The sequence below is a fragment of the Mesorhizobium sp. L2C066B000 genome (assembly GCF_000502335.1).
Taxonomy (GTDB): domain Bacteria; phylum Pseudomonadota; class Alphaproteobacteria; order Rhizobiales; family Rhizobiaceae; genus Mesorhizobium.
On sequence record NZ_AYWZ01000025.1, the window covers coordinates 1 to 43944 of the forward strand.

At 62.1% G+C, this 43944-nt stretch carries 38 protein-coding genes; 25 read left to right on the forward strand and 13 right to left on the reverse strand.

What is annotated here, in order from left to right:
• Window positions 1-170 precede the first annotated feature (170 nt).
• Both X733_RS137925 and X733_RS137920 read left to right on the forward strand, forming a co-directional pair.
• The gene (locus X733_RS137925) at window positions 171-668 is read left to right on the forward strand and encodes a 2,4'-dihydroxyacetophenone dioxygenase family protein (protein WP_023710477.1); all 498 of its coding nucleotides are present in this window, start codon (window positions 171-173) and stop codon (window positions 666-668) included.
• Between the two features lie 70 nt (window positions 669-738).
• On the forward strand, window positions 739-1476 hold the full coding sequence (locus X733_RS137920; RefSeq protein ID WP_245263955.1) for an SDR family oxidoreductase: 738 nt from the start codon (window positions 739-741) through the stop codon (window positions 1474-1476).
• A gap of 661 nt (window positions 1477-2137) precedes the next feature.
• Here X733_RS137920 and X733_RS0136095 read toward each other — a convergent pair.
• Window positions 2138-2548: a hypothetical protein gene (locus tag X733_RS0136095; protein WP_023738748.1), complete on the reverse strand. Its 411-nt coding sequence runs from the start codon at window positions 2546-2548 to the stop codon at window positions 2138-2140.
• A gap of 291 nt (window positions 2549-2839) precedes the next feature.
• The gene (locus X733_RS137910; RefSeq protein WP_031194196.1) at window positions 2840-3934 is read right to left on the reverse strand and encodes a mandelate racemase/muconate lactonizing enzyme family protein; all 1095 of its coding nucleotides are present in this window, start codon (window positions 3932-3934) and stop codon (window positions 2840-2842) included.
• Window positions 3935-4121: 187 nt separating this feature from the next.
• On the opposite strand from X733_RS137910, the gene X733_RS137905 reads away from it, so the two are divergent.
• The 6 genes from X733_RS137905 to X733_RS137880 all read left to right on the forward strand — a co-directional run bounded on the left by X733_RS137905 (window position 4122) and on the right by X733_RS137880 (window position 11146).
• Window positions 4122-4871, forward strand: a complete 750-nt coding sequence (locus X733_RS137905) for an FCD domain-containing protein (protein WP_023707502.1) — start codon at window positions 4122-4124, stop codon at window positions 4869-4871.
• Window positions 4868-6487: a GMC family oxidoreductase gene (locus tag X733_RS137900; RefSeq protein WP_023743374.1), complete on the forward strand. Its 1620-nt coding sequence runs from the start codon at window positions 4868-4870 to the stop codon at window positions 6485-6487. Before X733_RS137905 ends, X733_RS137900 begins: the two co-directional genes overlap by 4 nt.
• Before the next feature lie 103 nt (window positions 6488-6590).
• A complete protein-coding gene (locus X733_RS137895; RefSeq protein WP_023672664.1) occupies window positions 6591-7571 on the forward strand; it encodes an ABC transporter substrate-binding protein in 981 nt (326 codons plus the stop codon).
• Between the two features lie 60 nt (window positions 7572-7631).
• On the forward strand, window positions 7632-9176 hold the full coding sequence (locus X733_RS137890) for a sugar ABC transporter ATP-binding protein (RefSeq protein ID WP_023707501.1): 1545 nt from the start codon (window positions 7632-7634) through the stop codon (window positions 9174-9176).
• A gap of 53 nt (window positions 9177-9229) precedes the next feature.
• Window positions 9230-10177 carry an ABC transporter permease gene (locus X733_RS137885; protein ID WP_245260127.1) on the forward strand — a complete coding sequence of 316 codons (948 nt, stop codon included), beginning with the start codon at window positions 9230-9232 and terminating at the stop codon, window positions 10175-10177.
• A 3-nt stretch (window positions 10178-10180) separates the two neighbouring features.
• Complete coding sequence (locus X733_RS137880; protein WP_023820250.1) at window positions 10181-11146, forward strand: ABC transporter permease; 966 nt, start codon at window positions 10181-10183, stop codon at window positions 11144-11146.
• A gap of 201 nt (window positions 11147-11347) precedes the next feature.
• Here X733_RS137880 and X733_RS137875 read toward each other — a convergent pair whose 3' ends face one another.
• Window positions 11348-12748 (reverse strand): Do family serine endopeptidase, encoded by a 1401-nt coding sequence (locus X733_RS137875; protein WP_031194197.1) that lies wholly within the window; start codon window positions 12746-12748, stop codon window positions 11348-11350.
• 445 nt (window positions 12749-13193) lie between these two features.
• On the opposite strand from X733_RS137875, the gene X733_RS137870 reads away from it, so the two are divergent.
• From X733_RS137870 to X733_RS137865, 3 genes are all read left to right on the forward strand, one after another.
• Window positions 13194-13805, forward strand: coding sequence for an ATP-dependent Clp protease proteolytic subunit (locus X733_RS137870; RefSeq protein WP_023672669.1), 612 nt, complete (start codon window positions 13194-13196; stop codon window positions 13803-13805).
• A 69-nt stretch (window positions 13806-13874) separates the two neighbouring features.
• Window positions 13875-14303: a GFA family protein gene (locus X733_RS0136100; RefSeq protein ID WP_050588073.1), complete on the forward strand. Its 429-nt coding sequence runs from the start codon at window positions 13875-13877 to the stop codon at window positions 14301-14303.
• Window positions 14304-14350: 47 nt separating this feature from the next.
• A complete protein-coding gene (locus tag X733_RS137865; RefSeq protein ID WP_023820253.1) occupies window positions 14351-15418 on the forward strand; it encodes a M20/M25/M40 family metallo-hydrolase in 1068 nt (355 codons plus the stop codon).
• A gap of 128 nt (window positions 15419-15546) precedes the next feature.
• On the opposite strand, the gene X733_RS137860 is transcribed toward X733_RS137865, so the two are convergent.
• The gene (locus X733_RS137860; RefSeq protein WP_023707499.1) at window positions 15547-16371 is read right to left on the reverse strand and encodes an SIR2 family protein; all 825 of its coding nucleotides are present in this window, start codon (window positions 16369-16371) and stop codon (window positions 15547-15549) included.
• Between the two features lie 913 nt (window positions 16372-17284).
• Here X733_RS137860 and X733_RS1000000169030 point away from each other — a divergent pair.
• Together X733_RS1000000169030 and X733_RS137855 are read left to right on the forward strand one after the other, a co-directional pair.
• A complete protein-coding gene (locus tag X733_RS1000000169030) occupies window positions 17285-17455 on the forward strand; it encodes a hypothetical protein (RefSeq protein WP_023672674.1) in 171 nt (56 codons plus the stop codon).
• A 39-nt stretch (window positions 17456-17494) separates the two neighbouring features.
• Window positions 17495-17992, forward strand: a complete 498-nt coding sequence (locus tag X733_RS137855) for a hydrolase (protein WP_023702861.1) — start codon at window positions 17495-17497, stop codon at window positions 17990-17992.
• 197 nt (window positions 17993-18189) lie between these two features.
• On the opposite strand, the gene X733_RS137850 is transcribed toward X733_RS137855, so the two are convergent.
• Genes X733_RS137850 through cphA form a run of 3 tightly spaced genes read right to left on the reverse strand, consistent with a single transcriptional unit; the run spans window position 18190 to window position 22807 of the window.
• A complete protein-coding gene (locus X733_RS137850) occupies window positions 18190-19014 on the reverse strand; it encodes a cyanophycinase (protein ID WP_023693470.1) in 825 nt (274 codons plus the stop codon).
• Complete coding sequence (locus X733_RS137845) at window positions 19011-19910, reverse strand: isoaspartyl peptidase/L-asparaginase family protein (protein WP_023820255.1); 900 nt, start codon at window positions 19908-19910, stop codon at window positions 19011-19013. The genes X733_RS137850 and X733_RS137845 overlap by 4 nt, the downstream gene beginning before the upstream one ends.
• Window positions 19910-22807 carry a cyanophycin synthetase gene (gene cphA / locus X733_RS137840; protein ID WP_245274550.1) on the reverse strand — a complete coding sequence of 966 codons (2898 nt, stop codon included), beginning with the start codon at window positions 22805-22807 and terminating at the stop codon, window positions 19910-19912. The genes X733_RS137845 and cphA overlap by 1 nt, the downstream gene beginning before the upstream one ends.
• A 536-nt stretch (window positions 22808-23343) precedes the next feature.
• On the opposite strand from cphA, the gene sdhD reads away from it, so the two are divergent.
• Entirely contained in the window at window positions 23344-23733 is a 390-nt protein-coding gene (sdhD, locus tag X733_RS0136105; protein WP_027050929.1) for a succinate dehydrogenase, hydrophobic membrane anchor protein, read from the forward strand.
• Between the two features lie 100 nt (window positions 23734-23833).
• Here sdhD and ctaD read toward each other — a convergent pair whose 3' ends face one another.
• Window positions 23834-25492: a cytochrome c oxidase subunit I gene (gene ctaD / locus X733_RS137835; RefSeq protein ID WP_023738737.1), complete on the reverse strand. Its 1659-nt coding sequence runs from the start codon at window positions 25490-25492 to the stop codon at window positions 23834-23836.
• 312 nt (window positions 25493-25804) lie between these two features.
• Between ctaD and X733_RS137830 the strand changes: the two genes are divergently transcribed.
• The 5 genes from X733_RS137830 to X733_RS1000000169035 all read left to right on the forward strand — a co-directional run bounded on the left by X733_RS137830 (window position 25805) and on the right by X733_RS1000000169035 (window position 30881).
• Complete coding sequence (locus tag X733_RS137830) at window positions 25805-26632, forward strand: DUF2243 domain-containing protein (protein ID WP_023696175.1); 828 nt, start codon at window positions 25805-25807, stop codon at window positions 26630-26632.
• Window positions 26633-26662: 30 nt separating this feature from the next.
• A complete protein-coding gene (locus tag X733_RS137825; protein ID WP_023820257.1) occupies window positions 26663-28039 on the forward strand; it encodes an NAD(P)/FAD-dependent oxidoreductase in 1377 nt (458 codons plus the stop codon).
• A 282-nt stretch (window positions 28040-28321) separates the two neighbouring features.
• Window positions 28322-29794, forward strand: coding sequence for a protein adenylyltransferase SelO (locus X733_RS137820; protein WP_023682451.1), 1473 nt, complete (start codon window positions 28322-28324; stop codon window positions 29792-29794).
• 698 nt (window positions 29795-30492) lie between these two features.
• Entirely contained in the window at window positions 30493-30678 is a 186-nt protein-coding gene (locus X733_RS137815) for a hypothetical protein (RefSeq protein WP_023682450.1), read from the forward strand.
• Between the two features lie 2 nt (window positions 30679-30680).
• Complete coding sequence (locus X733_RS1000000169035; protein ID WP_081731702.1) at window positions 30681-30881, forward strand: hypothetical protein; 201 nt, start codon at window positions 30681-30683, stop codon at window positions 30879-30881.
• A gap of 697 nt (window positions 30882-31578) precedes the next feature.
• Here the strand turns inward: X733_RS1000000169035 and X733_RS1000000169950 are convergent.
• Window positions 31579-31737 (reverse strand): hypothetical protein, encoded by a 159-nt coding sequence (locus X733_RS1000000169950; protein WP_023682449.1) that lies wholly within the window; start codon window positions 31735-31737, stop codon window positions 31579-31581.
• Window positions 31738-31922: 185 nt separating this feature from the next.
• Window positions 31923-32225: a DUF982 domain-containing protein gene (locus X733_RS137810; protein WP_023682448.1), complete on the reverse strand. Its 303-nt coding sequence runs from the start codon at window positions 32223-32225 to the stop codon at window positions 31923-31925.
• Between the two features lie 189 nt (window positions 32226-32414).
• On the opposite strand from X733_RS137810, the gene X733_RS137805 reads away from it, so the two are divergent.
• The 5 genes from X733_RS137805 to X733_RS137785 all read left to right on the forward strand — a co-directional run bounded on the left by X733_RS137805 (window position 32415) and on the right by X733_RS137785 (window position 40051).
• Window positions 32415-33476, forward strand: a complete 1062-nt coding sequence (locus X733_RS137805) for a glycosyltransferase family 4 protein (protein WP_023715806.1) — start codon at window positions 32415-32417, stop codon at window positions 33474-33476.
• Between the two features lie 43 nt (window positions 33477-33519).
• Window positions 33520-35682: an amylo-alpha-1,6-glucosidase gene (locus X733_RS137800; protein WP_023682446.1), complete on the forward strand. Its 2163-nt coding sequence runs from the start codon at window positions 33520-33522 to the stop codon at window positions 35680-35682.
• Between the two features lie 145 nt (window positions 35683-35827).
• Window positions 35828-37609 carry a trehalose-6-phosphate synthase gene (locus tag X733_RS137795; protein WP_023682445.1) on the forward strand — a complete coding sequence of 594 codons (1782 nt, stop codon included), beginning with the start codon at window positions 35828-35830 and terminating at the stop codon, window positions 37607-37609.
• The gene (otsB, locus tag X733_RS137790) at window positions 37606-38394 is read left to right on the forward strand and encodes a trehalose-phosphatase (RefSeq protein ID WP_023820260.1); all 789 of its coding nucleotides are present in this window, start codon (window positions 37606-37608) and stop codon (window positions 38392-38394) included. The genes X733_RS137795 and otsB overlap by 4 nt, the downstream gene beginning before the upstream one ends.
• A gap of 199 nt (window positions 38395-38593) precedes the next feature.
• Window positions 38594-40051 carry an NCS1 family nucleobase:cation symporter-1 gene (locus tag X733_RS137785; RefSeq protein ID WP_023688556.1) on the forward strand — a complete coding sequence of 486 codons (1458 nt, stop codon included), beginning with the start codon at window positions 38594-38596 and terminating at the stop codon, window positions 40049-40051.
• A gap of 77 nt (window positions 40052-40128) precedes the next feature.
• Here the strand turns inward: X733_RS137785 and X733_RS137780 are convergent, their stop codons facing one another.
• The 3 genes from X733_RS137780 to X733_RS137770 form a co-directional block, all read right to left on the reverse strand.
• The gene (locus X733_RS137780) at window positions 40129-40665 is read right to left on the reverse strand and encodes a DUF1697 domain-containing protein (RefSeq protein ID WP_023820261.1); all 537 of its coding nucleotides are present in this window, start codon (window positions 40663-40665) and stop codon (window positions 40129-40131) included.
• 24 nt (window positions 40666-40689) lie between these two features.
• Complete coding sequence (locus X733_RS137775; protein WP_023672693.1) at window positions 40690-42318, reverse strand: CTP synthase; 1629 nt, start codon at window positions 42316-42318, stop codon at window positions 40690-40692.
• Window positions 42319-42481: 163 nt separating this feature from the next.
• A complete protein-coding gene (locus X733_RS137770; RefSeq protein WP_027049440.1) occupies window positions 42482-43600 on the reverse strand; it encodes a L,D-transpeptidase in 1119 nt (372 codons plus the stop codon).
• A gap of 163 nt (window positions 43601-43763) precedes the next feature.
• Between X733_RS137770 and X733_RS1000000170515 the strand changes: the two genes are divergently transcribed.
• Window positions 43764-43944, forward strand: a 181-nt coding sequence (locus X733_RS1000000170515) for a hypothetical protein (RefSeq protein WP_210163787.1), incomplete at its 3' end; no start/stop codon positions are given.

Genomic DNA, 43944 nt, shown 5'->3' on the forward strand with positions numbered 1-43944 from the left:
GGTGACGTGAACAATCACCAGCCTGCCATGACCGCCCCCTCTCAGCGAATTTGCAGAACTCTCAGCACACTACCCAATGCGTGGGCGCCCGATTGCGCCTCGGCAGAACTCGGCCCAGTTGTTAGGATCGCGCTGATATGGACTCCAATGAATTGGCGACAGAGGTTCCTATGTATCAATCCTTCAACGGCTCCGCCCATCCCCTGGCACCGAAAGAGATCGCGATCGCTGCCGTCCCCGAAGACGAGCGTGTCTGGGTCCCACAGGCGGAGGGCGTGTGGTTCCGACCACTTATGCTCAACACAATGCAAGGGCAGTGGTGCAATCTGCTCCGCGTACGCCGGGCCGGGATATTAAGCCGTCATCTGCATCCGGCCCCCGTGCATGGCTATGTGATCAAGGGGCGTTGGCATTATCTTGAACACGACTGGGTGGCAGAGACGGGATCTTACGTTTTCGAGCCGCCCGGTGAAATCCACACGCTCACGGTTCCAAGCGACGTGCCCGAGATGATCACCTTCTTCAACATTTCCGGCTGCATGGTTTACCTGGACAAGGATAACAAGCAGATTGGTTTCGAGGACGTTTTCACCAAGATCGACATGTGCAGAAATCACTATGCGAGCGTGGGTCTCGGTGACGATTTCGTCGATCAATTCGTACGGTAGACATCCGCCCGTTTGCCTTCCGCTGCGGTGAGTTCGCGGTCCGCCACAGAGGCGAAACGAGGAGATATTGGTGACCGACTCCATATGGGCCATGCCCTTCTTCGCGGGCAAGACCGTCGTCATTACCGGAGGCACGACAGGTATCGGAAACGGCATCGCCATGGCGTTCGCCGAGGCCGGGGCAATTGTCCACGCGACGGGGGCCACGGCCGCCGAGGTAGCGGCCGCTCGTGCATACGGCACCGCCGTCTCGTATTCAGTACTCGACGTCCGGGACATGACTGCGGTCGAAGGATATTCCAGTCAGTTCACATCCGTTGCAGCGCTCGTAAATTGCGCAGGGGTAAACCTGCGCGCCGCCGAATTCACTGTCCAGGGTTTCGAAACGGTGGTCGATATCAATCTCACCGGCTCCATGCGGAGTGCGAGCGCGTTCCGAGGGGCACTCTCGAACGGGGGCGCCATCGTCAACATCGCCTCGATGTTCGCGTTTTTCGGCGCGGCTCATGCCCCGGCTTACGCCGCATCCAAGGGCGCCATCGTGCAACTTACCAAGTCGCTCGCCATCGCCTATGCCGGGGATGGCATCCGCGTAAACGCATTGGCGCCTGGCTGGATCGAGACCGCCATGACCGCCGCGCCACGGGCCGATCCAGTTCGCAACGCGGAATTGATGAAACGCACTCCGATGGGTCGCTGGGGTACGCCGGGCGACCTGACCGGCCCCGCCTTGTTCTTGTGTTCTCCGCTCGCGGGGTTCATCACTGGGGCAATTCTGCCGGTTGACGGTGGCTATCTCATTGCGTGAGGCGTTGGCTATGCTGCGCGACCGATCTCCAAGCCTGTGTCGTCGAGATCAAGATCGAACGCGACCAATCGACCATGCCTGACCGCAATTGCCGCCACCAACTCCGCAAGCTCGCCATCCGTATGCTCGCAAAAAGCTGCCTGTTTCCTGACAATCGTGACCGCATCCCGAGTCGATACGACAGAGAACGGCCTCCGGGATCTCACGAAGGATTCCGCAACCTCCGCGACGGATGAAGCTCGGTCAAAATTATCTTGCATACTTGCACCTCTGTACGACGCTAGCCCAAGCTCGGCCCGCGCAAATTGTTCCCACTGGCCTAATGCAGCCTGGTTGGCATCCGGCCTGGGCTCCTTGTGTGCGAAGGCCGGGAGCAACGCGACATGGCCGCCGCCGTGCCTTGGACAGTAGGCTGGACGCATTCGTCTCCACTCAACCAAAGGTCACGCCATCGGCCAGTCCTCGCTACATGCTTCAAATGCGAACACGAGCGCGACGCTACAGACGAGGAGGATCAGATGTGTCCAAGCCGCTCGCCAAAATTTCCGATCCTCGGATCACCGCAGTTCCCGCGCAACAAGTCGCCGGGAGACCTGTTTGCTCGCGTTAATTGCGGTCGACTGACTCCTGGCTCATTCGCCGCCCCGCCAGTTGGCTCCGGTCAGCCGGCCTCGTCCGTCTCCGTCATCGCTGGCCGGCGGACGATCCAATCCACCAAACCGGCTTCGGTCTGCTCGCAGGCCACGAATTCGCGCACCAGACTTCGCGCCAGCTCGCGCCATTGACACTCGGGCACGTTCATCTCCGCGATCAGATCTCGGCATGCAGCGCGTATGATGTCGGCATCGAAGGCTGACACGGCGACAGGACCACGGTCTGTATTCTTTGCTCGAGGAGTGTCGTCGCCCTGACGTTCGCGAAAGCGCCTCAGCACCTCGCGCGATGTGGCGATCGCTTGTCGGGTTTGACTCATAGCCTCGTAAAATCCAACTTCGCGGACCGGTGAGCGGTGCCGTGATAGAATGAAGTCCTCCATAACCGGATGTGCAGTGTCCGTACGCGTTGCAACCATCGCCGCCTCCCTGCAGGCGCACCCAATGCTTGCAGCTTCTGCCCGTTTTCGGGCGGCCGCCTGCATTTGTCGTGTCGCTGCTATGATCGCGTGAGTTAAAGCCGGTGAAGCGTCGCTGCAATTACAAATGTAAGTGTGGCATCCGATAAGGGGTATGCCCGCTGGCTGCGGCGGCGGCGAGTTCGTTCTTCAGACGGTCGAAGTCTTCCTCGGCGAAGCGCTCTCCGCGTTGCCGGAACGAGGAAGGAGGATCTGGACAAAATGCATGCGGCCGTGCCGCCGTTCAGGGGGCTATTGGCGAAAATCCGCCAATTTCCGCCAGTCGAAGACAACGCCCACTCCAGGCTCGTCGGGTGCTATCGCCAAACCATCCTGAAGCCTCAGCGGCTCAGTGGTATAATGGTCAATATCAAAACTATGCGCCTCCACCCAGCCGGCATTTGTCTGACCTGCAACGAGGCTGACATGAAGTTCCTGCATCCCGTGACTGCAGACCGGAATGCCAGCCTTGCGTGAGAGCGCTGCCACGCGCAGCCAGCCGGTGACCCCGCCGCAGTTGGAGGCGTCGGGTTGGATGTAGGCGAGATTCGACCAAGCGAAGGCATGCTCGAACTCCTCGATGACATGCAGGTTTTCTCCCATTGCCAGGGGCATTCCGGTCGCCTTGGCAATGCTGGCGTAACCCTGATAGTCGTCGGGTATGATGGGCTCCTCGAACCACAGCAGATCGTAGGCGGCGAATGCTCTCGCTGCCTCGATCGCTCGCGGGACGTCCAGCGCGTAGTTGGCGTCAACCATAAAGGTGACATGAGGGCCGATGCGCTCGCGAACTGCCTTCACCCGGGCCACATCCTCGGCAAGGTCGTCCTTGCCGACCTTGATCTTCACCCCGGTGAAGCCGGCATTGAGATAGGAATCGATGCTGGCCAAAAGCTGATCGAGGGTGAAGTTTAGGTCGATGCCGCCGCGATAGGCCTTGGCGCTCTTCCCGGCCCCGCCCGCCATCTGCCAAAGCGGCAGGCCGCTACGCCGGCCCTTGAGGTCCCATAATGCGATGTCGATCGCCGAGATCGCGAAAGAAGCTATGCCGCCGCGCCCGACATAGTGGATGTGCCAGAGCATGCCGTCGTAGATCGTGTCGATTTGCGTTGCGTCGCGTGCCTTGAGGAACGGCGCGAGGTCGTGATCGATCATTGCCTTGATCGCATAGCCGCCCCTGCCGCCGGTGTAGGTGTAGCCTGTGCCCTCGGTGCCGTCGGCAAGCCTCAGCGTGACGGTGACCAGCTCGAAATGCGTGTGCGCGCCGTGCTTGGCATCGGTCATCACCTCACGCAGTGGGACCCGAAACAGCCGGGTCTCGACTTCCTTGATTTCGGTGCGGCTCATGCTGCGCTCCATTCACGTTTTTTCATCGGACCATAATTGCACCGGCAGCGCTGACTGGCAACAATGTGGCTGATCTTTCAGCGGTTCTGAAGCCAATCCGTCATTTTTGGTCCTACAAAAGCATCAATCCGCTTGTGCTTTGGTCCGATTTACCTTCTAATAACAGGACCATCTGGGAGGAAAAGGCTTGCTGGATACGGAAGAGCGTCCTGAGATGCCCGCGGCTATTCTCGCCGCCCGCGCGGCCGACGCGATGGTGGCCGGCATAGAGGCCGACATCACGTCCGGAAGGCTTGGCGACGGCAGCTACCTGCCGGCCGAGCGCGAACTGATGATCGAGTATGGTGTCGGCCGGGGCGTTGTGCGTGAGGCGATTGCGCGCCTGGCCAGCCGCGGCCTGGTGGAAGCGCGTCCGCGGTTCCGGCCCGTGGCGCGTCGGCCTGGCCTGGATGCCGCGCTCGGCGCCCTCGACGGCATTGTAGGACATCTGCTGAGCGACCAGGCGGGCGTGAAGAACCTCTACGACATGCGCGTCTTCCTCGAGGCGTCGCTGGCGCGCAACGCCGCCATCCATGCCCGCAAGGATGACGTCACAGCCCTGAGGGCGGCGCTGGCGATGAACGAGGCGGCCATCCCGGATTCCGAGAAATTCTATGCGACGGACGTGGCGTTCCACGCAGCGCTCTATGACATCGCGCGCAACCCGGTGCTGCCTGTCGTGCACAAGGCATTTACCGCATGGCTGTCGCCGCATTGGATGCGCATGCCACGGTCGCCCGAGCGCAACCGCGTGAATTTCCTCAGCCATCGTGAAATCTGCACGGCCATCCTTGAGCGAGATCCTGACGGCGCCGAGCGGGCGCTGCTCAACCACCTCTCGGCGGCCTGGGAGTATGTCCGCGGAACATTCGAAAGCCGTGAGGCGCCGGAAGCATGACGCAGTCCTACGACCATATCGTGGTGGGCGGCGGAGCAGCCGGCTGCGTCGCGACGGCAAGGCTTGTCAAAGCCGGACGGCGAACCCTGCTGCTGGAGGCCGGCCATTCCCATCATCATCCCTTGCTCGACATGCCGCCCGGCATCTTCAAGATGATCAACGGCTCGAAATTCATGCGCTATCACCGCACCGAGCCGCAGGCCCATCTCGACGGCCGCGTCCATGAAATCTCGCAAGGCAACGTGCTGGGCGGCGGCACCTCGGTCAACGCCCAGGTCTACATGCGAGGCCGCTCGGCCGACTATGAGGAGTGGGACGAACTGCTGCGCGGCAACAATGCCGGCGTGCGCTGGAACTGGCAGGCGGTGCTGCCGCATTTCACCGGCATGGAGGGAAACAACCGCCTCGGCGGCGAACTGCATGGCAGCGAAGGTCCGCTGCTGGTCTCGGATCCAGGCCACATCGATGATGTTTCCCGTTGGTTCGTCCAGGCCGTCCAAGGCCTTGGATTGCCGTACAACCATGACTTCAACGGACCGTCGCAGCGCGGGGTCGGCTTCTACCAGTTCATGAACCGGCGGGGAAAGCGAAGCAGCGCCGCCTATGCCTTCATCGAGCCGCTGACGAATGATCCCAAGCTGACGCTGAAACTCAATTGCACAGTCAGCCGGCTGCTGATCGAGAACGGTCGGGTCACCGGCGTCGTCTATTCGGATGCGTCGGGCGCCGAGCATACCGTCCATGCGGATGCCGACGTGATCGTCTCGTCCGGTGCCCTCGTCTCGCCGAAACTGCTCATGCTGTCCGGCATCGGCCCCGCCGAGGCGCTTGCCGGGCACGGCATTTCCTGCGTCGCCGACCTGCCCGGGGTCGGCGAAAACCTGATCGACCATCCGGAGGTGCCGATCATCGCCACCGCAAACGGCCCATACGGCTATTTCAGGCAGGGCCAAGGCTGGCGGATGATCAGGAACGGCCTGCATTTCAAGCTCTTCGGCACCGGCACGATCCTGTCAGCGGGGGTGGAGGCCGGAGCCTTCGTCAATCCGGCCGATCCCGAGGGCGAACCGACGATCCAGGCCTTCTGCGTGCCGCACGTCTATCTGGACCGCGATATCCTGACCTTGGTCGAGAACACCTATGGGCTTACCGTGACGACAGTGGTGGTGAAGCCAAAGTCGCGCGGTTTCGTGAGGCTGCGTTCGGCGGATCCGAAGGACATGCCGATCGTTTCGCCGAACCTCCTTAAACATCCCGACGACATGAGGGAAATGATCTCCGGCCAGCGTTATTTCCTGCAGGCTTTTCAGACCAAGCCGCTCGCCGATCGGGTCAAGGCCATTGCCGTGCCAAGCCAGGATGATCTCAGCGACGAAGCCATGACAAAGCATTGCAAGCGCTTCGTGAAGACCAACTACCATCCGGCCGGGACATGCCGGATGGGCTCGGACAGCGACCGGATGGCGGTGCTGGACGCGGCGCTGCGCGTGCGCGGAATAGACAATCTGCGGGTTGCCGACATGTCGGCCTGCCCCAACATCAATGCCGGCAATACGGCGGCGCCCGCCATGATGCTGGGCGACCGCTGCGCCGACTTTATTTTGGAGGCGGCATAGCGCCTGACCCAGCTTGCCGACGGCGTCATCGCCGAAGCCGTCTGGGCCGATATCGTGAGGAAATTACACAGTCGCTGAAAGCGACAATAAAGGAGGAAAGAGCATGATCATTACCCGTCGAAAACTACTGGTTGGCTCCGCCGCCGGCGCGGTCGCGCTGACACTCGGCTCACGCGCCTTCGCGGCGCTCCCGCCGCTCGCCAAGAAGGACAAGTACAAGGTCGGTTTCGCCCAGACGGAAAGCAACAATCCGTGGCGTCTTGCCGAGACCAAGAGCATGCAGGACGAAGCCGCCAAGCTTGGCCATCAGCTGGTCTACACGGATGCCGCCGGTTCGTCGGCCAAGCAGGCCTCCGACGTGAACTCGATGATCGCGCAGGGCGTCGACGCAATCTTCCTGCCGCCCCGCGAAGACAAGCCCCTGGTGCCGGTCATTCTTGCTGCGCGCGATGCCGGCATACCGGTGTTTCTGGTCGACCGCGACGTTGATCACACCATGGCCAAGCCGGGCGAGGATTATGTCTGCTTCATCGGTTCGGATTTCATCGAGGAGGCGACCCGCGTCGGCGAATGGCTGGTCAAGAACGCCAATGGCAAGTCGAAGATCATCGAGCTGGAAGGCACGACCGGAGCCTCGGCCGCTACCGACCGCAAGAAAGGCTTCGACGATTTCATCGCCAAGCACTCGCAGTTCACCATCCTGGCGTCGCAGTCCGGCGACTTCGCCCGCGACAAGGGCCGGCAGGTCGCCGAGACGCTGCTTCAGGCGCACCCTGATGCGGATATCATCTACGCGCATAATGATGAGATGGCGCTGGGCGCCATCGCCGCTTTGGAAGCAGCCGGCAAGACCCCGGGCAAGGATGTGCTGATCTTGTCGATCGACGGCGAGAAGGAAGGCGTCCAGGCGATCATTGACGGCAAGATCGGCGCTATCTGCGCTTGTAGTCCGCTGTTCGGGCCGAAAGCCTTCGCTACGATGGCCGACTATGCGGCCGGCAAGAAGATCCCGCCGTTCATCAAGAACGAGGATGCCTTCTTCGACGCCACGAACGCGAAGAAAGACTTCGATATTGCGTTCTGATATCCACTCTCTTTCCAGCTGCCCTACCCGCTCCGGCGGGTAGGGTTTGGGAGTTTGACGATGACCGCTCAGCCGGACCAAGCCGCGCTGCTCCTGGACATGCGTGACATCCAGAAGCGTTTTGCCGGCATCCCTGCCCTGGCCGATGCCTCGCTCCAGGTTCTTCCGGGCGAGATCCACGCACTCATCGGCCAGAACGGTGCGGGCAAATCGACACTTATCAAGGTGCTCACCGGCTATTACCGCCGGGATGCGGGGCAGGTGCTGTTCGAACGGAAGCCGTTCGAGGTTGGGTCTCCGCATCAGGCGCAGGTCAGCGGTATCAGCACCATCTACCAGGAGATCAATCTCGTACCGCTGCGCTCGGTCACCGAGAACATCTGCCTTGGACGCGAGAAGCGCCGCCGCGGCCTGCTCGACTGGAGCGCGATGCATGCGGAAGCCGAGCGCCTGCTCAGCCGCTTCTCGATCGGCATCGACGTGCGCCGCCCGCTCAGCGATTTCAACACCGCCACGCAGCAGATGGTGGCGATCGCCCGCGCCATCGGCTTTTCCGCCCGCCTGGTGATCATGGATGAGCCGACCTCCTCGCTGGACGAGCGTGAAGTCTCGGTCTTGTTCAGCGTTATCCGTCAGCTCAAGGCCGACGGCGTCTCCGTTCTGTTCGTCAGCCACAAGCTCGACGAGTTGTACGAGGTCTGCGACCGGGTCACGATCATGCGTGACGGCCGCACGGTGCGAAGCGCGGCGATGAGCGACATCGGCAAGCTGGAGCTGGTCGCGGCCATGCTCGGCCGCGACGTCGCAGCCGTCGAAGGCCATGCGACCGCGTTCGGCGAACGCGATCGGTCGAGGATCGGTGATGTGCTGTTTACCGCGCAAGGGCTGGCGGCCGGCCAGTTGGTGCGTGACGTGAGCTTCGACCTGCGCCGCGGCGAGATCGCCGGCTTTGCCGGCTTGCTCGGCGCCGGCCGCACCGAAACAGCCCGCCTCGTATTCGGCGCCGACCGCCGGAGCGCAGGCGAGATGACGATGGAGGGCGCGTCCTACCATCCCGCACGTGCCGCTGATGCCATCGCCGCAGGGATGGGCTTCTGCACTGAGGACCGCAAGGCCGAGGGCATCGTGCCGGAAATGACCGTCGCGGAGAACATAACACTGGCACTGCTGCCGAAAATCAGCCGCAATGGCATCCTGAACGAGGCCCGGCAGAAGGAGATCGTCGAGCGCTTCATTCGTGAACTCGACATCAAATGCTCGGGGCCTAACCAGAAGGTCCGCGAGTTGTCGGGCGGCAACCAGCAAAAGGTGCTGCTTGCCCGCTGGCTGGCAATGAACCCGAAGCTGCTCATTCTCGACGAGCCGACGCGCGGCATCGATGTCGGGGCCAAGGCCGAGATCCAGCGCCTCATCCGCAAGCTTGCCGATGACGGGCTCGGCGTGCTGATGATCTCCTCGGAACTCGAGGAAGTGATGGAAGGAGCCGACCGCATATTCGTGCTGCGCGAAGGAGTGAGGGTGGCCGAACTGGAAGGCCAGGCAGCCGACGAGGAGGACGTGCTCGCGGCGATGGCGCATGGCGGCGCGGCGAAGGAGGCAGCGTGAGCGATCTGGCCACACCATCCGCAGCCAACGACGCTGGAAACCGCCGCTTTGATGTGTTCGGTTTCCTGGCGCGCTACGGGACGGTGATCGCGCTTGTGCTGCTGGTCGTCTTCAACCTTGCCTATACGCGCAATTTCGCGACGCTGCAGACACTCAACGTCAACCTGACCCAGGTCTGCACGATTGTGATCGTCGCGGTGGGGATGACCCTGGTGATCGCCACCGGCGGCATCGACCTGTCGGTTGGTTCGCTGATGGCGATCTCCGGCGCATTGGCGCCGATGATCTTCATGGGCACGATCTTCCCGGTCGGAAACATCTATCTGGCGGTAGCCGTCGCGATGGTTGCCTCGATCCTCGTCGCCGGCCTGTTCGGGTTGTTCAACGGCTGGTTGGTCTCGCGCTTCCGCATCCAACCGATCGTCGCAACGCTCGTGCTGTTCATCGCCGGGCGCGGGATCGCGCAGGTCATGACCAACGGCAATCTGCAGACCTTCCGCGTGCCGCAATTCCAGTGGATCGGACTTGCCCGCCCGCTCGGCATTCCCGCGCAGGTCATCATCATGGCCGTGCTGGTTGCGGCGGCCGCTTGGGCCCTTCACCGCACGGTGTTCGGGCGAAGCATCCTGGCGGTCGGCGGCAATGAAAAGGCCTCTGAACTCGCCGGCATCGCCGTATCGAGGATCAAGCTCGCTGTCTATGCGATCAGCGGCCTGTGCGCGGGGCTAGCCGGTCTCGTCGTCATTGCGATCAACTCCTCCAGCGACGCCAATCTCGTGGGGCTGGGCATGGAACTCGACGCCATCGCGGCGGTCGCGGTGGGCGGCACGCTGTTGAGTGGCGGAAAGGCCACAATCATCGGCACCCTGCTGGGCGCACTGACCATCCAGTTGGTGCGCTACACGCTGCTCGCCAATGGCGTACCCGACGCCGCTGCGCTCGTCGTCAAGGCCGGCATCATCGCATTCGCCGTCTGGCTGCAGCAGCAACACCGGGTGTAATCCATGAACAGCGCCAGACTGGTTCGCATCATCGGCACTTACGGTGTCGTCATCGCGCTTGCAGCCCTCGTCCTGTTCGGATTCCTGCGCTACGACCGCTTCCTCGGCCTCTTCAACGTGATGAGCGTTCTGCGCTACAACTCGATGTTCGCGCTCGTCGCGCTCGGCATGTGCTTCGTGATCATGACCGGCGGCATAGACCTGTCCGTCGGCTCCGTCGCCGCCTTGGGCAGCGTCGCGTCGGCCCTGGCGAGCCCGCACGGCATCGTGGCAGGCCTTGCAGCGGGCGTTGGCGCCGGCCTGGCAGCCGGGCTGATCAACGCGCTCCTGGTTACGCGCGGCAACCTGATGCCATTCATCGCCACGCTTGCCACCATGCTGGCCGCAAGCGGCTCGGCGCTGCTTCTGGCCGGCAACCAGACCGTTTCGGTGTCTTACGATTCGGGTTTCACCGCCATCGGCCAAGGGAATTTCTGGATTTTCCCGATTCCGGCAGTCATCGCCCTGGTTGCCTATGCCGTCGGCTCAGTGGTCCTGAACTACACCAGCACGGGACGGACGGTGCTGGCCATCGGCGGTGGCGAGGATGCCTCGCGGCTGATGGGGCTGCGCACTGACCGCGTCAAATTTCTCGTCTATGTCGCAAGCGGGTGCCTGGCCGGGCTCGCCGGCGTCGTCCTCGCTTCTCAGTTCGGCGCAGGCCAGCCGATCGAGGGCGTCGGCTGGGAGCTGTTTGCCATCGCAGCCGTGGTCGTGGGCGGGACGCTGCTGACCGGCGGCTCGGGCTCGGTGTTGACCACGCTGGCCGGCGTGCTGTTGCTCGGGATCCTTTTCAACGTCCTGAACTTCGAAAACGGCATGGGTTGGATTTCGCTGTCAGCCTACTGGCAGTCGGTAATCCGCGGGCTGTTTTTGCTCGTCGTCGTCCTTCTCCAGGCACGGCTTACGGGAAGGCGCGAAACTGCCTGAGGATGGCGAGCGCCTTCGAGCACGATGAGCTCAAAAGAGCTCTGGCGCTGCAGAATCAGTGCCCTTTGCGCACCCGGCCCAATGAGCGCATCCTGCAGACTTTCTGCGGCGATGCTTCCCCGGTGCACCTGGGGTCCGACACCCTTGAAGCGGGATCCGCAAGCGGATCGTGGTGCAGTCACATGGTCGTCCTGGAGACGGTCATTTCCCGGCGACCGCCACGAACACGGACTGCCCCTGCCTTTCCAGCCGAAACAGGATGGGCTTGCCCTGCCGGCGAGAGTTCGCCCACTCCTCGACGATGTCCGAAGGCTCCGTCACCCGGCGATTGTTGGCCGATATGATGACATCGCCCAGCTGCAATCCGCTCCGGGCGGCAAGGCCATCGGGAACCACTTCCACGACGAAGACGCCGGTCGTTCCTGATTTGATGCCGAGCTGCTGACGCGCCTGATCCGGAATCGGGCTGAGCGATAGGCCGAGGCCTTCTGCCGCCGACTTCTTGTCGGGAACAGCGCCGGTCTTCACCTCCGCATCCTTGCGCTCACCGATGACAAGCGCGATCTCCTGGTCCTTGCCGCCGTTACTCCGTGTCAGAGTGGCCTTGCTGCCAGGCTTCTGGCTAGCCGTCGCAAGCGTGAGGTCATGGACACCCTCAATGCCCTTGCCGTTGAACCGGGTGATCACGTCACCCGGCTTCAAGCCGGCTTTCTCCGCCGGGCTGCCGGGCTCGACCGAAGCAACCAGCGCGCCCTTGTCATCCTTCATCCCGAGGGCCTCAGCCAGCGACGGCGTGATGTCCTGCAGGCGGACCCCGATGAAGCCACGCTCGATCCGGCCGGTTCTAATCAACTGGTCGGCGATGCTCTGGGCGGTGCGCGATGGCACCGCAAATCCGATCCCGATGCTGCCGCCCGACGGCGAGACGATGGCGGTGTTGACGCCGATCACCTCGCCACGTGCATTGAACAGCGGACCGCCCGAGTTGCCTCGATTGATCGACGCGTCCGTCTGGAGAAAATCGTCGTACGGCCCGGCTTGAATGTCTCGCGAGCGGGCCGAAAGAACGCCGACAGTGACAGTCCCTCCGAGCCCAAAGGGACTGCCGATCGCGATTGTCCATGCGCCCGGCTGCATTGCATCCGAGTCACCCCATTTGGTCGTGGTCATGTTGGGCCGCGGGTCGACCTTCAGCACCGCTATATCGGTGGCGGGGTCACGGCCGACCAATTGCGCCGGCGCCGTTTCCTTGTCGGAAAATACGACATGGATCTCTGTCGCATCGGCAACGACATGGTTGTTGGTGACGATGTAGCCGTCAGCACTGATCACAAATCCGGAGCCAAGCGCCTCCCTCACCTGCGGCTGAACGGGTCCGAGTCCCTGGCCGTCGAACGGACTTGTAAAGTCGCCCGCCGTCGTCTGGTCCTGGACAACCTCCCGGGTCGTGATCGCGACCACGGCCGGCAATTTCTGCTGGATGATCGCTGTGAAGTCGGTCGGGGTATCCTGGGCCAGGACAGGCGCCACGCCACTGGCCGAGAGCATCAGCGCAACCGCGATCAAGCGCGTTGCAAATCGTCTTTGCATATCGTGAGACATTGCTGGACCTCCTGCCGGACAGCCCCGGCCGCTCGGCCGCGCCGCGCGGAGCCGGTGCTCCGGACGCTAGAACTGCCAACAAAGCTGTTTGTTTCAGCCCCCCGGAAAAATGGCACGGCCAGGAAAAATAGCCCGACCGCGGGGGTCCGGAAGGCAGCAGCCGGGAACCATTGAGGCCGTCGAGTTCAACCATCCACAGGACTGGTCCCGGACGTGGCAGAAATCAGCAAAGCGACTGCGTCAGCTCCGGCAAATGCCCGATATGCCCATGGAGCCAACCTAGCGGCTGAGGTGCCTCTACCGGGCCTGGTGCGAAAAGGATCTGCAATGAAAGAGGGAGCTCCACAGCCGCCGAGAGACGCGGCTGTGATCACCACCGCTCGAACTCCCTCAAGGGAACAAAAGGGTACCAACTAAGTTCGGCCCCCATAATGAGGATGCCTATATGGACCTGTTGCCCCAGTCAGCCGAACACACCGTCTCCCCGCCGCCCGCTCCAGACCTTCACCGGCTTTTGTTCGATCCAAACTTGCGTATACACGGCTTGATTGATGACACTGTCGTCACCAAAGCCTTGGACGATTTGAAAGCCGTGCGTTCCGGGGAAGACGATCTCTACGTTGAAATCGACACGCCCGGAGGCGACGCCGACGGCGCGCGACGTCTAGCTCTAGAGTTCAAACTTTTTCTGAAACACTCGGGCCGCAACGGCTACATCATTGGCAAGAATACGGTTTACTCTGCCGGGGTAACGGTCCTTGCCGCTTTCCCGAAAGCCTGCAGGTTCCTTTGCCCGCAAGCAGTCCTGCTGATTCATGAAAGAAGGCTTGAGAAAGACTTGGTTCTGAATGGACCAATTCGAAGCTGTCTTCAGATCGTTCGCGAACAACTTGCGCTGTTGGAAACGGCAGAGCGACTCGAGAATGAAGGGTTCGCCGATCTCGTCCAAGGTTCTCGAACATCGCTGGAAGAGCTGCGCGACCATGCCCTGAACAGCTGCTACCTGATGGCAGCAAGAGCTTTGGAGCTAGGCCTTGTTGAAGACATTGCCCATTAACTTGATGCCTCGATGGAAACGGCAGAGCGGAGTCCAACACGTTTCCCCTCACTCATGTCGGCGGCGACCATGAACGACGAGGTTGACAAGATAGAGCGGACCGGCGGCTGTCTTTGCGGGTCTGTGAGGTATGTTGTTGCCGGCGCGCCGTTGCGCGTTGGCTTGTGTCATTGCCAGGATTGCAAGCGAACCAGCGGCAGCACCTACAGTGCCTTTGCCGTGTGGCCACGGTCGGCTTACCAGTGCAAGGGGGAGCTTGCGGCGTTCAACGGCAGAGGTTTTTGTCCGGCATGCGGGTCGCGCGTGGTGAATCTCCGCGACGACGAAGCCGAGATCATGATCGGCACTCTCGACGATGCGCCAAACGACCTTCTCCCGACATACGAGCTTTGGACCCCCCGGCGCGAAGCCTGGCTCCACAACCTGCCTTGGGCTGACCAATTCGCGGGCGATCGCACCGAAGAAGGCCAAAATTGGCGCGAAGCCCGACGAGTATGACCATGCTCGAATGGCCCTCCACCCCTTGAACCGTGAAAGTCAGCTTGATGCGCGATGAATCACTCAAGTTCTTGAAGGATATTGTGGCGACCCCGTCGCCGAGCGGCTTTGAGCAACCCGTAGCGGAGCTTTTCCGCGAGTATGTTCGTCCGTATGCCCACAGGTTGACGACGGACGTCATGGGCAATGTCACGGCGATCATCAATCCTGAGGCGTCTATGCGCTTCATGTATGCCGGGCACATGGATGAGGTCGGCTTCATCGTCCATTACATCGACGATGACGGCTTTCTTTTCTTCAGCACCATAGGTGGAACGGACGTTGCCACTGAAATCGGCCAGCGTGTCTGGGTGCACGGCAAGGAGCCGATCCTGGGCGTCGTGGGTCGCAAGGCAATCCAGACGTTCAAAGCCTCTGACACGTCTCAAACTCCCTCGCTGATGGAACTGTGGATCGATATCGGCGCGAGTTCGCGAGAGGAAGCGCTGAAGGTCGTAGAGGTCGGCAGCGCGGTCACTATCCATGGCGAGTTTGCAGCGCTCCAGGGCAACCTTGCTGTCGGACGAGCGTTCGACAACAAGGTCGGCCTCCTCATCGGCGCCGAGGTGCTGCGCTGCCTCTCTGAGGAGGGAGGCGTTCACCCCGGCGTGGGGCTCTATATCCTGGGTACGGTTCAAGAGGAAATCGGTTCCCGAGGCGCGATGACCTCGGCGTTCAATATCGCGCCTCGAACCGGCCTCGCAATCGATATGGGCGTGGCAATGGACTATCCGCGCGCTCGCGCCGAGGATCAGGGCAAACTGGACCTTGGGAAAGGGCCGGCAATCACTCAAGGCGCGAACACCAACCCGGTGGTGTTCAAACTGCTGAAGTCGGTGGCCGAGAAAGAGGGCCTACCTTATCAGCTTCAGGCGGTGGGCAGCTCAAGCCCTACCGACGCGCGTGTCATGCAGCAGAACCGCGGCGGCGTCGCAAGTGGGGTGCTGTCCGTGCCTTTGCGTTACATGCATACCCCGTCCGAAGTTGTTTGCCTGGATGATGTGCAAACGACGATTGACCTGGTTTGTGCATATTGCCGGCAATTGACGCCGGAGATCGACTTCACGCCAAGATGAGGCGGCGGGATTGATTGTGGAAGTCGTGGCTCCAACAGTCGCCGATCTGGCGCCTGTCGGCTACCGCCTGGTGCGTCGGTCACCGCGCACCTGAGAAAACCCGACTGCAGTCCACTGGGGAGCGCGCCTCAGGTCACCGCCACCGCTTCCACCAAACGCCTGAGGAAGTCCGTCAGACCGGCTTCAGGATCATCACCTGCGCCAACGAGCACCGAAATACCCCAGCGCCCAAGCACGGCCTCCTCCACAGGGTTGCGGCTGGGCATGAAGATGAACGAAGGGGGACGATCTTTCTCATATCCAGACCGGTGCCAGGTCTGCCAAAGCCGGTGCAACAGCAGCCGAATGTTTGGATCGGAGAGGCTATAGCCAATGAACAGGATCGTGCTGCCGAGAGCATCGGAACGAAAGCGGACATCAAGGGGAGAATTGAAGGACAGGCGGTCAAGATAGTCGGTTTCGGTGAGGACAAGGGAAGAGTCCTCGTCAAAGTCGCCGTGAAATTTCACGATGTGCGTTACGCCTCGACGGGCCTGCGCAACGTGCCGTGCGTTGGCCACTTTCACGTACTCTCGACCGTGGATTTCAAAAGCGAGTTCCAGGTTCCGGTCATAGTTCGTCGTATAGATGACGGGAAAATCGAGCGTCACGATGAGACGGTGCAATTCCGATTTCTCGATCCGTTCCTTGGCGACAGACCAGTTTCTGTCCATCCAACTGCGAAGTGGTCCGATGCTGCCATGCTTGATCCGATAGTATTCGGCCAAGGTCTGAAAACGATCGCGTCGCGTGGAAAATTCATCGTCGACGCCGAGCTCCTTTGCCATTCGCTCGATGAGCTTCTCCCAAGACGGAAGTCCGACGCTGATCGATACCCCCGCCCCCACAAACAAAATTGCGCTGCGATGACGAATTGCATTGGCGAGCGAATTTATAGGATCATCATCGTTCATGGATAGGTCCTCCGAAGCCACTCGCGTGGGCCGTACCTAAAGGTGCGTGCCCCGGTGCGGGGATCGTGGACGTGGCTCCCCAATTCGAGCCAGCGTGCCCCGCCGTCATCGACTAAATCGGATCGACCGTGCACCAGCCAGCCCAGACGGGGCGGTCTTTGCAGTCCTGCCGAGCCGCTTGCCACCCGAACTGAAGTAGCGGCCGCGAGGACACTGGCTGTGAACTGGAACCGGCGCTGTTGCGGTTTAATGGCCACGTTGATTCAGTTCTGCGCCAGCCATATTGCGCAAAACTCGATCGAGTTTCGCATTCACCAAGAGGTTGCGCCGCTTCGCGCCGATAAAGATGGCGAGAGAGTAAATCATTGTAAGAACAGAGATCATCGTCATTCCGGCCTAAACATCAGCGACCGGAGATGTTCCATGCGCCCGGAAATATTCCAGTGCAGGTGTTTTAAATCGCCGAAGCTACGCGCTCAATGCGCGGTTGGTTTCGTGTCCAGGGCGGACGAATTAGCGCAAGGCGGTATTCATCCTCCCACATCGGCGGCGGACTGAAGCGAAATGCTGGTTGTGTCCCCCAGGATGCAATGAAACGCCGATGCTTTGCATGCGCCCCGGAACAAATGCTCGCTTGCACAGTTCGAGCCATGCAGCGGTCGACCCCCGCGCTGCAAGATCGGTAGCCCGATCGCCCGCGCCGGCCCCTCCCACGGCGCGGGCTTTCGTTTGAATTCGCGCTGTCGGGGTTGGAGTCGCTCCGCCGTTGTCGCGAGCCGGCTGATATACGCGCTGTCCGGGGCTCGCGGGATGTCGGCGACATCGGCATTCGCGCAGTCCGGCAGGTCAGCCGATGCACGGGAACAACGCGGCACGGTGAAGGTTTGGTGGCCTCGGAAGGTGACAGAGAACAATGGGCAAAAAGCCCAAACAGCACGCAAAATCCACGGCGGATCGCGAAAAGGCGATCGAGGCGCTCTACTTCGCGCGCAAGTGCGGCCTTACGAAGGAAGAGGCACTCAAGATGCTCAGGGAAGCCCCGATCGGGATCGATGATGAAGCCGAAGAGCGCTCCGGCAGTTAGAGGCGACCGCCATTCGCGCGTCGCAGCCGGCCGCGGCGCATGATCTTCTTCACCTCCGATACGCATTTCAACGATCCGCGCATTCTGCGCCTCGACCGGCGTCCCTTCGCCTCGTTGGTCGAGCATGACCAGGCGCTGGTTGCGTTTTGGAACGAAACGGTTGGCCCGAACGACGAGGTCTGGCACCTCGGCGATTTCGCCAAGGGTCCAGCCGAGACCGTGTCTTCACTGCTGTCGTCTCTTAACGGATCCAAGCACCTGATAATTGGCAACAATGATGGCGCTGCCACCATTGGCGACCCGGCCTGGGCGAGCGTGCACCACTATATGGAGCTTCTTGTCGAGGGCAGCTTGCTGGTTCTGTGTCACTATCCTTTTCGCACCTGGAACCAGATCGGCAAGAGATCGGTAAACCTGCACGGTCATTCGCACGGTCGTCTGAAGCCGATGACGCGCCAGCATGATGTCGGCGTCGACGCATGGGGGTTTCGTCCGGTAACCTTTGCTGCCATTCAGGCCAGTCGCCGCCGGGGCTAGCCCGGCAGAACGCCGGGTGAGCGAAGGTCTTCAGCTTTGCGGGATTCGAGCCGACGAGAGGCCGTCTGTAATCCTGCCGGGCCCGCAACAACGCGACAATTCTGGTTGGGCGACTTCAAATAGGAGAACTGCTTCATATATGCGGTTTTCGCGGTACGCGGACCGCGCCGCACCATCAGCTTGAGTGTGGCGAAGTCTTACGGAAGCCCTACCGGCCGTCGCAGCGCGAGATCGAACCCGTCGCCTGAGCTCAGCACGTGAACCCTAAGATCATGGATGGAAAGGGCGGCATCAGGCTCACCTTCCGCGATGTTGGAATGCGTCACGCCGGCTGCATCGACCAGATAGACAGCGCCGCTGCCGATGACCTTGAACATCTCGCCCTTCACCACGATCGCGGTGTCTTCATCGATGCCGATGCCGAGGACGCGCGGGTTCTGCGACACCGCCCCGATGAGCCGCCCAATGCGGCCACGTTCCGCAAAGTGCTGGTCGATAATGACGTTCGGCAGCAGGCCCAGTCCCGGCGCCATGCGAATGTGGCCGATCCGAAAGGACGCTGCGTTCGGCCCCTTCACCATCATTGTGTCGCTCATGACCGACGCGCCCGCGGAGGTGCCGGCAATGACGCCTCCGGCTTCATAGATTTCGTGCACCCGCTCGTCGATGGGCGTGTCGCCGATCTGGCTGGTGATCCGGAGCTGGTCGCCGCCGGAGAAGAACACCGCACTCACGTCTGCGAGCGCACTTATTTTCTTTTCATGAGCTGCCTCGAGGCGGTCGTTGACGTAGAGCTCGATGACATCCTTGATGCCCAGCTCACCGAAGGACCTCTGATACTTCTCGAGATAGCCATCCGGCTCATGAGACGCGATGGTGGCAAGCACCAGGCGGCCGTTCGGAACCAGGCTCGCCACCTCCTTCAAGATGACACGATCGCCATCATGGTCCTCGTGGCCGCCGATGATGACGAGCGTTCCGGCTTTACCGTTCGAGGATCGTTTTTTCTTCTTGTCGGTCATTTGTCCACGTCTTTCTTGCGCAGGAAAACGTGTGGGTGGTTGTCCTCGCTGGTCATGAATGCGACTGCGAACTCCCTGCTGTTATGCGCCCATCCAGACACGCCGGTCGCGGTAAGCACGATGGCTCCGGCTTCGCCGCCGATCGCCTCGACTTCCTTGAGCGCGGGATTCAGCACCTGCTCCAGGCCGCCTTCAGCCTGCCCCGAGGACAATGCCTGCCGCGCCGAGAGTGCCTGCATGACACGGGCCGCGAGAGCCTTTCGCGCAATATGCTCACCGTCTCCCGAGAAGGCGACGGCTCCCAATTGGTTGTCGGCATAGTAGCCGCAACCGGGTTGCGGAGAATCCCCCACACGACCCGGAGCACTGCCGTCCAGTCCGCCGGTCGAAGTGCCCACGGCGATGTCCCCGTATTGATCCAGGGCAACCACACCGATCGTATCCTTCGCCTCAGACTTGCTGGAGGCCTCGCGCTGCTGCGGCGTGATCAAATCCGCCGGATCGCAAAGCTCCAGCTGCTTGTCGGCGGCGAAACGCCGGGCCCCCTCCGACGCCAGCAGGATCGGCTCCTCATGCAGCATGGCCTTGGCGACACTGATTGGATGGCGCACGCCCTTGATCACTGCGACGGCACCCACATTGAAGTCCCTGCCCTCCATCAGGCCAGCGCACATCTCGACCTCGCCGTCCGAATTGAGGGCACTTCCATATCCCGCATTGAACGTCGGGTCCGCCTCGAGGACGCGACCGGCAGCTTCCACGGCATCGACCGCCGTTCCGCCGCCGGCCAGGACGGCCCGACCTGCCTCGAGCGCCTCGATGCATCCGTTGCGATGCGCCTCCTCCTCTTGCGGATCGATCTCCTTGGCGCCGCCGTGCAGGATCAGCGACCACATCAGCCAGCCCTCAGATGGCGAATATGGGTCTGATCGGGCCCTCCCCTCGAAGGCGTCGCGCCTCCGAAGCCGGTTACCTGCCGCCACACGGCTTCAACGTCGTCGACGGTGAGCACGACAAGGTCGTTCTCCCGAGCAAGCCGGAGACACACGTCGACGGCCTCCTTCTCGGGACAGACGGCGTGTATGCGGCCTGGGGCGCAGCCGGCGTTCAAGGCACCTTCCCGCAGCAAGCCGGCGATCGCTCCGGGGGCTCGGCCGCGCAGCTCCTGCTCATCCTCCTTGAAGACGATGACATCGAATATCCGCGAAGCGATCGCGCCCATCTCGCGGATGTCGCAATCGCGGCGGTCGCCCGGTATGGCGACCAAGCCGATCGTGCGCTGATAGCCGCACCCCATGTGGGAAACGAGCTTTCCGAGCGCCTTCAGCCCCTCCGGATTGTGCGCATAGTCGACGATCGTGCGGAAACCATGCCCGTCGAAGACGTTGAGGCGACCGGGAGATTGCTCGAACGAGGTGCCAAACTCGGCCAGCGCCGCCCGGATCGTTGCCGCCGGAACGTCGTGGCAATGCGCCATGGCGACGGCTGCCAGGCTGTTAGCAACGTTGAATTCGGCCGAACCCTCGAAGGTCGCGGGAATTTCGTCGACGCTCATCAGGAACATCGATTCCCCATCCTCGTGGATGAAAATGTCCCAGCCGTCGCTGCTGGGCTCCCGCGTCACGGCGCGGCCGCCTTCCGCCAGGTGGCTGCGCAAGAAACCGGGCCACTCGCTCCTGCTCGCCAGCGAGAAGTAGCAGATCCTGCCGCCGGCATCGCGCGACATTGCGGACGTATGGACGTCGTCGGCATTAAGAATGCTCCATCCGCCGCGGCGGACGGACTCGACCACGACCGATTTCACGTCCGCCAGGTCCTCGATCGTGTCGATGCCCCTCAGCCCGAGATGATCGCCGTGGACGTTCAGCACCGCGCCAACATCGCATGCATCGAAGGCAAGCCCTTCGCGCAGGATGCCGCCGCGTGCACATTCCAGCACCGCGACATCGACACCCGGCTCGCGCAGCACGATCCTGGCGCTCTGCGGGCCTGAGCAATCGCCTGTGATGATTCGTTCGCCGTTCAGGTACACGCCGGTGGTCGAGGTGAGCCCGACGGTTGCGCCATTCGCCTGCAGGATGTGCGCCAGCATTCTGGCAGTGGTCGACTTGCCGTTGGTCCCGGTGATCGCGAAGATCGGAATCCGGCCGTCCTTGCCGCCTTTGAAGAGAAGATCGAGCACGGGCCGTGCGACGTTGCGGGCGCGCCCCGACGAGGGTTCGAGATGCATGCGGAAGCCAGGACCGGCATTCACCTCTATGATGCCGCCGCCGGTCTCGCTGACCGGCCGTGAGATGTCGGGACAGACGAAGTCGATCCCGGCAATGTCGAGACCGACGATCTGTGCCGCCCGCCTGGCGATCAGCGCGTTTTCGGGATGGATTTCTTCCGTCCGGTCGATCGCGGTCCCACCGGTGGAGAGATTGGCGGTGGGCCGCAAGAGCACCATTTGGCCCGGCGCTGGAACGCTCGCCAGGGCGAGCTGCGATTTTGACAGGAAATGCTCGACGCATTCGTCGATTTCGATGCGGGTCAATACCGAGGAATGGCCCTCTCCCCTCCGCGGGTCGCGGTTCGTCTCCTCGACGAGCTCGGCGACAGAACTCCGGCCATCGCCGACCACATGGGCCGGAACCCTCTCGGCAAGCGCCACCACCTTTCCGCCGATTACCAGGATCCTGTGATCCGAGCCGACGAAATGCTGCTCGACGATAACGCTGCGGCTGTGTTCTCGCGCCTGTTCGAAACCCCAGCGGACGTCGTCTTCTGTTGCCAGACCGATGTTGACGCCGCTTCCATGATTGCCATCGAGTGGTTTGGTGACCACGGGGTAGCCCAGCCGTGCGGCTGCCGCGACCGCGTCCTGCGCCGATCGCACCAGTTCCCCGCGTGGCACCGGTAGCCCGGCCTGTTGCAGCAGGAATTTGGTCAGGTCCTTGTCCGAGGCGATCTCGGTCGCAATCTCGGAAGTGAGGTCGCTGCAACTGGCGCGGATGCGCTTCTGATGCTTTCCGTGACCAAACAGCACGAGGCTGCTGTCGTCGATCCGCGCCGCGGGTATGCCTCGCCTCTCGGCCTCGCGCACCAAGGAAGCAGTCGTAGGCCCCAAGGCACGCTCCGCGGCCAGACGCTTGAGCTGCTGCAGCCTGGCTGCGAACTCGAATGGCCCCTGCGTTTCCGCAATGTCGCCGAGCCCCTCGACACCATGCAGATTGGCCGGCAGCAGGCTGTCCACCAGTTCTAGCGCGACGCGTCCGGCGAGCAGCCCGACAAGCTCATCCTTGTAGGCGAACATGACGTTATAAGTGCCGGGACTGCCTTTGACCGACCGTGTCTTTCCTCGTGTCACCCGGTGACCGAGCATGCTCTGCAGTTCCAGGGCGACATGCTCGACGACGTGGCCGAGCCAGGTTCCTTCCTGCATGCGGCGGACGAAGCCGCCGGCGGCGCCATAACTACAGCCATGGCCCGCAAGGCCGGGCAACAGTCGGACGATTTGTTCGGAAAACCCAGGCAGTTTGTCTGTCGGGAACGCCTCAAGTGCTCCGAGGTCGATCCGAATCTGGACCATTGGCGTCATGCTATAGAGGTGCGGCCCGCGAAACACGCGGGCGTCCACGACGCGGATAGGGCGAAAACGCGAGGCGCCCCGATGAATTTCTTTGTCCGACATAGTCCGTTTCTCCTGACTAACTCCGCAACATCCGGAGGATCGGTTAGTTCCCGGCCTTTCAGCCCAAATATTTTTGCAGGAGAGAGAAACAAAAGTGGCCGTTAACATATGTTGGCCCAAGAACACCCTCTGGTCATCTCGGCCACGTGCGGTCGCTGTTCTGAGGGCTACTTATCTCTCGGGACGAGGCGGGCCAGGCATTCGCTCCTCTTCACAAGCATTCGTCGGGCACACCGCGGCCGTTGAGCTAGTGCCCGGCTTTGCTCATGGCGACCCATTGTGCGGGTGCAGCACTGAGGCATTAATCTTCAGCACGCCTTCGGCACCCGGGAACATTTCCAGACGCGTCAGGTTTGGAACCATCCTTGCACCGGAACTACAGCCATGCAGAGTCGAAAATCGGTGAAGGCCGCGCTTGTCAAGGAGATCGACGCGGTCCGCCTTCGTATCTCGCTGCTTGAAAGCGAGTTATGCAGAGATGGCAGACCCAGGCAAATTGGATGGCGTTCAGGATACGAACTGAACGCCCACAAAGCCCGCCTTGCTCGACTGGAGACCGTGCTTGCCCACTATCCGTCGGCACCGGCGGCCCGGGCATCGAAACAGCAACAGCTTGAGTTGCGCGCAAGGCAACCAAGTAATTTTGGGGAAACGCCATGGCTGACAGACCCTCAATCAGAACTCCGCTAGCTCGAGTGCGGGGCCTTGGATCGGCGAAACACGGAACCGAAACGTTCATGCTGGAGCGGCTGACATCTGCTGCCCTGTTGATCCTTGTCATTTACATCGTCGCGGTCGTTATAATGCTGGTCGGTGAGCCTCGAGACGCCGTCCTCAGCGTCGTAGGATCGATCTATGTCGCGCCAGCCCTTATTGGCTTCATTCTCGTAAGCTGCGTTCACATGCGGCTTGGAATGCAATCGATTATCGAAGATTACTGCCATGCCACCGTGCTCAAATCGCTTCTTCTGATCGCCAATTGGTTATTCTGCTGGGCAGTCGCGCTCGCAAGCTTGTTCGCTGTGCTGTTAATCAGCTTCAGATAGCGATCCGGTTCCCTGCTGCAGCCAGCGTCTGCCACCGGCAGGCTGAAGTTCGCCTCAGCGGCGAACCGGGCTGGCTTGCGCAAAGGAGTTCGACCCGGCCTCATCTGATTTGCGGCAGCCTGTCCCATTGATGGAAAGGGGGTGGAGAGGTCAACTCCCACTCCAATGTGGTAGCTCCTGGCCCCCACGGGTTCATGCCGGCGGCTCTTCGCCGGTAGAAAGCTTCCAAGATGCCGAAGAGGAAAATCACGACACTCGCGGCCGACAGGTACGATCCATAAGAGGACACCATGTTCCAGCCGGCGAATGCGTCGGGATAGTCGACATAGCGACGCGGCATGCCAGCCAATCCAAGGAAGTGATGGGGGAAGAAGACGAGGTTCACGCCGACGAAGGTCGTCCAGAAATGGACCCCAGCCAGAAGCGGATTGTAGAGATATCCCGTCATTTTCGGAAACCAGTAATACCAGCCCGCGAAGATGCCGAAGATCGCTCCCAGTGAGAGTATGTAGTGGAAATGCGCGACGACGAAGTATGTGTCGTGCAGTTCACGGTCGAGGCCGGCATTTGCGAGTTGAACGCCCGTCACCCCGCCTACGGTGAACAGGAATATGAAGCCGAGGGCCCAGAGCATCGGCGTCCGCAGGCTGACCGAACCGCCCCACATGGTTGCAATCCAGGAGAACACTTTAATCCCGGTCGGCACTGCTATCACCATCGTGGCGAAGGTGAAGTAGCGCTGCGTGTCGAGGCCTATCCCGCTGGTGTACATATGGTGGGCCCAGACGACGAAGCCGATCACCCCGATCGCCACGATTGCGTAGACCATCCCGAGATACCCGAAGATCGGCTTTCGCGAGAAGGTCGAGATCACCTGGCTGACGATGCCGAACGCCGGCAGGATCATGATGTAGACTTCCGGGTGGCCGAAGAACCAGAAGAGATGCTGGTACAGCAGCGGGTCGCCTCCGCCGTCCGGCGCGAAGAACGTGGTTCCGAAATTGCGATCGGTCAGGAGCATGGTGATGGCGCCGGCCAGCACCGGCAGAGCCAGCAGCAGCAGGAAGGCGGTGATGAGGATCGACCACACGAACAGGGGCATCTTGTGCAGGGTCATCCCCGGCGCGCGCATGTTGAAGATGGTGGTGATGAAATTGATGGCACCCAGGATCGAGGAGGCGCCCGCAATGTGCAGAGACAGGATGACCAGATCCACGGCGGGACCGGGGTGGCCGGAGGTCGACAGGGGCGGGTACAGGAACCAGCCGGTCCCAGGGCCATAGCCGCCGGGGACGCTGGGCATGAAGATCGACAACAAAAGCAACATCAATGCCGGCGGCAGCAGCCAGAACGAGATGTTGTTCATGCGCGGGAAGGCCATGTCGGGGGCGCCGATCATGATCGGAACCATCCAGTTGGCGAAGCCGCCGATCAGGGCGGGCATCACAGTGTAGAAGATCATGATCAGCGCGTGGGCCGTGGTGAAGACGTTGTAAAGCTGCTTGCCGGCGTCGATCGCCGCGTCGCCCTGGTAACCGTAGATCATCGACGCCAGTCCGGGGAAAAACTGGATCCCGGGTTGCTGCAGCTCGATTCGCATGCTCACCGACAAGAGCATGCCGATCACCCCCGCGATGAAAGCGAAGACCAGATAGAGTGTGCCGATGTCCTTGTGGTTGGTCGAAAACAGCCATCGGGTGATGCCGCTCGGCTGTTGGCTGTCGAGACCGTCCGGATCTGCCGCCGTATATTCGTTCATGACCTTCTCCGCTTGAGCCGTCCGTCGCCAGCATCGAACCGTGCTGGAACTTGATTGTTCCCTCCACCGAACCGACAGCCAGGAACATTCCACGGAAGCCGCTGTTAGGTTCCGCGCGGCCGACCCTGCGCGGCTGAGGATCGACGTCCATGCTGGCGATAATTGCTGCGACCCTGGTTCTGACGACGGTGGTTGGTGGGCTGATATCCGCCTTCTGGCTCGAGGCGCGTCATGGTCTCCATGACCCCACGCCGCCGGACATGTCGGTGCCCAGGCAACTGAACGCCCCGGCCTGGAGCCGGTGGTCCTGACATGGACGCGATCACCGCGACACTCGACCCGAGAACGCGAGCCGGCTGGCTGCTGCTCGGCTTCGCGCTCGGCGGTTTCTTCGACGGCATCGTCCTGCATCAGATCCTGCAATGGCATCATCTTCTCTCGGGCGTCGCCGATCCGGTGGGTTCCGACCTGCGCTTCCAGATCATGGCCGACGGCCTCTTCCATCTTTTCATGTATGTGCTCGCCGTCGCCGGCACGGTGCTGCTGGTGGCCGCGAGGGCGGCCGGCGCGCGGCCCGGGACCACCACGGAGATCCTGCGGCTCGCCTTCGCCGGGTTCGGCGTCTGGCATGTCGTCGATGCCGTCGTGTTTCACTGGCTGCTGGGTCTGCACCGGATCAAGATGAACAGCGACTTGCCGCTCGCCTGGGATATTGCGTGGCTGGTCATCTTCGGCATCGTGCCGCTTGTGTTGGTGCTGGTGCTGCCCAACCGCGGCGGACCGGCACGCGGTGCTTCGGCAGCGCTTACCAGCATCGTCCTGCTCGCGGGATTGGCAGCCGGCGCCGGCCCGTTCTTCAACGGTGCCGCCAATTCCATCATCGTCTTTCGGGCCGGGATGGAACCGGCGGCGATGATGCGGGCCGTTGAAGTCGCCGACGCCCATCTCAAATGGGTCGACGCCAGCGGCACCATCTGGGCGGTCGACCGCGTCTCGTGGCGCGGGTTGGTATCCCTTCACGCGCGCGGCGCCCTTGTGGTCAGCACGACGCCTGTCATTGCCGGATGCCTCGCCTGGACCGATGCCGCCGGAATGAGCAGTAGCTCCAGCCAGCAGCGAGGCACTCCTGCCAGGCTATGACTTCCGGACAGGGATAGGGGAGTATCAAGCATGCGATTCGCCACCGAGAGCAGCCACGGCCGGAGCCTGACACCGCGCATCGTCGTGGTCGGCGGAGGCTTTGCCGGTCTGGAGGTTGCCAAGGCGCTCGGCAAGGCGGAAATCGGGGTGACGATCATCGACCGCCACAATCACCACCTGTTCCAGCCCTTGCTCTATCAGGTTGCAACCGCCGCCTTGTCGGCGCCTGACATCGCCGAGCCAATCCGCAAGATCCTGGGCCGCTATCCCTCGGTTCAGGTCCTCTTCGGCGATGTCACCGAGATCGTCACCGAAGCCAGGATACTGGTGCTGGCCGATGGGACCACGGTCCCCTACGACATCCTGGTCTTGGCCACCGGTTCGCAGCCATTCTATTTCGGCCAGGAGAGCTGGGCTCGGGTTTGTCCCGGCTTGAAGACCATCGAGGACGCGCGTACGATCCGGTCACGGCTGCTGCTATCGTTCGAGCACGCGGAACGGACCACCGATCCAGTCGAGCAATCCCGGCTGATGACGATCGCCATTATCGGCGGCGGCCCGACCGGTGTCGAACTGGCGGGCTCGATCGCCGAACTCAGCCGGCACACACTGGCGCGCGACTTCCGCAACATCCGGCCCGAGAAGACAAGGATCATACTGGTAGAAGCCGGCGAGCGTCTGCTCGCCGGATTCGCCCCGGAGCTTTCCAGATATGCACGTCTGCGCCTTGAAAGCCTGGGCGTCGAGGTCGCGCTCGGCAACCGGGTCGAGGCGATCGAAGCGCATCAGATCACCGTCGGCGGCCAGGTGATCCCGGTGGCCTTGACGCTCTGGGCCGCCGGGGTGGCGGCTTCTCCGCTGGTCGCCCAGCTTGGTGTCGGGCTCGACCGCGGCGGTCGGGTGAAGGTCGAATCCGACCTGCAGGTCGTCGGCCATCCCGATGTCTTCGCGCTTGGCGACGTCGCACTGGTCCTCGATGGGAACGGCCAGCCATTGCCAGGTCTTGCCCAGGTCGCCAAGCAGCAGGGCGAGCACCTCGGCATGGCACTGGCACGCCGGATAGATACTGGCGACACGCTGCCGGCTTTTGCCTTCAGCAATCGAGGCAACACGGCCATTGTCGGCCGCCACGCTGCCGTGTTCGAATCGGGCAGGCTGAAACTGAAAGGCTGGATCGCCTGGTCTGCCTGGGCGCTCATCCATGTTTATCTGCTCGTCGGTTTTCAGCACCGCGTCCAGGTCTCGATCCAGTGGCTCTGGCGCTACCTGACCTATGAGCGTGGCGCCCGGCTTATCGCCGAGGAACGAGTCGAACCGGGTTCAACATCGTCGCCGGGAGCGGCCCCGAGAGAGCCGCTGCCACCCAAGGCAGACCCTGCCCCGGCATTGCCCGCCCGCACTGACTAGATTGCCGGGTGCTCAGTTCGGAGATAGTGGCGATGCGGGGGTCAGCTCTGGATTCCGCCACGGCCCGGCGTCCCACGGCAGCCCGAACCTCGATAATCGAGGCGGGTGGTTCCCAGCTTGTATCCCGTGCCGGCCTGATGGATCCGGATGGCACCAACGACGTTGCGTCCCTATATGCACAAATGAACACAGGCTCCTCGAGAAGGGAGCTGTTGAACCCCTCTTCAGAGACAGCTTGTCATGACGTCACCTGCGACTGCTGAACAACCCCCGGTCATTCAGATGGGGCTTCCCGCCCTGAGCAACAGCTATGGGCAACTGCCGGAGCGCTTCTTCGCGCAAACAGATCCGAAGCCGGTGTCCGAACCGCGGCTGATCCGGTTCAACCGGCCCCTCGCCGAGGAACTCGGGCTCGATGCCGACCAGCTTACCAGCCCGGATGGAGTGGCGATGCTTGCCGGCAACAGATTTCCGGAAGGCTTGCAGGCAATCGCCCTGGCCTATGCGGGCCACCAGTTCGGAAACTTCGTGCCTCAACTCGGCGACGGGCGCGCTCTGCTGCTTGGCGAAGTAGTGGACGTCAACGGCATTCGCCGTGACATCCAGCTGAAGGGATCGGGACCCACGCGGTTCTCGCGCAACGGTGACGGCCGCGCCGCCCTCGGCCCTGTCCTGCGCGAATATGTCGTCAGCGAAGCGATGGCGGCGCTCGGCATTCCGACGACGCGAAGCCTTGCGGCGGTGCTCACCGGCGACCCGGTCTATCGCGAGGTCCGGCTGCCCGGCGCCGTCCTGACACGGGTGGCGGCAAGCCATATCAGGATCGGCACGTTCCAATATTTCGCCGCGCGCCACGACACCGAGGCGCTCAAGATACTGGCCGACTATGCCATTCAGCGTCACTTCCCACAGCTGGCGGGGGAAGCACGGCCGTACCGGGCTTTGCTGGAGGCCGTTGTCGCCGCACAGGCGGACCTGGTGGCGCGCTGGATGCTGGTCGGCTTCATCCATGGCGTCATGAACACCGACAACATGTCGATCTCGGGCGAGACGATCGACTATGGCCCATGCGCCTTCATGGACGCTTACGACCCCAGCGCGGTGTTCAGTTCGATAGACCGCGCCGGTCGCTATGCCTATGCCAACCAGCCTCGTGTCGCCACATGGAACCTTGCGCGCTTTGCCGAGACCCTGCTGCCGCTCATGAGCACGGACGAGAATGAAGCAGTGTCTGAAGGGGAAGAGGTGCTGAGGTCGTTCCAGGCCTCCTATGAGGCTGTGTTGCAGCGCGGCTTCCGCAGAAAACTCGGACTGCTGACCGAAGCGGAAGGCGACTTGCAACTCGCTGCCGACTTTCTGGACGTGCTGGCTCACGGCGAAGCGGATTTTACGCTCGGCTTCCGGCGCCTGGGCGATGACCTCGACGCTGCGGACGGCCAAGGCACGGCGCGGCAGTTGTTTAAGGATCCAGGCTCATTCGATGCCTGGTCGGCGCGGTGGCGCCAGCGCATTGCAAGCGAAGTAGCCGACACGGCCACGCGCCGGGCAGCCATGCAATCCGTCAATCCCAAATTCATCCCCCGCAATCATCGCATCGAGGCGATGATCCAGGCGGCGTTGGGCGGCGACTTCACACCGTTCGAGGAGATCCTGGCGGTCGTCAGCCGTCCCTTCGATGAGCAGCCGGGAATGGAACGCTATGCTGAGCCGCCACGCCCGGATGAGCGCGTCCTGCAGACATTCTGCGGTACATGAGACATTCGTGATGGTCGCTTAACATGTGCAAATGCGGAAGACCCATTTGCAAGCTAACGTCCCGGGGACTCTCGTAAGGGCTGAGCTATGACGATCATAGAATTGGCATTCGAATTGCTGGCACGGAAGCTCGTAGACCGTACCGGAATATCAGACGAAGATGCTCGAGACCTTGTCGCAGCCATGGGAGCTGACTGGTCATCGCTCGTGCGAGCAGCGAGGGCGATCAAAGAGACTTAGGTCTTTTGACGTCGTTTTAGCTGCCATCAGCTGCGGGCAGATCGGACCAGAGGCTGCTGCCGCGATCCAGGCGCGACACCGCGCTCGTCACCCACCGATCATGTCAGCAACGTGGTCAAGCACTGTATTTCGGTCGCTCCAAATCGACCGGATACAACACGCTGCTCTCCTGAAAGCCACTGCAGCCCGCTACGCAAGTCGCCGGAAGCTCGCAATAAACTGCGATGGCAGCCCAGTCTTAGGATTTATATTGCAGGCCCGCACCACTGGCGGGGCGACGCGGGCCCGCCCAGAGATTGCCTGTCCTCGACCAGCAACGCGGGCCGCTGCCGTTCCTTGAAATCCGCGTTGGGAGTCAGATTCCGTCGGCACCGAAAAGCACAGGTGCTGACGAAGCAGACGGAACTTCCCCCCACGATCACGGTTTGGAGTCACGATACCAACCCGAGGAGATGCAGATGTCGAGCAAAATGCCGCCCGTGCCGCCTGAGAACCAGAGCCAGAAGGGTCGAGGAGAAGGGCGACAGATCAGCCACGATGATGCCCAGCACGGCACTCACGGAGCGCCGGATCCGGAGCGCCAAGGGCAGCAAGCCAACACCAAGGTCAACACAACTCATCAGGGCCGTCAGCAGGATCGGTGATCATGTCCACATCGAAGAAACACCCGAACACGATCCGGCAGGGCGGGCCAGGCGCATCGCACGAGAACGCCAGAAAACCCCTGCAGGTCAACAAACCCCCGGCGGATGAAGACCGTCGATCCAAAAGCCGAGTTTCAGGGGGTGGCGGTGAAAAGGACAGTCATCATTCGCACAATCCAGCCAAGAAGGGCGGCAACAGTTGAACCCACGGCTTTGTGAATGATTGTGCTAAAGCGCCGCGTGTGCATGTCATTGTCTCACAACCGAGCCATTTTTGAGTGATGCATTAGCCGGGCCAGGGTAAGGATCGGCGAGTCCAGACGCCCGGAAAAAACCGGAGGCCGTGGGCCCGCACCACTGGCGGAGCGATGCGGGCCCGGCCAAGGGTTACGGCCCTCGACCAGCAGCGAGGGGCTCGCTGCCGCATCCAGAACAAGCCCCGTAATTTCAGGTTCCGCTTATATACAAAAAAGCCGGCCACCTTTCGGCAGCCGGCCAGTTCCAACAGAACAAGGGAACGTGCACTGATGGGGCAGTGCAACGCCCGAAGTGTTTCGAGGCGACGATGTTCCAGGGGANCGGCCACCTTTCGGCAGCCGGCCAGTTCCAACAGAACAAGGGAACGTGCACTGATGGGGCAGTGCAACGCCCGAAGCGTTTCGAGGCGACGATGTTCCACGGAAATCCACGGATTCGCCGTTTCGATCTACATTGGCCGGATGGAAAGATCTTTGACGATCTCCCAAGTTCTGGGTGAGCCCAGTCCGACGTGTGGCGCCCGGTCTGCGCCTTTGCCCTCTATGCGGCCAGCAACATCATCCTTGAAGAATGCCCGCCGCGGCTGCCGCGCGCGTCAACACCGGCGTGCAATTGGTCGAGCGCGCGGCAGACCGGGGACTGTCAATGCGAGCGTCTGTCGACGTAGGTGTAGACGCCGGCCCCAATGGCGACCGCGCCGACCGTGATCACGATCGATGGCGCGCCCATCAAACTGGCAAGGACCGCCCAGATGAGGGCGATGACGATAGCGCCGAGTGTTCCCAGGATCAGTCTCGGCATTGTCTATCCCTCCACGTTCGGACCGCCCGTGGATTGGTCGTCACCCACCGGTCATGCGAAACGCCGCATGAAAGCACAGTGTGGCCCATGAGGTGAAGGGCCGCGTCGGAATACTCCGGTGCGAAAAAGATGATGCCCGCGCCGCCAAAGCCCGGGTGTTCAATAGCCAAATGGCTGGACGGCGTCTAGCGCCTCAGCGCGCGGACTTCCGCCATGCTTTCGCCGCCCATCGGCAGGGCCATGTCATCATCGAGCAGCCGGGTGATGCGGGCAAAGCCCGTGAACGCCTTCCTGGCTGCTTCGGCCGACATTCTGCCCGACAGGGCCGCGGAGCAGCAATTCACGGCGCACTGATACACAGGCCCACGCCGTCCCAATGGCCATTTCTGCAAAAAGACCATCGCTTCGGCAACGCTGTCGACTTCCTCGACGGGGTGTCCCTGCCCGCGCGCAATGCGCACGGGCGTAAAGAAATGCAAGCGGTCCATTTTGTTCTCTCCCTGGTCGGCCGCAGCGCGGACCAACCCTATTAAATTCGCGGATAGCGCGTTTGTTCCGCTTATTGCAAAAAAATCTGCGCCGGTGGGCTTGGGTTGCCGACGCCCGCTTTTGTCCGGAACGTTAGGCCGGCTGATGCATTTCGCTCTCGTGATTGCCTTGAGGGACACGTTCAAACCATGCGGATAGCCCATGTCGCCCCTTTGCACGAATCGGTGCCGCCCCTTCTCTATGGCGGCACCGAGCGCATCGTTTCCTATCTGACCGAAGGGCTGGTCAAACTCGGCCATGAGGTGACGCTGTTCGCCAGCGGCGACAGCCGGACGTCGGCCAGACTGATACCAGGACGCGAACGCGCGCTGCGCCTCGATCCGCGTCCGCTGAAATCGGACACGGCGGCGCATCTTGCGATGCTTGCCGATGTGAGGAACCGAGCCCACGACTTTGATATCATTCATTTTCATCTCAGCCATTTCCTGCATTTCTCGTTCTTCGAGACCATGCCGGACAAGACGGTGACGACGCCTCATGGCCGGCTCGATTATGTCGATCTGGCGCCAGCCTATGAGCGCTTTCCGCGCTTTCCGCTGGTCTCGATCTCACACAGCCAGAAGACCGGGCTTGCGAATGCCAATTGGCTGGCCACCATCCATCACGGGCTGCCGACGGGTCTCTATCAGCCGACCTTCGAGACGGCGGCGGGCGAACCATACCTTGCCTTTCTCGGCCGGCTTTCGCGCGACAAGCGGCCGGACCGGGCCATCGACATCGCCTTGCGGTCGGGCATGAAGCTCAAGCTGGCGGCCAAGATCGGCGACGATGATCGCGCCTATTTCCATGAGACGATCGAGCCCTTGATCGATGGCAACCGCATCGACTATGTCGGCGAGATCGCCGAGGGTGAGAAGACTGAATTCCTCGGCAATGCCGCTGGTCTCCTGTTTCCGATAGACTGGCCCGAGCCGTTCGGCCTTGCCGCGATCGAGGCGATGGCGTGCGGTACGCCAACCATCGGCTGGAACTGCGGTGCGTTGCCGGAAGTCATCGACCATGGCGTCACCGGATTTGTCGTCGATTCTCTCCATGCCGCGGTCGCCGCAGTGCCGGCCTTGCTGCAGCTCGACCGGCGAAAGGTGCGCGCCGTCTTCGAAAGTCGGTTCTCCGCCAACAGGATGGCGCGCGACTATCTCACTGCCTATGCGCGTCTCATCGGCGCCCCGGCTGAATCGAAAGCGTCGTGAACGACGGCGGACGTTCCGAGCCCGAAACAGAGATTTGTGACTGATGACCGAACTTGACGAGCGCAAGCTCGACCCTGCCGTGGCCCTTGCCTCCCTGGACGAAACCGCGCCGCGCGAGCCGCACCGGCTGTTTGCCCTAAAGCAAGGCGACTGTTTTGCCGTGGCCGATGCCTACGGCGATATCAGGGGCGCGGGCGACGGTTTCTTCCGTGACGACACCCGGGTGCTGTCGGAGTTCAGGCTCACCGTCGGCGGCCGGCAGACATCGCTGCTCGGCGCCTCGCTCAGCCAGGACAATGTGCTGTTCACCAGCAATATGACCAATTTGCCGATGCAAAGCGTCGGTGGCCGCGACATCCCGCAGGGCGCCATCCATATCGAGCGCGTCAGGCTGTTGTGGCAGGACCGGCTGTTCGAGCGCATCACCCTTTCCAACTACAGCCAGGAGCATTCGGCAATCCGCGTCTCGCTGCATTTTGCCGCCGATTTCCGGGACATGTTCGAGGTCCGCGGTTCGACCCGGCCGAAGCGCGGAATGGCGCATGCAGCGGAGATCGAGCCTGCCTCGGTGCTGCTGCGCTATGACGGACTGGACGGGCTGGCGCGGGTGTCGGCGATCTCGTTCTCGCAGCCGCCGGACCAGCTGAGCGCCGAGCGCGCGGATTTCCTCATCGCAGTGACCAAGCGCAGCAGCAAGATGCTTTACGTCGAGGTCGGCGCGGAACTGACCGAAACGCCCGACCGCGACCGCTTCCGGGCGGCCGCGGCGCGCGCCCGTTTCGGCATGCGGGCCAAGCGCCGCCATGGCGCGACGGTGCACAGTTCGGGCCGCGTCTTCAACGATTGGGTCGAACGCGCTCGCGCCGATGTCGCCTTGCTGACCACCGAGCTGTCGACCGGCCCTTACCCCTATGCCGGCATCCCCTGGTTTTCGACGGCCTTCGGCCGTGACGGCGTCATCTCGGCGCTGCAGATGCTATGGCTCAACCCCGGCCTGGCGCGCGGCGTGCTTGCCTTCCTCGCCCAGCACCAGGCGACCGAGACATCGCCTTTCAGCGACTCGCAGCCCGGCAAGATCATGCACGAGACACGCAAGGGCGAGATGGTGGCGCTGCAGGAGCTACCCTTCGGCCGCTACTATGGCGGCGTCGATACCACGCCGCTCTACATCCACCTCGCTTGCGCCTATGCCGAGCGCACCGGCGACATGGACTTCATCGCCAGCCTGTGGCCGTCTCTCTGCGCCGCCGCCAAGTGGACGGAAGAGGCGAGCCGCGCAACCGGCTTCGTCACCTATCAGCGCGCTGCCGAATCCGGCCTTGCGAACCAGGGCTGGAAGGACAGCTTCGACTCGGTCTTCCACGCCGACGGCCGCATTCCCAAGGGGCCGATCGCGCTGGTCGAAGTGCAGGGTTATGTCTTCGCCGCCTTCAGGGGCCTTGCCGCTCTCGCCCGCCGCCGGGGCGAGTTCGCGCAGGCCGAGCACTGGGAAAATCGCGCCGAAGAGATGCGGATCGCCGTCGAGCGTGATTTCTGGCTGGACGATCTCGGCTTCTATGCGCTGGCGATCGACGGCGCCGGAGAGCCGTGCAAGGTGCGCACGTCGAATGCCGGACACCTGCTCTATGTCGGCCTGCCCGAACCGGCGCGGGCTAAGATGGTCGCCGACCAGTTGCTTTCGGCTTCCTTCCACTCCGGCTGGGGGGTGCGAACGCTTTCCGACGATGCTGTGCTGTTCAACCCGATGTCGTACCACAATGGTTCCATCTGGCCGCATGACACGGCGATGTGCGGCGCCGGCCTGGCGCGGTTCGGCGAGCGTGACAGCGTGGTGCGGCTGATGAGCGGCACGTTCGAATCCGCCGTGCATTTCAACATGCGGCTGCCGGAACTGTTCTGCGGCTTTACCCGCTCGCCGGGTGAAGCACCGATCGCCTACCCCGTCGCCTGCCTGCCGCAAGCCTGGTCGGCAGGCTCGGCCTTCATGCTGATGCAGGCGTGCCTCGGTCTGGAAATCGACGGCTGGAACGGCGAAATCCACGTCACTCGACCCCGTTTGCCGATCGGCATCGATACGCTGACGCTCAGGCATCTGGGTGTCGCCGAAAAGAGGGTCGATCTTACCTTTCAGCGCGTCGGCGACCGCGTCGTCGCCTTTCTCGCCGACCGCCATGAGGGGCTGGTTCCGCTGATCGTGCGGACATGATCGGAACGGCTTTCAACGGGAACCGATCCCAGGGTTTGTGCGTTGCAAAAAACACAGGTTCTCACGGGCGATCGTCGGCTGCGAACACTCAAAATCGAACCATGAAGAAAAAGGCCCTGACGGCCAAAATTGAGTTGGAATTGGAATGACTGATTATGGCATGGCCCTGCTCTGGGTCTTGATCCTTGCAAGCCTTGGCCTTTCGATTCTAGCCGTTCTGTTATCGATCTCCAGGCAACGTCGTAGCCATAGCTTGACGGTTGCACCGACTGCCGGCGAGGACGTCGCATCGGAAGCGACGCGCAAGGTCTTGCGGGAGTTCGAGAAGAACGGACAATCTCCCGACGCGGCGCTGGTGAACTGGTCGCCCGACACCTTGCGCAAGATACTTGCCGACGACCTGCCGGACGCGCAGGTCATCGTCGTCTCGAACCGGGAACCCTATATCCACAACATCAAGGACGACGGCGTCGAGCTTCTGGTGCCGGCCAGCGGCCTGGTGTCGGCGCTTGAGCCTATCACCCGCGCCTGCAGCGGCACCTGGATCGCCTATGGCGGCGGAACGGCGGATCGTCTGACGGTCGATAGCAACGATCGGGTTCAGGTGCCGCCGGACAATCCGTCCTATACGCTGCGCCGCGTGTGGCTGAGCGACGACGAATATCAGGGCTACTATCTCGGCTTTGCCAATGAAGGGCTTTGGCCGCTCTGCCATATCGCCTTCACCCGGCCGGTCTTCCGTGCCTCGGACTGGGAGGCCTATGAGGCCGTCAACCGCAAATTCGCCGATATGGTGGTTGCCGAGGCGCGCAATGAGCGGCCGATCGTGCTGGTTCAGGATTACCATTTCGCGCTCCTGCCGCGCATGATCCGCGAGCGCCTGCCGGAGGCGATCATCATCACCTTCTGGCACATCCCGTGGCCGAACTCCGAAGTGTTCAGCATCTGCCCATGGCGCGAACGCGTTCTTGATGGACTGCTCGGGAGCTCGATCATCGGCTTTCACACCCAGTTTCATGCCAATAATTTCACTGAAAGCGTAGACCGGTTCCTGGAAAGCCGCATCGAGCGCGCCGACGCCGCGATCTCGTATGGCGGGCGGACGACCCTGGTGCACGCCTATCCCATCTCCATCGAATGGCCGGCCGAACTCCTGGCCAAACTGCCGCCGGTCGAGGAAAGCCGCGCCCGCCTGCGTGAGCGGTTCGGCCTGTCGGCGGACGTCAAGCTGTGCGTCGGCGTCGAGCGCCTGGACTACACCAAGGGCATCCTCGACCGCTTCCATGCGCTGGACGAATTGTTTACGCGCCACCCCGAGTGGATCGGCAAGGTAGTGTTCCTGCAGATTGCTGCCCCAAGCCGCGGCACGCTGCCGGCGTACCAGCAATTGCACGATGAATGCCTGCGTTATGCCAACGAGCTCAACCAGCGCTACGGTCATGACGGCTACAAGCCCGTGGTCATGGTGGCTGAGCACCATTCGCAGCAACAGGTCTATGAGATCTATCGCGCCGCCGACATCTGCATGGTCACCAGCCTGCATGACGGCATGAACCTCGTAGCCAAGGAATTCGTCGCCGCGCGTGACGACGAACAGGGCGTGCTGTTGCTCAGCACGTTTGCCGGCGCGTCGCGCGAACTGCTGGAAGCACTGATCGTCAATCCTTACGACGCGGCGATGATGAGCCAGGTGCTGCTGCAGGCGCTGACCATGTCACCGGACGAACAACGCGAGCGCATGCGCCCGATGCGCGAAATAGTGCGCGACAACAATGTCTTTCGCTGGGCCGGCAGCATGCTGCTCGATGCGGCGCGCCTGCGCAAACGCGGCGACCTCGAAAGAGCGACAAGTGTCGCCGAGCGGCCCGCAAACACCGACACCAACATCGTCTCGCTGTTCGACCGCATGCGGAAGGTGGCGTCATGAATAGCCTGTCAAAAGCACCGGGCCTGCCAACCGCACCCGACCTGCCGGAAGGACAATGGGCGCTTTTCCTCGATATCGACGGCACGTTGCTGGAGCACGCGGCGCACCCCGACGCCGTGTCCGTAAGCGACGAACTGCGCAACCTCCTCGGCGTCGTCGATGAACGGCTGGACGGCGCTGTCGCCTTTATCACCGGCCGCTCGGTCGGAGGCGCCGACCGCCTGTTTCATCCGTTGAAGCTGCGTGTTGCCGGTCTCTATGGGCTGGAACACCGGCTGACGCCGGACGGCCCGGTCGTTACCGCCGATGCTCCCGCCGATATCGCTGCCCTTGCCGACGCCATCGAGGCCGAACTGGATGACGGCCTTGTTCATATCGAGCGCAAGGGTCCGATCCTCGCCATCCATACGCGTGCGGCGCCGCATCTGCTGGCCAGGGCAACGCATCTTGCCGAACAGGCATTGACCGAGCTTCCCAAGGGCTATCGGGTTATCCCGGGCAACGCCGGCGTCGAACTCATGCCGCTCGAAGCAGCCAAGGGCGCTGCCGTGCGGCGTTTCATGGCAATCCCGCCCTTTGCCGGACGGCGGCCGGTCTTTCTCGGCGACGACACCGCCGACGAAAACGGTTTCGAGGCGATCAACGAGGCCGGCGGCATCTCGATCCGGGTCAAGCCGCGTGGGCCGACCGTGGCCCAATACAGGCTCGATGATGTCACCTGCGCGATAGCTTGGCTTGCCGCCAATTTCGACGCATCACCGGCCCTCAACCGCAAAGCGTCCTGATCGCTGCCCCTGCGGATCGAATCAAGATCGCCGCGTTTGCGCCGACCTTCGCCAAAAGCCGATCGATAAGCGCTGTTCTCATTGAATATCTTTAAGGCCAAAGCCGGCAAATGGATTGCTTGCCGGTTCCCCTGCGTCAGGCATAACCTGCGCAGTCGACGCGTGAGGGCGCGTGCGGCATCAAGGGGAGGACATCGCAGTGACCATACAAGGCGCATCACCCGATCTATACAATGAGGATCTGGCTCCGGCCAAAGTCCGAAACTGGGGGCCGTTCTCGATCTTCAACGTCTGGACGTCGGACGTCCACAGCCTCTGGGGCTATTATCTCGCCGCAAGCCTGTTCCTGTTTTGCGGCGGCTTCGTCAATTTCATCATCGCCATCGGCATCGGTTCGCTGATCATCTACGCGCTGATGAACATGGTCGGCTATGCCGGCGTGAAGACCGGCGTGCCCTACCCCGTGCTGGCGCGCGCCTCCTTCGGCATCTGGGGCGCCAACATTCCGGCCCTGGTGCGCGCCATCGTAGCCTGCTTCTGGTACGGCGCGCAGACGGCGGCGGCATCGGGCGCGATCGTGGCGTTGCTGATCCGCTCGCAATGGTTCGCCGATTTCAACGCCAACACGCATTTCCTCGGCCACACGGGTCTGGAAGTGATCTGTTTTGTGGTCATCTGGGCACTGCAATTGCTGATCATCCAGAACGGCATGGAAACGGTGCGCCGCTTCCAGGATTGGGCCGGCCCGGCGGTGTGGGTGATGATGTTGATCCTGGCGATCTATCTCTGTGTAAAATCCGGGAGATTTGCCTTTACCAGCGACATCCCGATGGATGTGCTGCTCGACAAGACAAAGGATGCCGGCGTACCCGGAACCCCTGGCTCCTGGACGTCGCTGTTTGCGGTGGCCGCGATCTGGGTCACCTATTTCTCGGCGCTCTATCTCAATTTCTGCGATTTCGCCCGCTATGCCCCAGACAAGGCATCGCTGCGCAAGGGCAACATCTGGGGCCTGCCGATCAATCTCATCCTGTTCTCGCTGGTCGCCGGCGTGACCACCATCGCTGCCTTCGACGTCTATGGCGAAGTGCTTCTGCATCCCGACCAGATCTCGGCGAAATTCGACAGCTGGTTCCTGGCAGCGCTTGCAGCCCTGACTTTTGCCGTGGCAACGCTCGGCATCAATGTGGTGGCAAACTTCGTCTCGCCGGCCTTCGACTTCTCCAATGTCTTTCCCCGGCAGATCGACTTCAAGAAGGGCGGCTATATCGCAGCTGTGATCGCGCTGGTGCTTTATCCCTTCGCGCCGTGGGAAGGCAGTGCCGCGTCTTTCGTCAACGTCATCGGCGCGACGATGGGGCCGATCTTCGGGGTGATGATGGTCGACTACTATCTGATCCGGAAGGGCGAGGTCGACGTCGAGGCACTGTACCGCGAAGATGGCGAGTTCCGCTTCCAGGGCGGCTGGCACGTCAACGCCTTCATAGCCGCCGGCATCGGCGCCATCTTCTCCTCGGTCCTGCCGAACTTCACCAACTTGCTGCCGGCATGGTGGGGCGTTTATGGCTGGTTCTTCGGCGTCGGCATTGCAGGGGTCATCTACTACGTCCTTCGCACCGCCGCCCTTGGCGCAGGGGCCAGGACGGCGAAGGCGTGAAATGAGAGATAGGGAGTAGTCAGTAGTCAGTAGGGGAATAGTATAATCCCTACTCCCTACTCCCTACTCCCTACTCCCTACTCCACCATCTCAGCCAACCTCCGCACCGTGTTCCAGTTGCGTGCGGTGCCGATGCCCATGCGCTTGTGGTTCATGGCAGCGAGCAGCCGCGAGCTTGGCCGCTCGCGCGAAAAGACGACCCAGATGTCGCCGTCGACCGAAGCCACCTTCTCGTCCTCGGCGGCATAGGCCTGGAGCGCGGCCACACCATCCGCTGGCGCTGGCTTGCGCATCACCCGCACAGCCACCTGATCGCCTGCCTCGGCAGAGTCGGCCGGGAATGGGTTGCCGGCGGCAAGTTTCAGCCAATCCTCGGCAGTGCGCACGATGATGACGACATTGCGGCCGAAGGTTTTTTCGAAGGCCGTTTCCAGCCGCTGTTCCAGCTTGGCGATGCCAGTCGCCCGTGTCTCGAAGACCAGATTACCGGTCGCCACCAGGGTGCGCGGGTTCTTCAGCCCAAGGTGTTCAGCCATCGCCTTGAGGTCGGCCATGACGACCCGGCGGCCTTCGCCGAGGATGATGCTGTAGAGCAGCGCAACATAGGTCTGCATCAGCTGCGAAACCTCACCGTGGCCCTAGACCAGCCGCGACTGGTCCACCGCGGCCGAGATGAAGCTGGCGAACAGCGGATGCGGCTCAAGCGGCCGGCTCTTCAGCTCCGGGTGATACTGGACGCCGATAAACCAGGGATGGTCGGGATATTCGACGGTTTCCGGCAGCACGCCGTCGGGCGACATGCCGGCAAACACCAGGCCGCAATCCTCAAGCCGCTCCTTGTAGTCGATGTTGACCTCGTAGCGATGGCGATGGCGCTCGGAAATCTGGGTGTCGCCATAGATGTCGGCGATCTTCGAACCCTTGGCGAGTTCGGCCTGATAGGCGCCAAGCCGCATGGTGCCGCCGAGATCGCCCGTTTCGCGGCGCTTCTCCAGCATGTTGCCTTTCAGCCATTCGGTCATCAGGCCGACGACGGGCTCGTCCGTCGGACCGAATTCGGTCGACGAGGCGTGTTCGACGCCGGCCAGCGAGCGCGCCGCCTCGATGCAGGCCATCTGCATGCCGAAGCAGATGCCGAAATACGGCACCTTGCGCTCGCGGGCGAATTTCGCCGCCAGGATCTTGCCTTCCGAGCCGCGCTCGCCGAAGCCGCCGGGCACCAGGATGCCATGCACCTTTTCCAGCCACGGCGTGGGGTCTTCCTTCTCGAAAATCTCGCTCTCGATCCAGTCGAGCTTGACCTTGACGCGGTTGGCCATGCCGCCATGCGACAAAGCCTCGATCAGCGATTTGTAGGCATCCTTGAGGCCGGTGTATTTGCCGACGATGGCAATCGTCACCTCGCCCTCCGGATTGTGGATGCGGTTGGACACGGCCTGCCAAGGCTCCATGCGCGGCTTCGGCGCCGGATCGATACCGAAGGCGGCCAGCACTTCCGAATCGAGCCCTTCCTTGTGGTAAGCCATCGGCACGTCATAGATGTGGGGCACGTCGAGCGCCTGGATGACGGCACTTTCGCGCACATTGCAGAACAGCGACAGTTTTCTGCGCTCTTCCTTGGGGATGGCGCGGTCGGCGCGGACCAGCAGGATATCGGGCGCGATGCCGATGCCGCGCAGTTCCTTGACCGAATGCTGGGTCGGCTTGGTCTTCAGCTCGCCAGCCGTCGGGATGTAAGGCATCAAGGTCAGGTGGACATAGACGGCGTTGTTGCGCGGCAGATCGTTGCCGAGCTGGCGGATAGCCTCGAGAAACGGCATCGCCTCGATATCGCCAACCGTGCCGCCGATCTCGCACAGCACGAAATCATAGTCGTCATTGCCGTCGAGCACGAAATTCTTGATCTCGTCGGTGACATGCGGAATGACCTGCACGGTGGCGCCGAGATAGTCGCCGCGCCGTTCGCGCTCGATGATGTTCTTGTAGATGCGGCCGGTGGTGATGTTGTCCTGCTGGTTGGCCGAGCGGCCGGTGAAGCGCTCGTAATGGCCAAGATCGAGATCGGTCTCGGCGCCGTCATCGGTGACGAAAACCTCGCCATGCTGGTAAGGCGACATCGTTCCGGGATCGACATTGAGATAGGGATCGAGCTTTTTGATGCGTGCGCGATAGCCTCGCGCCTGCAAGAGAGCCCCAAGGGCCGCTGCAGCGATGCCTTTTCCTAGTGAGGAAACCACGCCGCCTGTGATGAATACATATCGCGCCATGGGAGTTATCGCTTAACGCGGCCGAATTGATTCCGCCAGAGAAAAAACCGCCGCTGAGGCTTTTTCAAGAGAAGGCGCGATAGTCCAGAGGTTCGAGACTGGTGTTTTGGTCAAAACAAAAGGGCCGGCAAAAGCCGGCCCTTTCGGCAGGTTTGTGAAAGCGTCAGATGATGACGACCTTGGTGCCGACCCTGACGCGGCTGTAGAGGTCCATGACGTGCTCGTTGATCATGCGGAAGCAGCCATTGGAGGCGCTGGTTCCGATCGACTGCGGCGCGATGGTGCCGTGGATGCGCAGATGCGTGTCCTTCTTGCCGTCGTAGAGATAAATGGCGCGGGCGCCGAGCGGGTTCTGGCCGCCGCCGGGCATGCCGTCCTTGTACTGGCCATAATGCTTGGGTTCGCGCTTCTGCATGTCGAGCGTCGGGATCCAGCGCGGCCATTCCTGCTTGTCGCCAACGGCAACCTTGCCCTTGAACTGCAGGCCTTCGCGGCCGACCGCGATCGCATAGCGGCGGGCGGTGAAAGCCGATTCGACGAGGTAGAGGCGGCGCGCGCTGGTATCGATGACGATCGTACCCGGCTCATAGCCGCTGAATTCGACGTCCTGCGGCACGAATTCCGGCTTCACCTTGAACTGCTTCTTGGCTTGCCGCTTGGCGAGAGCCTGGTCGAGCGCGCGCGTTTCGGGGAGATAGGCAATCGACGAGGCAGAGGACGTGCCGCCGAACAGGCCGGCGAACAGTCCGCCGCTCGTCGGCTTCTGGCCCGGGGCCTCGCTGCGCAATTCGCCATTGTTGCCGGTCAGCGCGATATTCATCGCTTCGGCCGGAAGCGGTTCAGCCGATTCGATCGGCTCGATCGGCGCGATCGGGTCAACCGGAGCGATGATCTTGGTGGTCTTCTTGCCTGGCTTGGCGTCGGCAACCACGACCGGCTTGCCCTTGCTTGCCAGGAACGCTTGGCGCTGGGCATCGGCCCTGGCTTTCGCCGCATCGCGCATCGCCAGCTTGCGGGCCTCGAGCGCCTTGACGCGGGCGAGATCCCTGTCGGCGGCGATCTTGTCTTCGAGCTTGCTGATCTGAGCCAGATCATCCGGGCTCGGGTTTTTCTTCTTCTTGAGAAGCTTCAGCTGCGTCGCATCGCTCTTGGCGGCGACGTTGATGACAGCGGTTTTGCCAACCGCCTGCGGTGAGGTCATTGCCGGAGTGCCGGCGAAGGCCGCGGAGCTCATGCCGAATACGGCACAAAACCCCATGAAAATGAAGCTGCGAAGCTGCATGGCGAAGATCCGATCGTTCAATGCTTGTTGCCCACGGCGTCGCCCGGCGCCCCCCAAGGGCGCAGAAAGTGCCGCCGGCAATCTATAATCGAAGTGGCGTACGGGCCTCAAGCACGGGGTGCGGTCGAATCTTCGTGATCGTGTGCCATTTGCCGCGACTGTGTTGAAACAACAACAGATCGCGGCATCTGACGCTACCGACTACTGGTTCGGAACCTGCGGTGTCACCGGCAAGGTAACGCCATTGGTAGCCGGCGGCGTAGCCGAATCGGTTGCAGGTGGCGTCGCCGGAGATGGAGCCGTCGCCGGGGCCGTGGTGGCGGGCGGCGTGGTGGCGGCGCCGT

Bases quoted from the DNA above. Each gene is read 5' to 3' on its own strand.
- X733_RS137805 (WP_023715806.1), top strand. From the start codon at position 32,415: ATGCGGATAGCCCATGTCGCCCCTTTGCACGAATCGGTGCCGCCCCTT.
- X733_RS137865 (WP_023820253.1), top strand. From the start codon at position 14,351: ATGCGCGATGAATCACTCAAGTTCTTGAAGGATATTGTGGCGACCCCG.
- X733_RS137860 (WP_023707499.1), bottom strand. From the start codon at position 16,371: ATGAACGATGATGATCCTATAAATTCGCTCGCCAATGCAATTCGTCAT.
- X733_RS137910 (WP_031194196.1), bottom strand. From the start codon at position 3,934: ATGAGCCGCACCGAAATCAAGGAAGTCGAGACCCGGCTGTTTCGGGTC.
- X733_RS137775 (WP_023672693.1), bottom strand. From the start codon at position 42,318: ATGGCGCGATATGTATTCATCACAGGCGGCGTGGTTTCCTCACTAGGA.
- X733_RS137900 (WP_023743374.1), top strand. From the start codon at position 4,868: ATGACGCAGTCCTACGACCATATCGTGGTGGGCGGCGGAGCAGCCGGC.
- X733_RS137780 (WP_023820261.1), bottom strand. From the start codon at position 40,665: ATGCAGACCTATGTTGCGCTGCTCTACAGCATCATCCTCGGCGAAGGC.
- X733_RS137795 (WP_023682445.1), top strand. From the start codon at position 35,828: ATGACTGATTATGGCATGGCCCTGCTCTGGGTCTTGATCCTTGCAAGC.
- X733_RS137810 (WP_023682448.1), bottom strand. From the start codon at position 32,225: ATGGACCGCTTGCATTTCTTTACGCCCGTGCGCATTGCGCGCGGGCAG.
- X733_RS137800 (WP_023682446.1), top strand. From the start codon at position 33,520: ATGACCGAACTTGACGAGCGCAAGCTCGACCCTGCCGTGGCCCTTGCC.
- X733_RS137895 (WP_023672664.1), top strand. From the start codon at position 6,591: ATGATCATTACCCGTCGAAAACTACTGGTTGGCTCCGCCGCCGGCGCG.
- X733_RS137845 (WP_023820255.1), bottom strand. From the start codon at position 19,910: ATGTGGTCGCTGATCCTGCACGGCGGCGCCAAGGAGATCGATCCGCAA.
- X733_RS1000000169950 (WP_023682449.1), bottom strand. From the start codon at position 31,737: ATGCCGAGACTGATCCTGGGAACACTCGGCGCTATCGTCATCGCCCTC.
- sdhD (WP_027050929.1), top strand. From the start codon at position 23,344: ATGGCTGACAGACCCTCAATCAGAACTCCGCTAGCTCGAGTGCGGGGC.
- X733_RS137825 (WP_023820257.1), top strand. From the start codon at position 26,663: ATGCGATTCGCCACCGAGAGCAGCCACGGCCGGAGCCTGACACCGCGC.
- ctaD (WP_023738737.1), bottom strand. From the start codon at position 25,492: ATGAACGAATATACGGCGGCAGATCCGGACGGTCTCGACAGCCAACAG.
- X733_RS137880 (WP_023820250.1), top strand. From the start codon at position 10,181: ATGAACAGCGCCAGACTGGTTCGCATCATCGGCACTTACGGTGTCGTC.
- X733_RS137830 (WP_023696175.1), top strand. From the start codon at position 25,805: ATGGACGCGATCACCGCGACACTCGACCCGAGAACGCGAGCCGGCTGG.
- X733_RS137820 (WP_023682451.1), top strand. From the start codon at position 28,322: ATGGGGCTTCCCGCCCTGAGCAACAGCTATGGGCAACTGCCGGAGCGC.
- X733_RS137855 (WP_023702861.1), top strand. From the start codon at position 17,495: ATGATCTTCTTCACCTCCGATACGCATTTCAACGATCCGCGCATTCTG.
- X733_RS1000000169035 (WP_081731702.1), top strand. From the start codon at position 30,681: ATGTCCACATCGAAGAAACACCCGAACACGATCCGGCAGGGCGGGCCA.
- X733_RS137925 (WP_023710477.1), top strand. From the start codon at position 171: ATGTATCAATCCTTCAACGGCTCCGCCCATCCCCTGGCACCGAAAGAG.
- otsB (WP_023820260.1), top strand. From the start codon at position 37,606: ATGAATAGCCTGTCAAAAGCACCGGGCCTGCCAACCGCACCCGACCTG.
- X733_RS1000000169030 (WP_023672674.1), top strand. From the start codon at position 17,285: ATGGGCAAAAAGCCCAAACAGCACGCAAAATCCACGGCGGATCGCGAA.
- X733_RS137890 (WP_023707501.1), top strand. From the start codon at position 7,632: ATGACCGCTCAGCCGGACCAAGCCGCGCTGCTCCTGGACATGCGTGAC.
- X733_RS137850 (WP_023693470.1), bottom strand. From the start codon at position 19,014: ATGACCGACAAGAAGAAAAAACGATCCTCGAACGGTAAAGCCGGAACG.
- X733_RS137815 (WP_023682450.1), top strand. From the start codon at position 30,493: ATGTCGAGCAAAATGCCGCCCGTGCCGCCTGAGAACCAGAGCCAGAAG.
- X733_RS0136100 (WP_050588073.1), top strand. From the start codon at position 13,875: ATGAACGACGAGGTTGACAAGATAGAGCGGACCGGCGGCTGTCTTTGC.
- X733_RS137875 (WP_031194197.1), bottom strand. From the start codon at position 12,748: ATGTCTCACGATATGCAAAGACGATTTGCAACGCGCTTGATCGCGGTT.
- X733_RS137770 (WP_027049440.1), bottom strand. From the start codon at position 43,600: ATGCAGCTTCGCAGCTTCATTTTCATGGGGTTTTGTGCCGTATTCGGC.
- X733_RS0136095 (WP_023738748.1), bottom strand. From the start codon at position 2,548: ATGGTTGCAACGCGTACGGACACTGCACATCCGGTTATGGAGGACTTC.
- X733_RS137870 (WP_023672669.1), top strand. From the start codon at position 13,194: ATGGACCTGTTGCCCCAGTCAGCCGAACACACCGTCTCCCCGCCGCCC.